The organism is Methyloversatilis universalis FAM5, from assembly GCF_000214035.2.
In the GTDB taxonomy this organism is placed as follows: Bacteria; Pseudomonadota; Gammaproteobacteria; order Burkholderiales; family Rhodocyclaceae; genus Methyloversatilis; species Methyloversatilis universalis.
Map to the genome: position 1 here is coordinate 281348 of NZ_AFHG01000030.1, position 54556 is coordinate 335903.

The 54556-nt window shown below is 68.1% G+C and carries 57 protein-coding genes (2 of these 57 cut by a window edge); 30 read left to right on the plus strand and 27 right to left on the minus strand.

Features of this window, described 5'->3' with window-relative positions; translation table 11 throughout:
- Positions 1-129, plus strand: partial view of a dienelactone hydrolase family protein gene (locus tag METUNV1_RS04230; RefSeq protein ID WP_242059650.1) — the end only. It extends 735 nt beyond the left edge of the window; the window shows 129 of its 864 coding nt (coding positions 736-864); the start codon falls outside the window, past its left edge; it ends in the stop codon at positions 127-129.
- 51 nt (positions 130-180) lie between these two features.
- Here the strand turns inward: METUNV1_RS04230 and ybiB (METUNV1_RS04235) are convergent, their stop codons facing one another.
- The 6 genes from ybiB (METUNV1_RS04235) to nirB all read right to left on the minus strand — a co-directional run bounded on the left by ybiB (METUNV1_RS04235) (position 181) and on the right by nirB (position 10083).
- On the minus strand, positions 181-1173 hold the full coding sequence (gene ybiB / locus METUNV1_RS04235) for a DNA-binding protein YbiB (RefSeq protein ID WP_008059184.1): 993 nt from the start codon (positions 1171-1173) through the stop codon (positions 181-183).
- Positions 1174-1207: 34 nt separating this feature from the next.
- Positions 1208-3937, minus strand: a complete 2730-nt coding sequence (locus METUNV1_RS04240) for a nitrate reductase (RefSeq protein WP_008059186.1) — start codon at positions 3935-3937, stop codon at positions 1208-1210.
- 174 nt (positions 3938-4111) lie between these two features.
- Positions 4112-5788 (minus strand): bifunctional protein-serine/threonine kinase/phosphatase, encoded by a 1677-nt coding sequence (locus tag METUNV1_RS04245; RefSeq protein ID WP_008059188.1) that lies wholly within the window; start codon positions 5786-5788, stop codon positions 4112-4114.
- A 13-nt stretch (positions 5789-5801) separates the two neighbouring features.
- Positions 5802-7016, minus strand: coding sequence for a nitrate/nitrite transporter (locus METUNV1_RS04250; RefSeq protein WP_008059189.1), 1215 nt, complete (start codon positions 7014-7016; stop codon positions 5802-5804).
- Positions 7017-7155: 139 nt separating this feature from the next.
- A complete protein-coding gene (gene nirD, locus METUNV1_RS04255; RefSeq protein ID WP_008059190.1) occupies positions 7156-7476 on the minus strand; it encodes a nitrite reductase small subunit NirD in 321 nt (106 codons plus the stop codon).
- Between the two features lie 138 nt (positions 7477-7614).
- Entirely contained in the window at positions 7615-10083 is a 2469-nt protein-coding gene (gene nirB / locus METUNV1_RS04260) for a nitrite reductase large subunit NirB (RefSeq protein ID WP_008059191.1), read from the minus strand.
- A gap of 289 nt (positions 10084-10372) precedes the next feature.
- On the opposite strand from nirB, the gene METUNV1_RS04265 reads away from it, so the two are divergent.
- From METUNV1_RS04265 to METUNV1_RS04275, 3 genes are all read left to right on the plus strand, one after another.
- On the plus strand, positions 10373-10744 hold the full coding sequence (locus tag METUNV1_RS04265; RefSeq protein WP_139026278.1) for a hypothetical protein: 372 nt from the start codon (positions 10373-10375) through the stop codon (positions 10742-10744).
- Positions 10745-10843: 99 nt separating this feature from the next.
- Positions 10844-11017, plus strand: coding sequence for a hypothetical protein (locus tag METUNV1_RS04270; RefSeq protein WP_157257861.1), 174 nt, complete (start codon positions 10844-10846; stop codon positions 11015-11017).
- A gap of 41 nt (positions 11018-11058) precedes the next feature.
- Positions 11059-12546 (plus strand): methyl-accepting chemotaxis protein, encoded by a 1488-nt coding sequence (locus METUNV1_RS04275; RefSeq protein ID WP_008059193.1) that lies wholly within the window; start codon positions 11059-11061, stop codon positions 12544-12546.
- A 19-nt stretch (positions 12547-12565) separates the two neighbouring features.
- Here METUNV1_RS04275 and ybiB (METUNV1_RS04280) read toward each other — a convergent pair whose 3' ends face one another.
- Positions 12566-13477: a DNA-binding protein YbiB gene (gene ybiB / locus METUNV1_RS04280; protein WP_008059194.1), complete on the minus strand. Its 912-nt coding sequence runs from the start codon at positions 13475-13477 to the stop codon at positions 12566-12568.
- 145 nt (positions 13478-13622) lie between these two features.
- On the opposite strand from ybiB (METUNV1_RS04280), the gene METUNV1_RS04285 reads away from it, so the two are divergent.
- Positions 13623-14507: an NAD(P)-dependent oxidoreductase gene (locus METUNV1_RS04285; RefSeq protein WP_008059195.1), complete on the plus strand. Its 885-nt coding sequence runs from the start codon at positions 13623-13625 to the stop codon at positions 14505-14507.
- 10 nt (positions 14508-14517) lie between these two features.
- Positions 14518-15393: an NAD(P)-dependent oxidoreductase gene (locus METUNV1_RS04290; RefSeq protein ID WP_008059196.1), complete on the plus strand. Its 876-nt coding sequence runs from the start codon at positions 14518-14520 to the stop codon at positions 15391-15393.
- Positions 15394-15420: 27 nt separating this feature from the next.
- On the opposite strand, the gene METUNV1_RS04295 is transcribed toward METUNV1_RS04290, so the two are convergent.
- A complete protein-coding gene (locus METUNV1_RS04295; protein ID WP_339327523.1) occupies positions 15421-16866 on the minus strand; it encodes a D-amino acid dehydrogenase in 1446 nt (481 codons plus the stop codon).
- Between METUNV1_RS04295 and METUNV1_RS04300 the strand changes: the two genes are divergently transcribed.
- Entirely contained in the window at positions 16843-17850 is a 1008-nt protein-coding gene (locus tag METUNV1_RS04300) for a class 1 fructose-bisphosphatase (protein WP_008059199.1), read from the plus strand. The two genes, METUNV1_RS04295 and METUNV1_RS04300, sit on opposite strands and share 24 nt — an antisense overlap.
- A 22-nt stretch (positions 17851-17872) precedes the next feature.
- Here the strand turns inward: METUNV1_RS04300 and METUNV1_RS04305 are convergent, their stop codons facing one another.
- The 5 genes from METUNV1_RS04305 to METUNV1_RS19875 are packed head-to-tail and all read right to left on the minus strand — an operon-like array spanning position 17873 to position 21673.
- The gene (locus METUNV1_RS04305; RefSeq protein WP_008059201.1) at positions 17873-19120 is read right to left on the minus strand and encodes a TIGR03862 family flavoprotein; all 1248 of its coding nucleotides are present in this window, start codon (positions 19118-19120) and stop codon (positions 17873-17875) included.
- Entirely contained in the window at positions 19120-19782 is a 663-nt protein-coding gene (locus METUNV1_RS04310; protein ID WP_008059208.1) for a lytic transglycosylase domain-containing protein, read from the minus strand. The genes METUNV1_RS04305 and METUNV1_RS04310 overlap by 1 nt, the downstream gene beginning before the upstream one ends.
- Positions 19782-20141 carry a VanZ family protein gene (locus tag METUNV1_RS04315; RefSeq protein WP_008059210.1) on the minus strand — a complete coding sequence of 120 codons (360 nt, stop codon included), beginning with the start codon at positions 20139-20141 and terminating at the stop codon, positions 19782-19784. The genes METUNV1_RS04310 and METUNV1_RS04315 overlap by 1 nt, the downstream gene beginning before the upstream one ends.
- A gap of 7 nt (positions 20142-20148) precedes the next feature.
- Entirely contained in the window at positions 20149-21483 is a 1335-nt protein-coding gene (locus METUNV1_RS04320) for an undecaprenyl-phosphate glucose phosphotransferase (protein WP_008059212.1), read from the minus strand.
- A gap of 43 nt (positions 21484-21526) precedes the next feature.
- Positions 21527-21673: a hypothetical protein gene (locus tag METUNV1_RS19875; RefSeq protein WP_206760078.1), complete on the minus strand. Its 147-nt coding sequence runs from the start codon at positions 21671-21673 to the stop codon at positions 21527-21529.
- 10 nt (positions 21674-21683) lie between these two features.
- On the opposite strand from METUNV1_RS19875, the gene epsL reads away from it, so the two are divergent.
- Entirely contained in the window at positions 21684-22934 is a 1251-nt protein-coding gene (gene epsL, locus METUNV1_RS04325) for an XrtB/PEP-CTERM-associated polysaccharide biosynthesis outer membrane protein EpsL (protein WP_162829699.1), read from the plus strand.
- A gap of 13 nt (positions 22935-22947) precedes the next feature.
- Here the strand turns inward: epsL and METUNV1_RS04330 are convergent, their stop codons facing one another.
- The 5 genes from METUNV1_RS04330 to METUNV1_RS04350 are packed head-to-tail and all read right to left on the minus strand — an operon-like array spanning position 22948 to position 27003.
- The gene (locus METUNV1_RS04330; protein WP_008059215.1) at positions 22948-23487 is read right to left on the minus strand and encodes an adenine phosphoribosyltransferase; all 540 of its coding nucleotides are present in this window, start codon (positions 23485-23487) and stop codon (positions 22948-22950) included.
- Positions 23484-24554, minus strand: coding sequence for an aminopeptidase (locus METUNV1_RS04335; RefSeq protein ID WP_008059216.1), 1071 nt, complete (start codon positions 24552-24554; stop codon positions 23484-23486). Before METUNV1_RS04335 ends, METUNV1_RS04330 begins: the two co-directional genes overlap by 4 nt.
- A 10-nt stretch (positions 24555-24564) precedes the next feature.
- Positions 24565-26367 carry an aminodeoxychorismate synthase component I gene (gene pabB, locus METUNV1_RS04340; RefSeq protein ID WP_008059217.1) on the minus strand — a complete coding sequence of 601 codons (1803 nt, stop codon included), beginning with the start codon at positions 26365-26367 and terminating at the stop codon, positions 24565-24567.
- 47 nt (positions 26368-26414) lie between these two features.
- A complete protein-coding gene (locus tag METUNV1_RS04345) occupies positions 26415-26726 on the minus strand; it encodes a DUF3301 domain-containing protein (RefSeq protein ID WP_008059218.1) in 312 nt (103 codons plus the stop codon).
- Position 26727: 1 nt separating this feature from the next.
- Positions 26728-27003: a nucleoside triphosphate pyrophosphohydrolase family protein gene (locus tag METUNV1_RS04350; RefSeq protein WP_008059221.1), complete on the minus strand. Its 276-nt coding sequence runs from the start codon at positions 27001-27003 to the stop codon at positions 26728-26730.
- A gap of 353 nt (positions 27004-27356) precedes the next feature.
- On the opposite strand from METUNV1_RS04350, the gene METUNV1_RS04355 reads away from it, so the two are divergent.
- The 8 genes from METUNV1_RS04355 to METUNV1_RS04390 all read left to right on the plus strand — a co-directional run bounded on the left by METUNV1_RS04355 (position 27357) and on the right by METUNV1_RS04390 (position 33809).
- The gene (locus tag METUNV1_RS04355) at positions 27357-28304 is read left to right on the plus strand and encodes an EpsD family peptidyl-prolyl cis-trans isomerase (RefSeq protein ID WP_043358986.1); all 948 of its coding nucleotides are present in this window, start codon (positions 27357-27359) and stop codon (positions 28302-28304) included.
- 82 nt (positions 28305-28386) lie between these two features.
- A complete protein-coding gene (gene epsE, locus METUNV1_RS04360; protein WP_008059229.1) occupies positions 28387-29190 on the plus strand; it encodes a polysaccharide export protein EpsE in 804 nt (267 codons plus the stop codon).
- Positions 29191-29205: 15 nt separating this feature from the next.
- On the plus strand, positions 29206-30594 hold the full coding sequence (gene epsF, locus METUNV1_RS04365) for a chain length determinant protein EpsF (protein ID WP_008059230.1): 1389 nt from the start codon (positions 29206-29208) through the stop codon (positions 30592-30594).
- Positions 30595-30605: 11 nt separating this feature from the next.
- Positions 30606-31469 carry a chain length determinant protein tyrosine kinase EpsG gene (gene epsG, locus METUNV1_RS04370; RefSeq protein ID WP_008059231.1) on the plus strand — a complete coding sequence of 288 codons (864 nt, stop codon included), beginning with the start codon at positions 30606-30608 and terminating at the stop codon, positions 31467-31469.
- Positions 31470-31516: 47 nt separating this feature from the next.
- Positions 31517-32401 carry an exosortase B gene (gene xrtB / locus METUNV1_RS04375; protein ID WP_008059236.1) on the plus strand — a complete coding sequence of 295 codons (885 nt, stop codon included), beginning with the start codon at positions 31517-31519 and terminating at the stop codon, positions 32399-32401.
- Positions 32402-32416: 15 nt separating this feature from the next.
- Positions 32417-32890, plus strand: a complete 474-nt coding sequence (tadA, locus tag METUNV1_RS04380; RefSeq protein ID WP_008059237.1) for a tRNA adenosine(34) deaminase TadA — start codon at positions 32417-32419, stop codon at positions 32888-32890.
- A complete protein-coding gene (locus METUNV1_RS04385; protein ID WP_008059238.1) occupies positions 32890-33390 on the plus strand; it encodes a L,D-transpeptidase in 501 nt (166 codons plus the stop codon). Before tadA ends, METUNV1_RS04385 begins: the two co-directional genes overlap by 1 nt.
- Positions 33387-33809 (plus strand): GNAT family N-acetyltransferase, encoded by a 423-nt coding sequence (locus METUNV1_RS04390; protein WP_043358990.1) that lies wholly within the window; start codon positions 33387-33389, stop codon positions 33807-33809. Before METUNV1_RS04385 ends, METUNV1_RS04390 begins: the two co-directional genes overlap by 4 nt.
- On the opposite strand, the gene METUNV1_RS04395 is transcribed toward METUNV1_RS04390, so the two are convergent.
- The 5 genes from METUNV1_RS04395 to ygfZ form a co-directional block, all read right to left on the minus strand.
- On the minus strand, positions 33776-34180 hold the full coding sequence (locus METUNV1_RS04395; protein WP_008059239.1) for a response regulator: 405 nt from the start codon (positions 34178-34180) through the stop codon (positions 33776-33778). The two genes, METUNV1_RS04390 and METUNV1_RS04395, sit on opposite strands and share 34 nt — an antisense overlap.
- Positions 34177-35931: a sensor histidine kinase gene (locus METUNV1_RS04400; protein ID WP_232416262.1), complete on the minus strand. Its 1755-nt coding sequence runs from the start codon at positions 35929-35931 to the stop codon at positions 34177-34179. Before METUNV1_RS04400 ends, METUNV1_RS04395 begins: the two co-directional genes overlap by 4 nt.
- 77 nt (positions 35932-36008) lie before the next feature.
- Positions 36009-36791, minus strand: a complete 783-nt coding sequence (locus METUNV1_RS04405; RefSeq protein ID WP_008059241.1) for an NRDE family protein — start codon at positions 36789-36791, stop codon at positions 36009-36011.
- An 11-nt stretch (positions 36792-36802) separates the two neighbouring features.
- The gene (locus METUNV1_RS04410) at positions 36803-37093 is read right to left on the minus strand and encodes a DUF4936 family protein (protein WP_008059242.1); all 291 of its coding nucleotides are present in this window, start codon (positions 37091-37093) and stop codon (positions 36803-36805) included.
- Positions 37094-37107: 14 nt separating this feature from the next.
- Positions 37108-38142: a CAF17-like 4Fe-4S cluster assembly/insertion protein YgfZ gene (ygfZ, locus tag METUNV1_RS04415; RefSeq protein WP_043358991.1), complete on the minus strand. Its 1035-nt coding sequence runs from the start codon at positions 38140-38142 to the stop codon at positions 37108-37110.
- Positions 38143-38232: 90 nt separating this feature from the next.
- Between ygfZ and mltG the strand changes: the two genes are divergently transcribed.
- Genes mltG through queF form a run of 7 tightly spaced genes read left to right on the plus strand, consistent with a single transcriptional unit; the run spans position 38233 to position 43609 of the window.
- Positions 38233-39243 (plus strand): endolytic transglycosylase MltG, encoded by a 1011-nt coding sequence (gene mltG, locus METUNV1_RS04420; RefSeq protein WP_008059245.1) that lies wholly within the window; start codon positions 38233-38235, stop codon positions 39241-39243.
- Positions 39244-39270: 27 nt separating this feature from the next.
- Positions 39271-39888 carry a dTMP kinase gene (gene tmk / locus METUNV1_RS04425; protein WP_008059247.1) on the plus strand — a complete coding sequence of 206 codons (618 nt, stop codon included), beginning with the start codon at positions 39271-39273 and terminating at the stop codon, positions 39886-39888.
- Positions 39889-40938: a DNA polymerase III subunit delta' gene (gene holB / locus METUNV1_RS04430; RefSeq protein WP_008059253.1), complete on the plus strand. Its 1050-nt coding sequence runs from the start codon at positions 39889-39891 to the stop codon at positions 40936-40938.
- A gap of 34 nt (positions 40939-40972) precedes the next feature.
- Positions 40973-41332: a PilZ domain-containing protein gene (locus METUNV1_RS04435; protein ID WP_008059254.1), complete on the plus strand. Its 360-nt coding sequence runs from the start codon at positions 40973-40975 to the stop codon at positions 41330-41332.
- A gap of 26 nt (positions 41333-41358) precedes the next feature.
- Positions 41359-42156 carry a TatD family hydrolase gene (locus tag METUNV1_RS04440; RefSeq protein WP_008059255.1) on the plus strand — a complete coding sequence of 266 codons (798 nt, stop codon included), beginning with the start codon at positions 41359-41361 and terminating at the stop codon, positions 42154-42156.
- Positions 42153-42785, plus strand: coding sequence for an ankyrin repeat domain-containing protein (locus tag METUNV1_RS04445; RefSeq protein ID WP_008059256.1), 633 nt, complete (start codon positions 42153-42155; stop codon positions 42783-42785). The genes METUNV1_RS04440 and METUNV1_RS04445 overlap by 4 nt, the downstream gene beginning before the upstream one ends.
- Positions 42785-43609, plus strand: coding sequence for an NADPH-dependent 7-cyano-7-deazaguanine reductase QueF (gene queF, locus METUNV1_RS04450; protein WP_008059257.1), 825 nt, complete (start codon positions 42785-42787; stop codon positions 43607-43609). Before METUNV1_RS04445 ends, queF begins: the two co-directional genes overlap by 1 nt.
- 6 nt (positions 43610-43615) lie before the next feature.
- Here queF and METUNV1_RS04455 read toward each other — a convergent pair whose 3' ends face one another.
- Positions 43616-44314 (minus strand): uracil-DNA glycosylase, encoded by a 699-nt coding sequence (locus METUNV1_RS04455; RefSeq protein WP_008059258.1) that lies wholly within the window; start codon positions 44312-44314, stop codon positions 43616-43618.
- A 117-nt stretch (positions 44315-44431) separates the two neighbouring features.
- Here METUNV1_RS04455 and METUNV1_RS04460 point away from each other — a divergent pair, with 117 nt between their 5' ends.
- The 7 genes from METUNV1_RS04460 to METUNV1_RS04490 all read left to right on the plus strand — a co-directional run bounded on the left by METUNV1_RS04460 (position 44432) and on the right by METUNV1_RS04490 (position 53151).
- Positions 44432-46912 (plus strand): ABC transporter permease, encoded by a 2481-nt coding sequence (locus METUNV1_RS04460; protein WP_008059259.1) that lies wholly within the window; start codon positions 44432-44434, stop codon positions 46910-46912.
- Positions 46913-47009: 97 nt separating this feature from the next.
- Complete coding sequence (locus METUNV1_RS04465) at positions 47010-49952, plus strand: monovalent cation/H+ antiporter subunit A (RefSeq protein WP_008059260.1); 2943 nt, start codon at positions 47010-47012, stop codon at positions 49950-49952.
- Positions 49952-50296: a Na+/H+ antiporter subunit C gene (locus tag METUNV1_RS04470; protein ID WP_008059261.1), complete on the plus strand. Its 345-nt coding sequence runs from the start codon at positions 49952-49954 to the stop codon at positions 50294-50296. The genes METUNV1_RS04465 and METUNV1_RS04470 overlap by 1 nt, the downstream gene beginning before the upstream one ends.
- 20 nt (positions 50297-50316) lie before the next feature.
- The gene (locus tag METUNV1_RS04475) at positions 50317-52005 is read left to right on the plus strand and encodes a monovalent cation/H+ antiporter subunit D (RefSeq protein WP_242059651.1); all 1689 of its coding nucleotides are present in this window, start codon (positions 50317-50319) and stop codon (positions 52003-52005) included.
- The gene (locus METUNV1_RS04480; protein ID WP_008059263.1) at positions 52002-52496 is read left to right on the plus strand and encodes a Na+/H+ antiporter subunit E; all 495 of its coding nucleotides are present in this window, start codon (positions 52002-52004) and stop codon (positions 52494-52496) included. The genes METUNV1_RS04475 and METUNV1_RS04480 overlap by 4 nt, the downstream gene beginning before the upstream one ends.
- Positions 52493-52771 carry a K+/H+ antiporter subunit F gene (locus METUNV1_RS04485; protein WP_008059264.1) on the plus strand — a complete coding sequence of 93 codons (279 nt, stop codon included), beginning with the start codon at positions 52493-52495 and terminating at the stop codon, positions 52769-52771. The genes METUNV1_RS04480 and METUNV1_RS04485 overlap by 4 nt, the downstream gene beginning before the upstream one ends.
- Complete coding sequence (locus tag METUNV1_RS04490) at positions 52768-53151, plus strand: Na+/H+ antiporter subunit G (RefSeq protein WP_008059265.1); 384 nt, start codon at positions 52768-52770, stop codon at positions 53149-53151. Before METUNV1_RS04485 ends, METUNV1_RS04490 begins: the two co-directional genes overlap by 4 nt.
- 17 nt (positions 53152-53168) lie before the next feature.
- On the opposite strand, the gene METUNV1_RS04495 is transcribed toward METUNV1_RS04490, so the two are convergent.
- The 3 genes in view from METUNV1_RS04495 to METUNV1_RS04505 are tightly spaced (at most 16 nt apart) and all read right to left on the minus strand, a layout consistent with a single transcriptional unit that may run on beyond the window.
- Complete coding sequence (locus METUNV1_RS04495) at positions 53169-53558, minus strand: hypothetical protein (protein WP_008059266.1); 390 nt, start codon at positions 53556-53558, stop codon at positions 53169-53171.
- Positions 53545-53898, minus strand: coding sequence for a heavy-metal-associated domain-containing protein (locus METUNV1_RS04500; protein WP_008059267.1), 354 nt, complete (start codon positions 53896-53898; stop codon positions 53545-53547). The genes METUNV1_RS04495 and METUNV1_RS04500 overlap by 14 nt, the downstream gene beginning before the upstream one ends.
- Positions 53899-53914: 16 nt before the next feature.
- On the minus strand, positions 53915-54556 hold the 3' portion of the coding sequence (locus METUNV1_RS04505) for a hypothetical protein (RefSeq protein WP_008059268.1). The gene runs 39 nt beyond the window's last position; 642 of the gene's 681 nt are visible here — the last part of the coding sequence; its start codon lies beyond the right edge, outside the window — the gene reads right to left on this strand; the stop codon is at positions 53915-53917.

A 54556-nucleotide genomic window follows, 5' to 3' on the forward strand; every position in this document is an offset into this window, starting at 1 on the left:
CACATCGTGCTCTACCCGGATGCGCAGCACGCTTTCCACGCCGACTACCGCCCGAGCTATCGCGCCGCCGATGCGGCCGATGCATGGCGACGCTGCCTCGAATGGATGAATAGCCGCGGCGGCGCCTGAGCGACGCACAGGGTCGGCCCTGTGCCGTCCCCGCTCGCGCGTGACCTGACTTCAGTGCGGGCCGTGCGCCAGGCCCAGCGACACCGTGGCCTTGGCGTGGGTGAGGTCGCGTGCCGCGCCACTGCCGTACAGGCACGCCGCCACCTGATTCAGCACCGGCTGTGGAATCGCCCGCTGACCGTCCAGCATTTCACGGATGCAGCGCGCGGTGGCGTCCACGTCGCTGGCTGGTGGCAGCGGGTTGGTCAGCGGCAGCGCGCCGTTTTCCGCCTCGAACAGCGTGCGCGAGGTCATGCGTTCGAACAGTTCGATGCGCGGCCGACGCAGCGGGTCGGCGAAGCCGTCGTCATCCGGTGCCCGCATCAGCAGCGCCTGCTCCGGCGAGCGGAGGAAGGTGTCCTGCAGACGCGACAGCAGCTGCGGATCGGCGACGCAGATGACCCGCAGGCTGTGCAGGGGTGCCGGATCGAGCAGCTTGGCCACCACGTGCGCGGTATTGCGGTGACCCATGCGGTCGCGCAGCCGGATCAGGCCGTCCAGTGCCGGATTCAGCACCTCGGTCGCCAGCACTGCGCAGCGGCCGGCGTGCAGCGTGTCCTGCGCTTCGTGCAGCGTGGCGCAGGGCAGGTGGCCCAGTCTTTCCAGCACGTCCAGACTGCCGGCGGGCGCGCCACGGCCGCTCAGGCCGTGGATCAGCACCGGCACGTCGAGCCGGGCCAGCATGATGGCCAGCAGCGGCATCAGATTCGGTGCCTGACCCGCCCGCGCGTAGCTCGGTATGACCACCATGCGCGGCAGGTGGGGCGGCAGTTCCAGCGTGGGTACCCGCTCGTTCAGCGCGCGCGCGAAGCCGCGCAGCTCGTCCGCGGTTTCGTGTTTCCAGCGCAGGCTGGTGAGCAGCGCACCCAGTTCCAGTGCCGGAATGCGTCCGTCCAGCATGTCGGCGAACAGGCCGTGCGCCTCGTGTTCGGCCAGGTCGCGTGCATCGTCCGCACCGCGCCCGAGTGCGGACAGCATTTCGGTCAGGCTCTGTGGGCTCAGCATCGGATCGGGTGCTCCATCCTTGTCATGTTCGGGGTTACGCCGCCTGTCGCCCGGCGTCCAGCATGCGCTTGAGTTCGGGCACGCAGGAGCCGCAGGAGGTGCCGCAGCGCAGCGTGGTCTGCAGCGCGTCGAGATCGGCGCCGCCGGCGATGGCATGCGCGATGTCCGGCTCGGCCACGTCAAGACAGTTGCATATGATGCGGCCGCGGCTTTTCGCGGCCACCGGCGGCGTGGCCAGCGGCGCGAACAGCCAGCGCCGCAGGTCGGCGGTGGGCTGACGGCCGACCATCACCTCGCGCAGCCAGGCCGCGGCCACGGTTTCGCCGGTCAGGCGCATGCCGGTGAGCAGGCCGTCCTCGATCAGCGCGCGCTTGGTGATGTCGCGCCGGGCGTCGCGATAGACCAGACAGGCCGGATCGTCGAGGCCGCACACGCGGTCCAGTTCGCCCAGCCATTCATCCGGCAGCGGCTGGTCGTGCGCGATGCGCAGCACCAGTGCCGGCCGCTCGCGACCGGCCATGGACAGCGATGCGTAGGCGAAGCGGCCGAGCAGCGGCGCCAGCGCTTCCATGCGCAGCAGGGTCTGGCGCTGTGCCGCCTCGTCGCTCGCTTCGGTACGCAGCAGCAGGGCCTGGTAGGGCAGGTCGGCGCGGCTCACCTGAATCGCCGCGTGTTTGAGTTCCGGCTGTTTCGAGTGCGGGTCCACACGGCCTGCGGTCAGCGCGTTGGCGCCGCTGCTGGACAGCATGTTGCGGCCCCAGTGCATGGCGACGAATGCGCTCCCTGGGCGTTGCGCCTCGCTCGCGTGGGCGCGCAGCACGATCTGTCCGCGCCGGCTCTTTACCCGCACCAGATCGCCGTCCGCCAGACCGCGTCGCGCGAGGTCGTCGGCATGCAGTTCGACCCGCGCTTCGTCGACATGGCTGTACAGCCGGGCGACCTGCCCGGTGCGGCTCATGCAGTGCCAGTGGTCGCGCAGGCGGCCGGTGTTCAGGTGCAGCGGATAGCGGGCGTCGATCTTTTCCGCGGTGGTGGCGGTGGTCGGCACCACGAAGCGCGCACGTCCATTGGGCGTGGCGAAGTGCCGCTCGGTGTAGAGGCGCGGCGTGCCGCTGCGCGCGCCGTCCGGGAAGGGCCACTGCTGCGGTCCGATGCGGTCGAGCAGGGCGTGTGACAGCCCGCTGATGTCGAGATCGCGGCCGCGCGTGCTTTCAGCGTGTTCGGCGAACACTTCGGCCGCGCTGGCGTACGGGAACAGCGTGGCGCTGTCCTTGCCCAGACGCGGGCCGAGCAGGTGCGCGAAGTCGCGGACGATGAGCCAGTCGGCGCGCGCCTCGCCCGGCGCCGGCAGCGCCGGCTGCACATGGGTGATGCGGCGTTCGGAATTGGTGACCGTGCCGTCCTTCTCGCCCCAGGTGGTGGCCGGCAGCAGCAGGTCGGCGAAGGCCGCGCTTTCGGTGCTGCGGCTGGCGTCCTGCACGACGACGAATTCGGCCGCCTGCAGCGCCTCGACGATGCGCGCCTGATCCGGCATCGAATGGGCGGGATTGGTGCAGGCGATCCAGACCGCCTTCACCCTGCCGTCGCGCACCGCGTCGAACAGTTCCACCGCTGTCAGTCCGGGTTTCGCCGGCACGTCGGGCACGCCCCAGAAGCGGGCCACCTCGTCGCGGTCGGCCGGGCTGGCGAGATCGCGGTGCGCCGACAGCAGCGTGGCCATGCCGCCGACCTCGCGGCCGCCCATCGCGTTCGGCTGGCCGGTCAGAGAGAAGGGGCCGGCACCCGGGCGGCCGATCTGACCGGTGGCCAGATGCAGCGCGATCAGCGCGGTGCCATTGTGGGTGCCGTGGTGAGACTGATTCAGCCCCTGGCACCACATCGACATCGCGGCCTTCGATTCGCCGAACCAGCGCGCGGCGGTCACGATGTCCTCGCTGCGCAGGCCGCATATTTCCGAGGCGATGGCCGGCGTGATGTCGCGCACGTGGCGCCGCAGTTCGGGAAAGCCTTCGGTGTGCGCGGAAATGAAGCGCTCGTCGGCAAGACCCTCCCACAGCAGCACGTGCAGCATGGCGCTGTACAGCCAGATGTCGGTACCTGGCAGCAGCGGCAGGTGCAGGTCGGCGTCGGCCGCGGTGTCGGTGCGGCGCGGGTCGACCACGATCATCTTCATCGCCGGATTCGCCTTGCGGGCATCCTCGATGCGGCGATACACGATGGGGTGGGCGTAGGCCGGATTGCCGCCGGCGATCAGCAGGCAGTCGGTGTGGTCGATGTCCTCGTAGGAACAGGGCGGCGCGTCGGCGCCCAGCGTCTGCTTGTAGGCGGTGACCGCCGAACTCATGCACAGCCGCGAATTGGTATCGACGTTATTGGTGCCGATCAGCCCCTTGGCCAGCTTGTTGAAGACGTAGTAGTCCTCGGTCAGCAGCTGGCCCGATATGTAGAAGGCGACCGCGTCCGGTCCGTGCTCGCGGATGATGGCGGCGAAGCGGTCGGCCGCGTGCTCGAGTGCCGTGTCCCAGCTGACCCGGGTACGCGGCAGTTCTCGCGTGGCGCGCAGTTCCGGGTGCAGCGCGCGCGTTTCCTGGCGCGCGCTCAGGTGCAGGGTCGAGCCCTTGGTGCACAGCCGCCCGAAGTTGGCCGGATGTTCCGGGTCGCCGCGCACGCCGGTGATCCGGTCGCGGTCGTGCTCGATGATGACGCCGCAGCCGACACCGCAGTAGCAGCAGGTCGAGCGGGTTTCGTGTGTATGCATGCTCATGTCTGTCTCCGGGAGACTTTTAGCAAGGGGTATGCCACGCTGATGACAGCAGGCCTGAAGGCGATTGCTGGCCGATTGGCGTTGTATTGACGTCCTGAAGGGGCGGTCGGCACCGCGGTGCGCTCCGCTGCGGGGCGCCGCACCGGCTGCGTGCATGGGACTGGTGCGCCCGGGTCAACGCAGCAGCAGGCACAGCAGCAGGATGTTGCCGATCAGCGACAGCGCCAGCAGCGCGCGCAGCAGGCGCAGCGGCATGCGCTCGACCAGCGGTGGCCGCCGCGGCAGCGCCAGTGGGCGGTGGGCGCCGCGCTCGAGCGCGAGCAGGCATTCTTCTGCGGTTTCGAAACGCGCCGACGGCTCACGCGCGATCGCCTTCAGCAGCACCGCTTCCAGCCATTCCGGAATGTCCGGCCGATAGCGCGTGGGCGGCACCGGTTCGCCGAAGCGCGGACGCTGGAAGGGTTCGATCTCGCCCCAGGGATAGTGCCGGGTGAGCAGCTGGTAGAGCGTGACGCCGAGCGCGAACAGATCGCTCGATTCGCTGGCGGGGCGGCCTTCGAACAATTCCGGAGCCATATAGCTGGGCGTGCCCGGATTGTTGATTTCCTTGAAGTCCTCGCCGTCCGACGCGGCGACGCCGAGGTCGAGCACGCGCAGCACGCCCTGGCTGTCGAGATGTAGGTTGTCCGGCTTGATGTCGCGATGGACGATGCCCAGCCGGTGCAGCGTACCGAGTGCGCGCAGCACGCTGCACCCCAGTTTCACCACCTGTTCGATGTCGAAGTGGTGACCTGCGTCGAGGCGGGCGCGCAGGCTGGCGCCCTCGTGCCAGGTCATCAGGTAGTACAGCCGGCTGCGCGCGCGGTGCGCGATCACCTGCGGAAACTGCGGCGATACCACTCGGCGCGCCAGCCATTCTTCATGCACCAGCGCGGCGATCGCGTCCGGGTCGGCGCCGTCGCGCAGCGTCTTCAGCACGCGTGCGTCGCCGCTTTCGAGTTCGGTCACGCGGTAGAGCAGGGTGAGGCGCGATTCATGCAGCACCGCGTCCACCCGCAGACCGTCCAGTTCGTCGCCGACATTGAGCCGCGGCGGTAGCGACAGCCTGACTGCTTCGGCCAGGCGGTCGCGCAGCGCGGCCTGCGGCAGGCTGTCCACCCGGGCGACCAGCGCGGTGCAGTTGTCGTGGGCGCCCTGCGCTTCCGCCTGCATGACCAGCGCTGCCGCCAGCGCATCCGGATCCCCGCCCTGCGCCAGCACGCCGGCGATGCCGCCATCGCCCAGCGTGTTCCAGACGCCGTCGCTCATCAGCACGAACAGGTCGCCGGCCTCGATTTCGCCATCGGCGTGATCCACGGCCAGGCGCGCGTCCAGGCCCACTGCCCGGTGCAGCACGTTGGACAGTTCCGGATGGGCCCAGGTGTGGTCTTCGGTCAGCCGGGTGAGGTCACGGTCGCGATACAGGTAGATGCGCGAATCGCCGACATGCGCCAGATGCCAGCGGGTGCCGCGCAGCACCAGCGCCGACAGCGTGGTGGCCATGCCGGCGGTTTCGCGGGTGCGGGCGGCGTGCGCCACCAGCCAGCGGTTGAGCGCGCCCAGCACCTGGTCGATCGCCTGCGCGATGCTCCAGGTGTCCGGCGTCGCGTAGTAGTCGTTCAGCAGGCCGCGCACCGTGAACTCCGCCGCCTCGCGCCCCTTGGCGTGGCCACCGACGCCGTCGGCGACCGCCAGCAGCATGCCCTTGGCGTCCAGCGTTTCACCGGTCGGCGTGACCGCGCCGGCGAAGTCCTCGTTGCGCGGCCGCGGCCCGGTGATCGAGCACTGGCCGATGGATATCGCGAGCGTCATCGCCCGGCCCCGGTCAGATCCGTGCCGATGTCAGGTGGGCCGCACCCCAGGTGGTGCGCCAGCGGTTTTTCACGCTGCTCAGGCCGATCAGGGCCGCGACCGCCAGCAGCGCGAACACCACGAAGCCGCCCTGATAGCTGCCGGTCACCTCGCGCGACCAGCCGAGCGAAGACGCCAGATAGAAGCCGCCCACGCCGCCGGCCATGCCGACCAGACCGGTCATGACGCCGATTTCGCGGCGGAAGCGCTGCGGCACCAGCTGGAACACCGCACCGTTGCCCATGCCCAGCGCCAGCATGGCGCCGACGAACACCATCACCGCCATCCACGCCTGCGGCAGGCCGAAGCTCACGCCGAACAGGAAGGCGGCCGCGATCACATACATCGCGCTCAGCGTGCGGATGCCGCCGATGCGGTCGGCGAGGTTGCCGCCTATCGGGCGCACCAGCGAGCCGGCGAACACGCAGGCGGCGGTGAAGTAGCCGGCGGTTTTCGGTTCCAGTCCGTACTGGGTGTTGAAGTAGATGGTGAGCGAGGACGCCAGACCGACGAAGCCGCCGAAGGTGACGCTGTAGAAGAACATGAACCACCAGGCGTCGCGGTCCTTCAGCACCTTGAGATATTCGGCGAAGGTCTTGGGCGGCGGGCATTCCGGCGCGTCTTTCGCGACCAGCAGATAGACGATGAACACCGCGACCAGCGGGATGAGCGCCAGGCCGAACACATTGGTCCAGCCGAACACCATGGCGAGGCCGGGCGCGAACAGCGCGGCGAGCGCGGTGCCGGAGTTGCCGGCGCCCGCGATGCCCAGTGCCGTGCCCTGGTGTTCCGGCGGGTACCAGCGCGAAGCCAGCGGCAGCGCCACCGCGAAGGCGGCACCGGCGAAGCCGAGGAAGCAGCCGAGCAGCAGCGCCTGTTCGTAGCTGTGGATGCCGAACTGCCAGGCGACGAACAGCGCGCCGATCACGATGATCTGACCGATGGCGCCGGCCTTCTTCGGCTGCAGGTGGTCGACCAGCACGCCCATCAGCATGCGCAGCAGCGCGCCGGCCAGTACCGGCACCGCCACCATGAAGCCCTTCTGCGCGTGGGTGAGATGGAGATCCTGGGCGATCTGCACGCCCAGCGGGCCGAGCAGCACCCACACCATGAAGGCGAGATCGAAGTAGAGAAAGGCGGCGAACAGCGTGGGCGTATGGCCGGCCTTGAGAAATGCTTTCCTGTCCATCGGTGGATGACCTCCCCGTCATCAATCCGGTCTGCGCGCATCCGTGCGGGCAGCCGTACTCGGGATAGTGGTGATTCGGATCGCTGCGACGGCGTTCGCCGTCACAGGTATTGCGCGCCTCAGCGGACCTCTGCGGACCTCAGGCCTTCAGCAGCACCTGGCCGTTCTCGACCTTCACGTCGAAGCCGCGCGTGCAGCCGACGTCGGGCGCAACCGCCTCGCCCGATTCCAGCCTGATCTTCCAGCTGTGCAGCGGACAGGTGACCGTGTCGCCATGCACGATGCCCTGCGACAGCGGGCCGCCCTTGTGCGGGCACTTGTCGTGCACGGCGAACACGCGGTCGCCGTCAGTGCGGAAGATCGCGATATCGCCGGAATCGGCCGTGACGACGCGCGAGCCCAGCAGCGGGATGTCTTCGAGCGCGCACACGTGCGCCCAGGTGGAGGTTTCGGTGCTCATGAGGGTTCCTGTATGGGTATCTGGGGGCTAGGGGCTAGGGGCTAGGGGCTAGGGGCTGGGGGCCAGGGAACAGGCGCGGCTTTGCCGCGCGAGATGGGCTTGTCGCTAGCTCCTGACCCCTAGCCCCTCATCCCTTGATCAAGCCTTCATCGCCTGCTTGATGGCGAGGGTGCGGAACTCGCGGCCCAGCTCGGATTTCGCGTCGGCTTCGGCGCGCTCCAGCCACGGGTCCTTGTAGTCCTGCAGCGCGAACAGCAGGCGTTCGTACAGCGCCTTGCGGTTCTCGGCGTCATCGACCACCTTGCCCTTCACGTAGTCGAGACCGACGCGCTCGATGTAATGCACGGTGCGTTCGAGGTACCAGCCCTCTTCGCGGTAGAGCTGCAGGAAGGCGCCTGAGTACTCCATCACCTCGTCGTCGCTGCCCACCTTGCAGAAGAACTGCGCGACCTCGGTCTTGATGCCGCCGTTGCCGGCGACATAGATTTCGTAGCCGGATTCGACGCCGATCACGCCCACGTCCTTGATGCCGGCTTCGGCGCAGTTGCGCGGGCAGCCGGACACCGCGAGCTTCACCTTGTGCGGGCTGTACATGCCGAACAGCATCTTTTCCAGCTTCACGCCCAGGCCCATGGACAGCTGGGTGCCGAAGCGGCAGTGTTCGGCGCCGACGCAGGTCTTCACCGTGCGCAGGCTCTTGCCGTAGGCGTGTCCGGACACCATGCCGGCCTTGGCGAAGTCAGCCCACATCGCCGGCAGGTCGTCCTTCTTCACCCCCAAGAGGTCGATGCGCTGGCCGCCGGTCACCTTCACCGTCGGCACCTTGTACTTCTCGGCCGCGTCGGCGATGGCGCGCAGTTCGTCCGGCGTGGTGAGGCCGCCCCACATGCGCGGCACCACCGAGTAGGTGCCGTCCTTCTGGATGTTGGCGTGCGCGCGCTCGTTGATGAAGCGGCTCTGCGCGTCGTCCTTCGCCTCGTGCGGCCAGGTCGAGATCAGGTAGTAGTTCAGCGCCGGGCGGCAGCTGGCGCAGCCATTGGGCGTCTTCCACTTCAGCTCGCGCTGCACGGTCGGGATGTCGATCAGGTGACGGTCGCGGATCGCCGCGCGCACGTCGCCGTGGTTCATGTCGGTGCAGCCGCACATCGGCTTCGAGCTGGAATCGGCCGGCGTGTAGGCGCCACCGACGCATGAGGCAAGGATCTGTTCGACCAGACCGGTGCAGGAGCCGCAGGAGCTGGACGCCTTGGTGTGCTTGCGCACGTCGTCCAGCGAGAACAGCCCCTTCTCCTTGATCGCCTTGACGATGGTGCCCTTGCACACGCCGTTGCAGCCGCAGACTTCGGCGGTATCGGGCATCGAGGCGGCCTGGGTCTGGCCCTTGTGGCCGACGTCGCCCAGGTGGTTCTGGCCGAACATCAGGTGATCGCGTACCGCATGGATGTCCTGACCGTCCTTGATCAGCTGGAAGTACCAGCTGCCGTCGGCGGTGTCGCCGTACAGACAGGCGCCGACCAGGCGCTCACCTTCGAGCACCAGGCGTTTGTACACGCCGCCCGCCGGGTCGTGCAGCACGATGTCGTCGCAGCCCGGTCCGCCCATGAAGTTGCCGGCCGAGAACACGTCGATGCCGGTCACCTTCAGCTTGGTCGAGGTGACGGAGCCTTTGTAGGTACCGATGCCGTACTGGGCGAGGTGGTTTGCGCACACCTTGGCCTGTTCGAACAGCGGTGCGACCAGGCCGTAGGCGATGCCGCGGTGGTTCACGCATTCGCCGACCGCGTAGATCTTCGGATCGTAGGTCTGCAGCGTGTCATTGACGACGATGCCGCGGTTGCAGTGGATGCCGGCCGATTCGGCAAGCGTGGTGTTCGGGCGGATGCCGGCGGCCATCACGACGAGGTCGGCCGGAATGGTTTCGCCGCTCTTGAAGCGCACCGCGGACACGCGGCCGTCGCTGCCTGCGATCAGCGATTCGGTCTGCTTCTCCAGCAGGAAGGCGAGGCCCTTCTTTTCCAGCGAGGCCTGCAGCATGTCGGCCGAGGGCTTGTCGAGCTGGCGTTCCATGATCCACGGCGCCAGATGCACCACGGTCACCTGCATGCCGCGCAGCGCCAGGCCGTTGGCCGCCTCCAGGCCGAGCAGGCCAGCGCCGATCACGACCGCGTGCTTGCGGGTGGCCGCCGCTTCGATCATGGCGTCGGTGTCGGCGATGTCGCGATAGGCGATCACGCCTGGCAGGTCCTTGCCCGGCACCGGCAGGATGAAGGGGTTGGAGCCGGTGGCCAGCAGCAGCCGGTCGTATTCCGCCTCGGTGCCGTCGTCGGCGATCACCTTGCGCGCGATGCGGTCGATCTTCACGATCTTCCGGCCGGTGTGCAGCGTGATGCCGTTGTCGCGGTACCAGTCCCAATCGTTCAGGATGATGTCCTGTATGGTCATTTCGCCGGCCAGCACCGGCGACAGCAGGATGCGGTTGTAGTTCGGATGCGGCTCGGCCCCGAACACCGTGATGTCATACATTTCCGGCGCGATCCTGAGCAGCTCTTCCAGCGTGCGGCAACCCGCCATCCCGTTGCCGACCATGACCAGACGCTTCTTTTCCATGTCCCCGTTCCTTCTTCTGCCGATTGCTGCAAAACCGGTCGCAGGCAGACCTGCGGCCGACGTAAGTCATCCGGACGCCACTCCGTGATCCGGGTCGTTCCGCAGCGGCCGGGGGCGCGATGCAGGGACGAGCGCGGTCCTGCGCCTGCAGCATCGCTGGCGCACTAGGTCAGAAACCCGGGCTAAACCTGTTCATGGCCGGATCGCGCCGGCCGCGGATTCAACGGGTCGGTCGGTGCCCGCCTTTGGGCATCGTTACCGATGACTGCTCGGCCGGAGCGCGCACTGCGTGTGCGCCACTCCGGATGTGAAGGCGGACCGGCCGGAGGACGATCGATCCGCTCTTTGTGCGGCGGGCGGCATGCCCGCACGGTTCTGTTTGATCTTCATCCACAACGTCGCCGCCACCTCGGCACGACGCGCCATTGCGTCGTATGTGCTTCGGCATTCGACTGCAGCGACGGACGTTGCCGTTGCGGTCGAGGGCTGCGGGTCTGACAAAGATCGCTGCGTGGCCGCCTGCCCTGGGGCACTGCGGTCAGCGATGGATATTCAGCAGAAATCGGGCCAGCCCGCGGTGTTCGGGTTTAATGATTGCAAGTCTATGATTTTTATTTGTTTTGTTTCTGGTGCCCACACCGTGAAGCAATCGCGGCTGTGATCCGGGCTGGTGCGTGCGGGCACGATGACGGTGCGTTTTTATGTGGGATTTATTAGCAGACACCTTCAGTCCGCAGGGTGCGCGGCCGATATCCGGACCATGGCGATGAAAGAAGAACCCAGTCTGTCCCCCCCGGCGGCGGTGCCGTCACGCGACCGCTTCGCGTGGTGTCTGCTGGCCGTCTGGATGCTCGCGAGCGCCGCAGTGCTCTATCAGCACATGGCCGACAACCCGCCCGGGCTGTGCCGGACGGGGGGCGCGGCCGTGCGCTGACCGCCCCGAACATCAGCACCTACCGTTACGGATTGCCCATCATGAATGACCATTCCCTTCACGCCGCGAATGTCCGCGCCGACGCGGTGATGCTTGCCAGCGGCGGCGCATTCGCGCTCATCTGCATCCTGTACGGCGTGTTCGCCGGCCAGGCCGCGACTGCCCTGCTGGTGGGCGTACCCGCGGTGGCCGTGCCGTTCGCGCTGTTCCGCCTGTCGCCCGGGTCGCTCGTGTCCCGGCTGGGCACCAGCGCCGCCCTCATGGTGCTGGCGGCGCTGCTCATACAGATCACCGGCGGCATGATCGAGGCGCATTTCGCCATCTTCGTCGCGCTCGCCTTCCTGCTGTACTACCGCGACTGGCGTCCCATCATCGGGGCGGCAGTACTGATCGCGGTGCATCACCTGGTGTTCAGTTACATGCAGTCCGCAGGGCTCGGCGTGACGGTGTTCGCCAATGGCGCCAGCGTGCTGCTGGTGGCGGTGCACGCGGCCTTCGTCGTGGCCGAGGCCGGACTGCTGTCCTACATGGCGGTCGGCCTGCGTCGCGAGGCGCTGCAGGCGGCGGGCGTGGCCGAAGCGGCCGAGCGCATCGGCGCCGGCGATCTGGCCACCGTCATCCGGCCGCAGACCGGCATGCCGCTGCTCGACACGATGGAATCGATGCGCGCACGTCTGGCGCGGACGCTGACGCTGCTGGTGACCGAATCGGCCAGCGCACAGCGTGTGGCCGACCAGCTGGTGGCCAATGCCGAACACGTGACCGAGTCCACCTCCCGCCAGAGCGAGGCGACCCAGCGCATGGCCGCCGCGGTGCAGGAACTGACCGCGTCCATCCAGCACATTGCCGACAACGCCGACGACGCCAGCGAGCGGGTGCGGCGCAGCGGGCAGTCCGCTGACCTCGGTGTGGCGGAAATGACCGATCTGGCCGACGAAATCCGCCGGACCGGCGCGGCCATCTATGAAGTCGAAGGCAGCGTGCAGCAGATCGGTGCGCAGTTCGAAAGCGTGAAATCCATCGTCGCGCTGATCAAGGACATCGCCGATCAGACCAATCTGCTGGCACTCAATGCCGCGATCGAGGCGGCGCGCGCCGGGGAGCAGGGCAGGGGCTTTGCGGTGGTGGCGGATGAGGTGCGCAAGCTCGCTGAGCGCACCCGTCTCGCGACCGAGGACATCGCGCGCACCGTGGAAAGCATGCAGAGCAGCAAGGATCACGCGCTGGGCAGCGTGGCCAATACGGTCAGCACCGCCCAGCGCGGCGTAGACCGCGTGGCGGCGGTCAGCAGCTCGATTGCCGGTGTATCGGCCGAGATCGGCGCGATGATGGCCATCATCGTCGGCATTTCGGAATCGATGAAGGAACAGACCCAGGCGGCGTCCGAAATCGCCGCCGGCGTCGAACAGGTGGCAGCGCTGGCCGATACCACGGCCGCGACCGCGGTCGAGGACAAGCGCACCGCGGCCGAACTGAATGCGATGGCGCAGTCGCTGGTCGAGGCCGGCAGCCAGTTCCGCGTGAGCTGAGGGCGCGGCCCGCTCGGCCTCAGCCGACGGCGAGGCGACGGCAGGCCGCCGCGTGGTCGAGCAGCGGCTGCGGCACCGTCAGGCGGCCGGCGAACATGTCCTGGATCAGGCGGGCATTGACCGACGCCTCGATGCCGTCTTCCGGCTGCGTCAGCGCGCTGCCTTCTTCCGCTTCGCACAGCACCTGGTCCTGGCCGTCGATGAAGCCGGTGATCAGCGGCCGGCGGGCCGGATTGGCGTAGGCCTCGCCCTCGGTGCCGCGCATGAGCATGGAGCGGCCCCCATCCAGACGCAGGAACTGCGTCATCTTCTCCATGTACTCCGGGTGCGTCACCGGTACCACCCGCACGCTGCGGCCGGGCATCGGATCGATCATCTTGGTCATCGAGTGGCCGGAGTTGCGCAGGCCCAGCTGCGGCCGCAGCGACAGCAGCGCGTCCAGCCCGGGCAGCAGGCGGTCCACGCCGATGAAGGCGATGCGATGCCGGGCCAGCAGCGTGGCCGCTTCCGCGGCGGTCTGCGCTTCCGGCAGGTCGAGCGCGCGCAGCAGCGCGAACGGGTCGGCCCGGGTGTCGAAATCGAAGCGGCCGTGGATGAGCACCGGCACGCCGTCACGCGCCAGCATCATGGCCAGCAGCGGCATCAGGTTGGGACGGCGGCGCGCACCGTTGTAGGTGGGCAGCACGACCGTGCGGGCGCCGGCCGGGGCGTCTATGCGGGCGAGCCGGGCGTCGAGGGCGGCCTTGAAGCCGAGCAGTTCGTCCAGCGACTCGCTCTTGATGCGCATCGCCAGCACGATGGCGCCGAGCTGCAGCGGTGGCACCTTGCCGTCGAGCATGTCGCCGAACAGCGCCTGCGCATCCTCGCGCGACAGCGAGCGCGAGCCCTTGGCACCGCGTCCGATTTCCTTGATCTGTTTCGTGTAGTCCATGGGTACAGGATTATGCCCCCGCCGGACCGGGCGTCCGGCTGCGTTATAGTCGGATTCGGCCGGATCGGCCGGACTGGAACCTTGCGCCTGTCGCGGGGTCCGGGCAGATCCGCGTCGTGCAACGCATACCTATAAGGAGATGGAGATGAAAGTCGGTTTCGTCGGACTGGGACTGATGGGACGCCCGATGGCAGGCCATGTGGCCAAGGGCGGCCACAGCCTGCACCTGTGGGCGCGCCGCCCGGAGTCGCTCGCACCGTTCGCCGACAGCGGCGCCACCGTGCATGCCAGCATCGCCAGCATGGCGCGCGAGGTCGATGTGCTGTTCTCGATGGTGGCCGATGCGCCGGACGTCGAACAGGTGGCGCTCGGCCCGCAGGGCGTGGCCGAAGGGGCCGCCGGTCGCACCGATCTCGTGTTCGTCGACATGAGCACGATCGCGCCGGATGCCGCCCGGAACATTGCCGGTCAGCTGGCGGCCAAGGGCGTATCGATGATCGACGCGCCGGTGTCCGGCGGCGAGGTCGGCGCCATCAATGCCACGCTCACCATCATGGCCGGCGGTACCCAGGACGCCTTCGACCGCGTGCTGCCGCTGTTCCAGCTGATGGGCAAGAACGTCACCCGGGTGGGCGACAGCGGCGCCGGCCAGGTGGCCAAGGCCTGCAACCAGATCCTGACCGGCGTGGGCGTGCTCGCGCTGGCCGAAGCGTTCGCCTTCGCCGAAAAGAGCGGTGTCGACGCCGCCCGCGTACGCGAGGCGCTGCTCGGCGGTTTCGCCTACAGCCGCATCCTGGAAAACCACGGCCAGCGCATGCTGGACCGCAACTTCAAGCCGGGCTTCAAGTCCTGGATGCACCAGAAGGATCTGCGCATCGTCATGAACGAGGCGCACCGCATGGGTCTGGCACTGCCATCGGCCGCCGCCGCCGCACAGATGCTGAACGCGATGGTGGGTCAGGGCCTGGGCGAGGAAGATTCGATCGCGGTGCTCAAGGTGCTGGAAGACCTCGGCGGCGTCGAGCGCTGAGGGGCGGGCGATGAAGATCGGCTTCATCGGTCTGGGCGTGATGGGACGCGCCATGGTGGCCAACCTGCTGCGCGCCGGTCACGAGGTGACGGTGTGGGCGCGCCGCGCCGAATCGATGCAGCCGCTGCAGGCCCTGGGCGCACGCACCGCCGCGAGCCCGGCCGACTGCGCGCGCGGCATGGAGGCGGTGTGCACCATCGTCACCACCGGCGACGACGTGCGCCAGGTGGTGCTGGGTCCGCAGGGCGTGATCGAGGGGGCGCAGCCGGGCTGCGTGCTGATTGACCACTCGACCATTCCGCCGTCGGTGGCGCGCGATATCGCGGCCGCGCTGGCGGCGCGCGACATCGACATGCTGGATGCGCCGGTGTCCGGCGGCGAGCGCGGCGCGATCGACGCCACGCTGTCCATCATGGCCGGCGGCGACGCGGCGGTATTCGAGCGCATGAAGCCGCTGCTGTCGGCAGTCGGCCGCACGCTGGTGCATGTCGGCCCGACCGGCGCCGGTCAGGTCACCAAGGCCTGCAACCAGCTCATCCTGTGCGCCTTCATCGAAGCGGCGGCCGAAGCGGCGCGTCTGGCCGCGGCCAGCGGCGTGGATTTCGGCAAGGTGCGTGAAGCCATGCTGCACGGTTCGGCCGGCTCGAAAGCGCTGGAGCTGTTCGGCGGCAAGATGGCCGGTCGCGATTTCAGTGCCGGCGTGCAGTCACGCCTGCATCACAAGGACATGGGCATCGTGCTGGGCGAGGCGGTGCAGCTCGGGCTGGCGATGCCGCTGTCGGCGTCGGTGTGGCAGCAGCTCAATGCGCTGATGGCGCACGGCGGCGGCACGCTGGATACCTCGGCGCTGCTGACCGTGCTGGAAAGGCAGAGCAGCCCCCGCTGAATCCGCGCGGCGGCGGCGCGCCGTGGCTCAGTGACGGCGGCCGGTCAGCACCGGGAAATCGAAAGCCGGTTCGCGGCCGGCCATCAGTTCCGCCAGCAGGCGGGCCGAGCCACAGGACAGGGTCCAGCCCAGCGAACCGTGGCCGGTGTTGTACCAGAGGCCGTTGATCCGGCTGCGGCCGATCAGCGGCACATTGCCCGGCGTGCAGGGGCGCAGCCCGGCCCAGGCCTCGGCGCCCTCGATGTCGCCGGCGTCCGGGCACAGCGCGCGGGTCAGTGTCTTCAGCAGTTCCACCCGTTCCGGCTCCACAGTCACCGTATGGCCGCCCAGTTCGGCCATGCCGGCCACCCGCACCCGGTCGCCCAGACGCGACAGCACGATGCGGTGCTCTTCGTCGGTCAGGCTCACGTGCGGCGCACCCGGTCCGGCAGCGAAGGTGAGCGAATAGCCCTTGATCGGGTACAGCGCAGGCCGCGGCCCGTGCTGTTCCACCAGCTGCCGGGTGTGGGTGCCCAGTGTGCACACCACCTGTTCGCCACGCAGCAGTCCGCGCACGCCACGGGCGTCGCGCACCGCGACGCCACGTACCGTGTTTTCGTGCACGTCCAGCGCTTCCACCGTGGTTTCGAAATGGAAGGTGACGCCGGCGTCCGCGCAGGCCCGCGCCAGCGCCTGCGTGAACAGGTGGGCGTCGCCGACCTCGTCGTTCGGCGCGTGCAGGCCGCCGGCCAGCGTGCGGCCACCCGCCAGTGCCGGTTCGATCTCAAGACAGCGCGCCGGGTCGCAGTATTCGAGCCGGATGCCGTGCGGCGCCAGCCATGCGGCCCGCGCGCGGGCGCGCTCAAGCTCACGGCGGTCGGAAAAAACGTGCAGGATGCCGCTGTCCGACTGGTCGTAGCTCAGCTGCAGCGTGCGCTGCAGCTGCCGCAGCTCGGCCTGGCTGCTGACCGCCAGTCGCGCCAGCGCATCGGTATTGCGGCGGACCCGGCCCGGCAGGCATTCGTACAGGAAGGCCGCCATCCAGCGCCATTGCCGGTGATTGGCCGTGGGCGAGAAGCGGACCGGAGCGCGGCTGTCCACCCATCCGCGCAGGCCGATCAGCGGTGCCTGCGGGGTGGCCCAGGGGCCGGCGTGACTGACCGAGATCTGGCCGCCATTGGCGAAGCTGGTTTCCAGTGCGGAGGCGGCCTGCCGGTCGATGACCGAAACGGTGTGACCGGCCTGGCGCAGATGCCAGGCGGTGGTGATGCCGACGACACCGGCACCGAGGACGAGGATGTGCATGCGGTTTTGCTGTTCTTCGACGCGGGAAGGGACTGTGCCAAGGCCCCGCGGGTTCCGTGTCGCCACGCTTGCGCCGCCGTAAACCTTTGCGGCGTGAAATCGTGTGACCCGAATGATGGTGCTGTGCACGATAATGCATTTCCCGTCACTTCGGAGTTGCATCACATGTCTCGCATCACCCTGAGCCATTACCTGATCCAGCAGCAGCGCGAGGATCGCATCTGCGCCGAGCTGCGCTTCCTGGTCGAGGTCGTGGCCCGCGCGGTCAAGGCCATCGGCAACGCGGTGGGCAAGGGCGGTCTGACCAACTCGCTGGGCGAGGCCGGTGGCGAGAATGTGCAGGGCGAAGTGCAGAAGAAGCTGGACGTGATCGCCAACGACATCCTGCTCGAAGCCAACGAATGGGGCGGCCATCTGGCCGCGATGGCGTCGGAAGAGATGGACCTGCCGCACCAGATCCCGAACCGCTATCCGAAGGGCGAATTCCTGCTGCTGTTCGATCCGCTCGACGGCTCGTCCAATATCGACGTGAACATTTCGGTCGGCACCATCTTTTCGGTGCTGCGCTGTCCGGAACAGGCCAGCGCCACGGCCGAGATCGGCGAAGAGGCTTTCCTGCAGGCCGGCAGCCAGCAGCTGGTGGCCGGTTACGCGGTGTATGGCGCAGCCACCCAGCTGGTGCTGACCGTGGGCAGTGGCGTACAGGCCTTCACGCTGGACCGCGAAACCGGCAGCTTCGTGCTCACCAGCGAAAGCATGCGGGTGCCGGAAGACACCAAGGAATACGCCATCAATGCGTCGAACGCCCGCTGGTGGGAAGCGCCGGTGCAGCGCTACATCGGCGAACTGGTGGCCGGCAAGAGCGGTGCGCGCGAGAAGGATTTCAACATGCGCTGGGTCGGTTCGATGGTGGCGGACGTGCATCGCATCCTGACCCGTGGCGGCATCTTCATGTACCCGAAGGACACCAAGGACCCGACCAAGCCGGGCAAGCTGCGCCTGATGTACGAAGCCAATCCGATGGCCATGATCATCGAGCAGGCGGGCGGCGCGGCCACCACCGGCTATCAGCGCATCCTCGATGTGCAGCCGGAAAAGCTGCACCAGCGCGTGCCGGTCATCCTGGGTTCGAAAAACGAAGTGGAGCGGGTCACCGCCTACCACCAGAGCTGAAACCGGTGACGGGCCGGCAGCGTCAGCCGCCGTGCCCAGCCAGCCAGATTGCGATGCCGTCGGCGGCTGCCCGGCCGCTCGCCATCGTGGCGGTCAGCAGATAGCCGCCGGTAGGCGCTTCCCAGTCCAGCATCTCTCCGGCGCAGAACACGCCGGGCAGTGCCTTCAGCATCAGGCCGGCGTCGAGGTCTTCCAGCCGCACGCCACCGGCGGTGCTGATCGCTTCATCCACCGGCCGGGTGCGCAGCAGGGTGAGCGGCAGCGCCTTCAGCGTGGCCGCCAGCGTGGCCGTGTCGTTCATCGCGGTGCGGTCCAGCACCTCGTGCAGCAGACCGGTCCGGACACCGCTGACGCCGAGCCGGCTGTTCAGATGCGAACTGAGCGAGCGGGCGCCGCGCGGCCGCGACACTTCGTCGAGCACTTTCTGCGCATCCAGTGCCGGCAGCAGGTCGATGTCGATCTTCACGCGGCCGTCGCGTTCCATGCATCCGCGCAGGTCGGCCGACAGCGCGTAGATCAGGCTGCCTTCCAGGCCGTGTGCGCTGACCAGACATTCCCCGCTGCGTTCGATGCGCCTGCCGTCGGCGCCGGTGAAGGCGATGCGCACGTTCTTCAGCGGCTGGCCGGCGTGGCGTTCGCTGAAATGCGGACTCCAGGCGACGTCGAAACCGCAGTTGGCGGCCCGCAGCGGCGCCGGCATCACGCCGCGCGCTGCCAGCGTGTCGACCCAGCGTCCGTCCGAACCGAGCTGCGGCCAGCTGGCGCCGCCCAGCGCGAGCAGGGTGGCGCTGGCGGCGACCGCGACCGGCCCGTCCGGCGTGTCGAAGCGCAGATGGCCCGACTCGTCCCAGCCGGTCCAGCGGTGGCGCATGTGGAAGCGGACGCCAGCGGCGCGCAGCCGCGCCAGCCACGCCCGCAGCAGCGGCGCCGCCTTCATGTCGGTCGGAAACACGCGCCCCGAACTGCCGATGAAGGTGCTCACACCCAGTCCTTCGCACCAGTTGCGCAGCGCTGTCGCGTCGAACTCGTCCAGCCAGCGGCCGACCTCCGCACTGCGTTCGCGGTAGCGGCCGACAAAGGCGTTGCGTGCCTCGCTGTGAGTCAGGTTGAGGCCACCCTTGCCGGCCAGCAGAAACTTGCGGCCGACCGACGCCTTGCCGTCGTACAGGTCCACGGCGATGCCCTGGCTGGACAGACGCTCAGCCGCCATCAGTCCGGCCGGGCCGCCACCGATGACGGCGACCCGCACGGTCGACGCGGGGGGCGGCATCAGTCCCGGGTCTGCACCAGCCGCAGCGCGGCGTCGTCGGCGCGCAGGCGGTAGGGGCTGGGGGGCGCGGGCGGTTCCGGCACTTCAGCGCTCTTTTTCAGCGCTTCGTAGCGGTGGGCGACCTTGGGTACATAGGCGCGGGTTTCGGCATAGGGCGGCACGCCGCCGTATTTCTTCACCGCGCCGGCGCCGGCATTGTAGGCAGACAGCACCAGCTGGATGTCGCCGAAATGATCCATCAGATCGCGCAGATGGCGGGCGCTTGCGCGCAGATTGTCCGCCGGCTTCAGCGCGTCATGCACGCCGTACTGGCGGGCGGTCGACGGCATGAGCTGGGCCAGGCCGAGGGCGCCCTTGGGCGACACCGCGTGCGGGTTGTAGGCGGATTCGGCATGCACGACCGCGTGCAGCAGTTCGGGTTCGATGCCGCCGGCTTCGGCCGCCGCCTCGATCTGGGCCGAAAACGGCAGTCCGGCCAGCGCTTCGCGCCGGGCCTGACGCCGCTCGCTGTCCGATATTTTCGGTGCTTCCGGCTGATAGAGCCGATAGCTGGCGTGATCGGACAGACGCAGACGGTAATCGGCGTCCTCTGCGCCCGCAGCAGTGCCGGCAGCGAGGAGCGACAGAAGCGGCAGTAAGGCGCGCAGCGCAAGCGTTTGCATCAGAGAAATTCCTTGGGCGTCAGCTGCCGCGCCACCCAGGCAGCGGCCAGAATGCCGATCGCGTTCGCGATCAGGTCCTGGATATCGGCTTCCCGCCCGGGCAACATGAGCTGACGCCACTCATCGTAACAAGCGAGCGCGAAGGCGGCTGTGGCGCAGGCCACGAGTGCGCGGCGTCCGCAGCCCAGCCATAGCAGGAAGGCGATGGCGCCGAAAGTGCCGGCGTGCGCCAGCTTGTCCCACGGCGACGGAATCAGCCCGACCGCCAGCGACGTTTCACCGAGCTTGAGCAGGCTGACTGTCATGACCAGTGCTGCGGCCGCCGCACTCCACTGCAGCAGCCGGGGTGCAATGCTCATGTCCGGGTCAGTAGGCATTGCGGTCGTTGAACACGACCGCCACCGTCTTCACGATGATCCACAGATCCAGGCCGAGCGACCATGTGCGCAGATACTCGAGGTCGTATTCGATGCGCTTCTGCATCTTCTCGACCGTTTCGGTTTCGCCGCGGTAGCCATTCACCTGGGCCCAGCCGGTGATGCCCGGCTTCACCTTGTGCCGCACCATGTAGCCCTTGATGAGCTTGCGGTAGGTTTCGTTGTGCGACACCGCATGCGGACGCGGCCCCACGATGCTCATCCGGCCTTGCAGCACGTTGATGAACTGCGGCAGTTCGTCCAGCGAGGTGCGGCGCAGGAAGCCGCCGAACGGGGTGATGCGCTGGTCGTTGCGGGTGGCCTGCTTCACCACGCCGCCATCTTCCTGCACGGTCATCGATCGGAACTTGTAGACCACGATTTCCTTGCCATCCAGACCGTAGCGGCGCTGGCGGAAAAGCGCCGGGCCGGGCGAACTCATCTTGACGCCGATGGCGATCGCCAGCAGCAGCGGCGAGATGAGCAGCAGGATGATGATGGACAGCACGATGTCGCTGAGGCGTTTCACCATGCCGTTGATGCCGGTGAAGGGGGTGTCGCAGACGGCGACCACCGGCACGCCGGCGACGTAGTCCATCCGGCCCTGGATGAGGTCGGTCAGGAAAATGTCCGGCGCGAAGAAAATGCTGACCGTAGTGTCCTTCAGGTCGTCCAGCAGCGAAAGAATGCGCGGCTGGCTGGCCATGGGCAGCGCGAGGTAGATCTGGTCGATGCCGTTCGCCTTCACGTAGCTGGCCAGATCGCGCAGGCGGCCGAGCAGCGGCAGACCGTTGAGCTGGGTGATGCGCTCCGGCGAACGGTCGTCGAAATAGCCGACGCAGCGCACACCCAGATACGGATGTCCGATGAACTGTTCGGCCAGCGACACGCCGATGTCGTTGCAGCCGACGATGATCACCTTGGTCTGGTTCTCTTCCTTGGCCGCCGCGCGCTGCAGATAGCTACGGGCCACGAAATGTGCGGTGAGCTGGGTGAGCGGTGCCGCCACCAGCCACGCCACCACGACTTCATAGGGGAAATTCTCGATGTACTGACTGGCGTAACCGAAGAACAGCAGGATGAAGGCGATCAGCATCCAGCCGATCACTGTCTGGCGGACCACCCGGCGCGGCCGCATGCTCAGCAGCGAGGAGCCGGGGAAGGACAGCGAGAACACCACCAGCGACAGCACGACGTAGCGCGCATCGACCGTGTCGCCGTAATACAGCGCACAGCCGATCAGGGACAGGATGAGCGACAGCGGGTCGAGGAACATCTCGACCATGCCGGAAAGACTCAACGGTGCCCGCAGTACGGAAGTGTTACGCTCAAACTTGGCGAGCATCGAAAAAGGGACCGGTGAATTCAACGGACTGAAAACCTGCAAACGACACGGCGGTTAGAATACCCCAGCGTTGTTTGCATATTTTTGCGAATTGCTCGCTGGAAAGAAAAGCGTCACGGCCTGCATTCATACTCTCCTAAATGAACAATAACATTTCAGTGCGGCTGACCCTGATGTGCGCAGCGGTGGCCGCAATGTTCGCGGGCGCAGCCCGGGCGGACGAAGACGATGCCTTCTCTCTGGTGACCGGGGCGTCCTGGCAGTATCAGGACAACGTGCTCTATCTGCCGGACGGGCAGAGGCCGAGCTTTTTCGGCCCCAGTGCGCCGCGCGCCGACAGCAGCTACACCGCCAGTCTGGGCCTGAATTTCGACAAGCGCATCGGCCGCCAGCAGCTGTCGGCCAACTACACCCATGTGATCGCCCGCTACGATTCGCTCAGCCTGCTCGACAACGACGGCCACAACGCCTTCGCGTCCTGGAAGTGGCAGCTGGGGAACGACCTGAGCGGCCAGCTGCGCTACACCAATCGGCGCTACATGCAGGGTTTCGGCGATTTCCGCACCATCACGCCGGCGAAGAACCTGGTGGACGTGGATACGCTGCGCCTCGATGCCGCCTATCTGCTGGATACCTACTGGACGCTGTTCGGCTCGGCTTCGCAGGACAGCTATCGCAACAATCTGCTGATCCGGCGCGGCAGCGATGTGGATGTCGAGCGCGCCGAGGCCGGTGTGCGCTACACCACGCGCGGAGGCACCGCGTTCGAGCTTCTCGGTCGCGCCAGCGAGGGTGACTATCCCAACCGTCTGCCGGGCCTGAACCAGACCAACTCTTATTCGCAGAAGGACATCGAGGCGCGTGTACGCTGGCAGCCGGTCGGCCATTCGCGTCTGTCGGCAGCGATCGGGCAGTCGGATCGCAAGCACGCCAACGTACCCGAGCGCGACTATCAGGACGTGTATGGCCGCCTCGGCTGGGAATGGCAGCCGACCGGCCAGCTGATGGTGAATTTCCAGGCGGAACGGCAGATCAGCTCACTGGATGACCTGGTGGCAAGCTATTTCCGCACCACCACCTATACGGTTGCGCCGACCTGGCAGCCGACCGGCAAGCTGCGGGTCGACGGGCGCATGCAATGGATTTCGCGCGACGCCACCGGCAATACCTTCTTCACCCAGCTGCCGCCGGCGCTGCAGGTGCTTCTGGGCATCAACAATGCGGTGGCGCGGCAGGAGGATCTGACCACCTACAGCCTGGGCGCGACCTGGTTCATCCAGCGCAATCTTTCGGCCAACGCCGAAGTCCGGCACGACGAACGCGAATCCAATGTGCAGTTCTATCAGTACAAGGTGCGCAGCGTGTCGATGTCGCTGCAGTACCTGTTCTGAGCAGTCTTCCGCCTCAGTAGCTGAGCAGCGCGCGCGGTGACCAGCCGCGCGCGGCCAGTTTTGCTGCGCCGCCCAGTTCAGGCAGATCGATCAGGAAGCGGAAACCGACGATGTGGCCGCCGGCCCGGGTGACCAGTTCTCCGGTCGCCAGTGCGGTACCGCCGGTGGCGATCAGATCGTCCACCACCAGGATGCGGGCGCCCGGCCGCAGCGCGCCCTGGTGCATTTCCAGCCTGTCCTCGCCGTATTCCAGCGCGTAAGAAACGCCTAGCGTCGGGCCCGGCAGCTTGCCCGGCTTGCGCACCGGCACCACGCCGCAGTGCAGCCGGTGGGCCAGTCCACCGGCCAGCAGGAAGCCGCGCGCCTCGACCGCCACCACCGCGTCGACGTCGCCCGGGGCCAGACCTTCCGCCATCGCGTCGAGCGCCAGTGTGAGCCCGTCGGCGTCGGCCAGCAGTGCCGTGATATCGCGGAACTGTATGCCCGGTTCCGGAAAGTCCGGAATGGTGCGGATCAGGGCCTGCAGGCGGGTGATGTCGGCGGATGAGGTCATGGCGTATCGGTGTGTGGGGGCAGATGGAGGCGGGCGCGCCGCTCGTTCCTGGGCAGTGCGGCCAGTTCGCGCAGGCTTGCCCACGCGGACGGCAGGTCCGGTGAACTGTCGATCAGGCGGGTGAACGCCGGCCGGGCTGCGGTATAGAGGCCAACCGACGCCAGCGTGGCATTGTTGATGTCCTGCGCGAACCAGCGGTCGTAGCCGCGGAAACCGTTCCACTGGCTGTCGCGGATCCGGATGTATTCGCGCCCGAGCGCCGCCAGCAGATCGGCCTTGCCCCGGCGCTTCGCTTCGTCGTCCTGATCGCCCGCGTAGAGGTCGTCCAGTGCCCCGCGATAGCGGGTGACCAGTTCCGCGAAATCCTGTCGCATCGCCTGCGCACGATCGAAGGCCGGGCGCAGTGCCGCCTTGCCCGGACGGTCCAGCCAGCGGCGCACGCCTTCCTCTTCTACCGCACTGGCGAAGGATTCGTTGAACTCGGTGTCGTCCCGAACATAAAGCAGCTGGTGCGCCAGTTCGTGCACGATGAGCCTGACCAGCTCGGTTTCGGGATAGTGGATGAAGGTGTTCAGCAGCGGGTCGTCGAACCAGCCCAGCGTGGAATAGGCGGGTACGCCGCTCACGTGCACATCCAGCCCCTCGCCAGCGAGTGCGTCCGCGTGCGCACGCGCGTCGGCTTCGGCGAAAAAGCCGCGGTAGCTCACACAGCCGGCGACCGGAAAGCAGGACTGACGCGGTCTGACCGACAGCGGCTCGGTGGCGAACACGTTCCACACCACGAAGCGGCGTTCCAGATCGGCGTAGCGGCGGTAGCTGCCGTTGTCCGGCAGGGCCAGTTCACGCGAAGCCCAGTCGCGGATTTCACGGGCCAGCGCAAGCCGCTCGCGCAGCAGCGCCTCGGTCTGCGGGTCGGCTACCACTTCGTCCAGCGGTCGGGCACGGTGCCACAGTTCGAACTGGCCGTTTGCAGCCTGCCAGTAGTAGCCGGGCGAAAAACTGCCGGTGCAGCCGGACAGCAGGCTGACCGCTGCACCGAACAGCAGCGCCGGCAGCCGTGTCCGCACCGTCCGGCGCTCAGCCCGGTGCGCGGTCGCCCGCGTACGGATCGGCATAGGCCGGGACCGGCGTCGGTTCCGCCTGCAGCGGCCGGGTGTCGAGCTGCACCGGAATCCAGCCGCGCACGCTGTTGATGAACCACAGTGCCTGCGCGCGCGCCAGATCGTCTCGGGTGAGCACCCGTTCGATCAGTTCGCCGCGCTCGACCAGTTCGCGGCGCAGCGTGCCGTCGAGCAGGCCGGACGACACCGGCGGCGTCAGCCGCTGGCCGTCGATGTCGAGCACCAGATTGCCGCGCGTGAATTCGGTCAGTTCGCCGGCGTCATTCCACAGCAGCACGTCGAAGGCGGAGCCCGATACGCGCGACAGATGGGCGTCGTACAGCGAGCGCCGGGTGGTCTTGTGATACAGGAAAGGTTCGGCGCGCGACACCGGCACTTCGGCCAGCCTCACCTTGCGCGGGCTGGCATCCGGTGCGTCGGCCGTGCTGGCGTCGATGCGCAGCCCGCCGTCGGGCGCGCACAGCAGGCGCACTCGCCAGCGGCCTTCCGGGTGTGCCTGCGCGTGTCGCGCGAGGGTGCCGGCGGCATCCTGCGGCGGCGTGAAGCCGAAGTGGGCGACCGACGACGCGAGGCGTGCCAGATGTCGCTCCAGCAGTTCGTACTGTCCATCGACCAGCAGCAGCGTTTCCAGCAGCTCGAAGCCGGCTGCGGCGCGGGCGAGGAAGCGGCTCTTGGTCTGCACTTCGGCGTATTCGTCGGCGGCCACCGAATCCCAGGTGATGCCGCCGCCCAGGCCGCACTCCATACGGCCGCGCGCGACGTCCAGCGTCACCGTGCGGATGGCCACGTTGAAGCGTGCGGCGCCGCCCGGCGACACATGGCCGATGGCACCGCAATAGACCGAACGTGCCGACTTCTCGAGATCGGCGATGATGTCCATGGACTTCAGCTTGGGTGCGCCGGTGATCGATCCGCAGGGGAAGAGGGCGGTGAACACGTCGTCCAGCGTCACCTCGGGCCGGGTGCGTGCGGTGATGGTGGACGTCATCTGCAGCACGGTCGGATAGTTCTCGATCGAGAACAGATGGGGTACCTGCACGCCACCGGGCATGGACAGGCGCGACAGATCGTTGCGCAGCAGGTCCACGATCATCAGGTTCTCGGCGCGGTTCTTTTCCGAATCGCGCAGCCAGCGCGCCAGCTCCGCATCCTCTTCCGGCAGCTGGCCACGGCGGGCAGTGCCCTTCATCGGCCGCGTCGTGAGCAGGCCGTTCTCCCACGAGAAGAACAGCTCGGGCGAGGCGGACAGGATGCGGTGGCTGCCGATGTCGGCATAGGCGCAGAAGTCCGCCTGCTGCGCCAGCCGCAGATTTTCATAGAAGGCCCGCGCGTCGCCGCTGAAATCGGCATGGGCGCGCACGGTGTAATTCATCTGGTAGGCGTCGCCGCGGCGTATCGCAGCGTGAATCGCATCGATCGCCTGTGCGTACTCGTCCGGGGAGGTATCGAGCGACCAGGGCGACAGCGCGTGAGGACCGGGCGCGGCCGGCGGCGTGTCGAGCGGTGCCTCGTACAGGCCGAACCACACCAGCGGCACGGTGCAGCCTTCCCGCACGCGCGCAGCGCGGTCGAAGGCCGGCGCCGCCTCATAGGCCACGAAACCGGCAGCGTGCAGGCCGCGGGCGGCGGCTTCGGACACCCGTTGCAGCGCCGGGCGCACCTTGTCCGGCCGGTCGGCGCGCACCACTTCAATCGGTTCGCCGAACACCAGGCGGCGGGGCAGGCGTTCAGGGGTGGAAAAATCCAGTATGAAGGTCATGTGTGTGTGCATCGACCGTCACCGGTCGTTCAGGCAGTCGGGCGTATTCAGACCACGTGCGGCGCGATGTAGAGCGCGATCACCCGCCGTCCGAGCAGCGTGACCGATCCGTTGCGCCGGTTGTTCCCGGTGTCGCTGTATTCGAAGCCATAGGTCCGCTTGATGCGGACCTGGCCGTCGTCGTCGCGCGCCAGCCAGGTCGAGCGTATGGCCACGGTGTCGTCCAGAAGTTGAGCGCCTTCGGCGTTGCAGGCGGCGCGGCTGGCTTCCATGCCGGCCTCCCGCGCGTTGAGGCTGTCGAGCCAGAACCACACCAGCGCCCCGATCAGCAGCAGCGACACAAGTTCGAACGTCGGCATATCAGCGCTCCGCCGGTGCTGCCGGTTGCCGGGCGATGTAACGGTCCACCTTGCGGTCGACGCTCTCCGCCAGCTGCGCCGCCAGCGTTTCCGGCGTGCGGTCCGGGTGCAGGCGGGTGAGCAGCAGCAGCAGGCACAGCAGCACGTCGGCCGCTTCGTCCAGCGTCGCGTTCTCCGGCAGGGTCTTGTGCGGCTTGTAGCCGCGCTCGACCAGCACCGCCTCGGCCAGCTCACCGGACTCTTCGGTGAGCTTGCACAGCAGCATCAGCGGGTCCATGCGCTCATGACGGGAAAAAATCCTGAGTGCTTCGGCAAAGGCTTCGGGCGGGCAGTGCATGGTGAATGGAGGGCGTGGGACGGTGCGCCGGAGGGCGTTACGCAAGGGACCGGGATCGAAAACGGATTCTAGCCTGCGGGGGCTTTCCGGGGCTGCTTCGTGCAATCCTTGCCAGTACGCTGCTTCATTGCCGTGGCACTCTTCGGCCGGTCCGCGTGCGGCTGCCGCGTTACGGAAACATTTCACGCCATCGCGCTGTAACACGGACCCTATACTGTTCAGGGCTCGCCTCTTGGGCTATCGTGCCCAGCTGCCCTTTCGTCACAAATCCGCAATATTCTTTCGGGGACAACATGCCACAACTTGCAGGCCGCTCCATCGCTCTTACTGTCATTGCCGCTGCCATCCTGACCGCATGCGGTGGAGAGGGCGGCGACAAGAAGACGGCGACCCAGGTCGCTGCCAAGGTGAATAGCGGCGAAGTGTCGGTGCATCAGATCAATCAGGTCATGCAGCGCACCAATGTGGCCGACCCCGAGCAGGCCAAGGCAGCGTCCCGCCAGGTGCTGGAGCGCCTGATCGACCAGGAACTGCTGGTGCAGCAGGCGGTGGACAAGAAGCTGGACCGCGATCCGAAGACCCTGCAGGCGATCGAAGCCGCACGCCGCGAAATCCTCGCGCGCGCCTACCTGGAACAGGTGTCCGGCGCGGCCATCAAGCCGACCGACGCGGAAATCAAGGATTACTACGGCAAGCACCCGGAGCTGTTCTCCGAACGTCGCATCTTCAATCTGCGCGAGCTGGCCATTGCGGCGGGCCCGGAATTCCTGCCCAAGCTCGAACAGTTCATGGCGCAGCCGCGCAACCTGCAGCAGATCGCCGAGTGGCTGCGCAGCGAGAACGTGCGCTTCACCGCCAACGCGGTGACCAAACCGGCCGAACAGCTGCCGCTCGAACTGGTGAAGAACGTGCACCAGATCAAGGACGGCCAGATCGGCGTCCTGCGCACCAACGGCGGCATCCTGGTGCTCGAGGTGGCCGCCTCGCGCAGCATGCCGGTCGATGAGAATGCGGCCCGGCCGGTGATCGAGCAGTTCCTGCTGAACCAGCGCAAGGGCGAACTGGCCCAGGGCGAGGTGAAGAAGCTGCGCGAAACCGCCAAGGTCGAATACATGGGCGAATTCAGCGCGCCGGCAGCGACTGCCACCGCTGCGCCGGCTGCCGCCACGGCCGCCCCGGCAGCCGCGCCCGCAGATGCGTCGGGCAGCGCGGTGGACAAGGGCCTGTCCGGCCTCAAGTGAGCGTATCCGGGCGCCGGCGCCCGGACCGAATCGCCGCCCGCGCGCGGCGCGAACAGACTGACCAACGGGAAATCTTCACGACATGACGAAGTTCATACGCCAGCTTGTCGCCCTCTGCTTCGGACTGATGATGCTTGTCGGTGCCCAGGCGGCCGATACGCGTGAATACGTGCTGGGCGCCGGCGACATCGTGCGCGTCACGGTGTTCCAGAATCCGGACCTCACCGTGGAAACCCGGGTGACCGAAACCGGTGCCATCACCTACCCGCTGATCGGCAGTGTGGCGGTGGGCGGGCTGACGCTGCCGGCCGCCGAAAAGCTGATCGCCGACCGGTTGCGTGACGGCGGTTTCGTGCTCAAGCCGCAGGTGAATGTGCTGCTGCTGCAGATCCGCGGCAACCAGGTTTCGGTGCTGGGCCAGGTGAACCGTCCGGGCCGGTATCCGATCGAGATCGCCAACACCCGGGTCAGCGACATGCTCGCGACCGCGGGCGGCGCAACGATCAACGGTGCCGACATGGTGACCCTAGTGGGCACCCGCAACGGCCAGCCCTTCCGCACCGAAATCGACATCCCCTCGCTGTTCCAGCCGGATGGCATCGCGGCGGACATTCCGGTGCAGGGCGGTGACGTACTCTACATTCATCGCGCACCCGTGTTCTACATCTACGGAGAGGTCAACCGTCCGGGTTCCTACCGGCTCGAGCGCGGCATGACCGTCATGCAGGCTCTGGCGCAGGGCGGCGGCATCACGCTGCGCGGCACCGAAAAGCGCATCCGCCTGCATCGCCGCAACGCCGCCGGTACCGTGGAGGCGATCGAGCCGGACATGGCACAGCCGCTGCAGACCGAAGATGTGGTGTACGTGCGCGAAAGCCTTTTCTGATCGGATGACGAATTCATGACGTTCCAGCAATTCCTGCTCATTCTTCGCGCACGCTGGCTGGTCGGCCTTGCGGTGCTCCTCGTGGTGGTGGCCACCACTGTCGCTGTCAGCCTGGTGCTGCCCAAGCAGTATTCCTCGGCCACCTCGGTGCTGATCGACGTGAAGTCGCCGGACCCCATTCTCGGCGTGACGCTGCCGGCGCTGGTGACCCCGGGCTATATGGCGACCCAGGTCGATATCGTGACCTCGGACCGCGTGGCCCAGCGCGTCGTGCGCATGCTCGGTTTCGACAAGAGTGCGGCGGCGGTCGAACAGTGGCGCGAGGCGACCGAAGGCAAGGGCTCGATGGACGCCTACTTCGCTGATCTGCTGAAGAAGAAGCTGGACGTGAAGCCGTCGCGCGAATCGAACGTGCTGTCGATCCAGTTCAGCGGACAGGATCCGGCCTTTTCGGCGGCGGTGGCGAATGCCTTCGCCCAGGCCTACATCGACACCAACCTCGAACTGAAGATCGAACCGGCCAAGCAGTACGCCAGCTGGTTTGCCGGCCAGTCCAAGGCCCTTCGTGAAGGCCTGGAGAAGGCGCAGAGCAAGCTGTCCGCCTTCCAGCAGGAAAGCGGCATCGTCGCCACCGACGAACGTCTCGACATCGAGAACGCCCGCCTGGCCGAACTGTCCAGCCAGTACACCGCGATCCAGGCGCAGCGCAGCGACAGTTCCTCGCGTCAGGCCCAGGTCGGACAGGCGCAGATCGAAACCCTGCCCGAAGTGCAGCAGAACTCGCTCATCATCGGCCTGAAGGCTGATCTTGCACGCGGCGAGGCAAGGCTGAACGAAATGAGCCAGCGCTACGGCCGCAACCATCCGGAGTACCAGCGCGCCCAGGGCGAGGTCGATACGCAGCGCGCCAAGCTGGATGCGGAAATGAAGAAGGTGGCCAGCACCATCGGCACCAGCAACCGCGTAAACGTGCAGCGCGAGGCCGAAGTGCGCGCCGCGCTGAACGCGCAGAAGAACCGGGTGCTGGAACTGAAGAAGCAGCGCGACGATCTCGCGGTGCTGCAGCGTGAAGTGGAAAGCGCGCAGCGCGCCTATGACGCGGTGGCTCAGCGCTTCACCCAGACCAGCCTCGAAAGCCAGACCACGCAGACCAATATCGTGGTGCTCACACCGGCGATCGCGCCGGTCGAGCATTCGAGCCCGAATCTGCTGCTGAACACGCTGGTCGCGATTTTCCTGGGCACCCTGCTGGCAGTCGGTACCGTGCTGCTGCTCGAGCTGCTGGATCAGCGCGTGCGGGGTGACGACGACCTGCAACAGCTGCTCGGTGTGCCGGTGCTCGGCCTGATTTCGTCGGTCAAGTTCAACAAGGGCGCCAAGCGTGCCCGTGCGGCCACCGCCTGAGGACATTACAGATGAACGCCCCCACTTCCATAGATTCCGGATCCGGTCGCGCCATCGGTGCCATCCTCATCGACGCCGGCCGGCTGACGCCGGATGGCGCGGAGCGCATCCTGCGCGCGCAGCGTGATGGCGGCCTGCGCTTCGGCGATGCCGCGATCTCGCTCGGACTGCTGAAAGAATCGGACATCCAGTTCGCGCTGTCGCGTCAGTTCGACTATCCCTTCCTGCAGCCGGGCGAGAGCACGGTCAGTGATGAGGTGATCGCGGCCTACCGTCCCTTTACCCGCCAGGTCGAGGAACTGCGTGCGCTGCGCAGCCAGCTCATGCTGCGCTGGTTCGATGCCGAAGCCGAACGCAAGACGCTGTCCATCGTCAGTCCGGAGCGCGGCGAAGGTCGCAGCTTCATCGCCGCCAATCTGGCGGTGGTGTTTTCCCAGCTCGGCGAGCGCACGCTGCTGATCGATGCCGACATGCGCAATCCGCGGCAGCATGCGCTGTTCTCGGTCAGCAACCGGGTCGGCCTGTCGGAAACGCTGGCCGGTCGTGGTGGCCCTGAAGCCGTTCAACGGGTGCCTGCGCTGCTCGATCTGTGTGTGCTGCCGGCCGGCGCGGTGCCGCCGAATCCGCAGGAGCTGCTGTCGCGTCCGGTGTTCAGCCAGCTGCTCGCCCAGCTGTCCAAGGATTTCGATGTCATCCTGATCGACACGCCTGCCGGGGCGGAATATGCCGATGCGCAGACCATTGCGGTGCGTGCCAGCGGCGCGCTGATGGTGGCGCGCAAGAACGTGAGCCGCGCCTCGCGTCTGCGCCGTCTGGCCGACGAACTGGTGACCGCCAGCGCCACCCTCGTCGGCTCGGTGATGAACGAGCCGTGATACGGATGGTCTGAACGGTGTCTTCGATCTCTCCCGGCGCATCCGGCATGTCCGCTTCTCCCTCTCTGCGTCTGGGCGCCGGCAGCCTGTCTCCGCTGTGGGCACCGTTCTGGGTCGTGGTGGCCGGTCTGGCCGCCATGTACGGCCCCAGTTTCCATGATCTGTTTACCGGCATCTGGAGCACCGACGAGAACGCGCACGGCCCCATCGTGCTGTCGGTGTCGCTGTGGCTGCTCTACACCAAGTGGAACTCGATTGCCGACGACGTGAAGCCGGCGCCGGCCCCGGCGCTCGGCTGGCCGCTGGTCGTGCTGGCGCTGCTGCTGTACGTCGTCGGCCGGTCGCAGGACATCCTGATTTTCGAGATCGGTTCGCTGATCCCGATGCTGGCCGGTCTGATGCTGGTGTTCTTCGGCCGGGCCACGCTGCTCGGCCTGTGGTTTCCGCTGTTCTTCATGCTGTTTATGATTCCGCTGCCCGGCGTGCTGGTCGATGCGGTGACCCAGCCGATGAAGATGGCGGTGTCGTGGGCGGCGGAACACCTGCTGTATGCGCTGGGTTATCCGATCGCACGCACCGGCGTGATCCTGGTGATCGGCCAGTACCAGCTGCTGGTCGCCGACGCCTGCGCCGGCCTGCACTCGCTCTTTACGCTCGAGGCGCTGGGTCTGCTCTACCTGAATCTGGTGCGTCACGACTCCTTTGCCCGCAACCTGACGCTGGCCATCCTGATCGTGCCGATCTCCTTCACCGCCAACGTGATCCGGGTGATCGTGCTCACGCTGATCACCTACCATTTCGGTGACGAGGCGGGGCAGGGCTTCCTGCATGGCTTTGCTGGCATGGTGCTGTTCATCAGCGCACTCATCCTCATCATCGGCGTCGATTCGATGCTGCGTTTCGGCGTCCGCCAGACCGACGCGCCGGCCTGAGCGGCCCGGTCTGAAATGAGTTCGGACACCGATCTGCTGTTCATGCAGGAAGCGCTCGCGCTGGCACGCGAAGCCGGTTCGCTCGGCGAGGTGCCGGTCGGCGCCGTGGTGGTGAAGGACGGCGAAATCGTCGGCCGCGGCTACAACCGTCCCATCATGGCCAGCGATCCGACCGCCCACGCGGAAGTGATGGCGCTGCGCGCCGCCGGCCAGGCGCTGGCGAATTACCGCATGCCGGGCTGTACGCTGTACGTGACGCTGGAGCCCTGCGCCATGTGCAGCGGTGCCATCCAGCACGCGCGCATCGCCCGCGTGGTGTTCGGTGCGCGTGACCCCAAGACCGGCTGCTGCGGCAGCGTGACCGACCTGTTCGCGGAGCCGCGGCTCAACCACCACGCCGACGTCGAATCCGGCGTGCTGGCGGACGAGTGCGGCCGCCTGCTGAGCGACTTCTTTGCCGCGCGCCGGCGGCGTACCGAGAACGCCTGATGCGCATCGACATCGACATTCCGACGCAGTGGATGCGCCTGTACGACGATGCGGGCGTGCTGATCCGCCGCTACCGTGTATCCACCGCGAAGAACGGTGCCGGCGAGCAACGCGGCAGCTACCGCACGCCGCGCGGCCGTCACGTCATTCGCGCACGCATCGGTGCCGGCGCACCGGCCAATACCGTGTTCGTCCGGCGGCGTCCGACCGGCGAGCTGTGGTCGCCCGAGCTGGCGGCCGCTCATCCGGGACGGGACTGGATACTGACCCGCATCCTGTGGCTGTCCGGCTGCGAGCCCGGTTTCAACCGGCTGGGCGAGGTCGACACCATGCGCCGCTACGTCTATCTGCACGGCAGCCCCGACACCGCGGAAATGGGCGTGCCCGGCTCGATCGGCTGTGTGCGCATGCGCAACCGCGACATCATCGAACTGTTCGATCTGGTGCCCGCGGGCACGCCGGTGAATATCCTCGATGGTGTCCGGGGGGGCGCGTCGTGACCGAACTCGTGCTCGGCACCTGGGCCGAGCTGGCGCCGATGCTGGTGCCTCTGCGGCGCGAGGTGTTCATCGTGGAGCAGTGCGTTCCGGAAGAACTGGAGTGGGACGCATACGACGCGGTCAGCGTGCACGCGCTGGCGCTGATCGACGGCGAGGCGGTCGGCTGCGGCCGTCTGCTGCCGGACGGTCACATCGGGCGGATGGCGGTGCGTCGTGCCTTCCGCGGTCGCGGCATCGGCCGCGCAGTGCTGGATGCACTGCTGGCCGCCGCGGCCGGGCGCGGCCTGGGTCTGCTGCAGCTGCATGCGCAGACTCACGCCCAGGGGTTCTACGCGCAGGCGGGTTTCGTCGCGGAAGGCGCGGAATTCGACGAGGCCGGCATCCCTCACCGGCGGATGGTGCGCAGGCTCCCGAGCTGACCGACAGCCGCGTCGTCCAGCGGCTTGGTCAGGAAGCCGCTCACCCGCGGAAAGCCGAGCGCGCGTTCCCGTTCGCTGTCCAGCGCGGATGAACTGAGCATGCAGATGCGGGTGTCCCCCTGATGCCGGTCCGGCAGCGCGTGGAAGGCTTCCAGGAACTCGAAACCGTTCATGCGTGGCATGTTGATGTCGAGCAGGATGAGGTCGACCGGATGCCCGGCGTTCTCGCTCAGCCAGGCGAGCGCCTTTTCCGCCCATTCGAACACCATCACGTCGGCGGCCACGCCGGACTGTTCGATCAGCAGCCCGTGAAAGAAATTGTCCGCATCGCTGTCGTCGATCAGCATTACGGTGCGCAGCGCGGCGCTCATGCCGTGGTTGTCCTCGCAGAGGGTTCGGGGGCCTGGCCTATCATCCGGCTGATCGGCAGCGCGAGCACGAAGCGGGCGCCGCAGCCGGCGGCCGATTCGACGAACATGTGGCCGCCGTGCATGTCGGCGATGCGACGGCACAGCGCCAGCCCCAGTCCGGTCCCTTCATACTCGCTGCGCGCATGCAGGCGCTCGAAGGCGGCAAAGATGCGTTCGTGGAAGGACGGTTCGATGCCGATGCCGTTGTCGCTGACCGCCACATGCAGTTCGTCCTTCACCCGCTGTGCGGTGACCGTCACTTCCGGTGCCACGTCCGGTGCGTGGAACTTGATCGCATTGCCGATCAGGTTCTGCATCAGCAGGCCGAGCAGGCTGCGGTCACCGCGTATGACCGGCAGCGGCGCCACCTGCAGCGTGGCGCCGCTGCGCCCGATGGCATCGGCCAGGGCCTGACGGGTGTCTTCCAGCAGCTCGCTCAGGCTCACCGCGTCGGTCCGCGCTTCGGCGCCGTCCAGCCTGACGTAGGCCAGCAGATCGTCGACCAGCTGGCGCAGCCGTTCCCCACCCCGCACGACGAAATCGATGTAGCGCCGGCTGCGGCTGTCCGGCGCGTCCGGACTTTCACGGGCGAGCAGGCGGGCAAAGTTCAGGATGGAATTGATCGGCTCGCGCAGGTCGTGCGAGGCGACATGCACGAACTGCTGCAGCGCGATATTGCTGCGCTCCAGCTCGGCCAGCGTATGGCGGAGGTGTTCCTCCGCCCGCAGCCGGGCGGTGATGTCTTCGCCCACGCCCAGCAGGCCGGTCGCCACGCCGCCTTCGTCTTCCAGCCGGCTGGTGTGCCAGGCGATCACCCGCAGTTCGCCGGACGCATTCAGCGCATGCCCGCGGAAGCGCCGTTCGCTCTGCTGGGTGCCGTCGACCAGCCCACCGAAATAGCTGCGGGCCTCGCTGCGCTCGGCGGCCGGCAGGCACAGTTCGAACCAGTCACGCCCGATCAGGCTGTCCACCGGACGTCCGAGCACTTCAGCGCTTTTGCGATTGGCCTGTATCACGCGCCCGGCGGTGTCGGTCACCACCATCATGCTGCCGGCGGTGTCGAAGTAGAGCCGGGCCCGGTCGCGCTCCGCCTCGACTTCCCGGGTGCGCAGCGCGACCAGGGCGGACAGTTCGTCATTGAAGCGCTGCAGCTGGCGCTCGAACATGTTTTGCCGTTCGCGCGCCTCGCGCATGGCGTCCACCCGGTCGCGCAGTTCGATCTGCGCCACCACCTGACGGGCGAGGGCGGACAGGGCCTCGCGCTGCGCGTCGTCGAGCGTGCGGGCCACGGTGTCGATCACGCACAGCGTGCCGATGCGCTGACCGCCGGCCACTTCCAGCGGCGCACCGGCGTAGAAGCGGATGCCGGGCGCTCCGGTGACCAGCGGGTTGTCTCTGAAGCGGCTGTCTTCGCAGGCATCCGGCACCTCCAGCACTTCGGGCTTCAGGATGGCGTGCGCGCAGAACGCCTGTTCGCGCGGCGTTTCGCTGGCGTCCAGCCCGATCCGTGACTTGAACCACTGGCGTTCGCGATCGACCAGACTGATCAGCGCGATCGGCGTGCCGCAGATGAGGGACGCGATCCGGGTCAGGTCGTCAAAGGCCGGCTCCGGCAGCGTATCGAGCAGATGTGTCGCGTCCAGCGCCGCGAGGCGTGCGGATTCGTCGGCAGGGTGTGGCGCGTTCGGCAAGTTGGGCGTCGCTTTGCTCAATGGGCTGTCGGGAATGACGGCACGGGTGCCATGAACTTTATTGTGCACCCGATGGCGGGTGCCCGGGCAGCGGGGTTTCAGCGTACCGCGGTCAGCACCGTCCGTCCGGTCTCGCCGCCGCCCGGGCCGTGGCGTCTTTCCTCGATCCGGATCGCCGCCGGGTCGATCACCAGCACGGTGCGTGAGCGGGTGCCGTAGTCGTCGCCGGCGATGAAGACCGGTGACAGCCTGCGCTCCCACTCCAGACTGACGCCGGTGTCCGGCAGATCGGCGTCGGCGGCCGGCGTGGGGTCGAGCAGCAGTTCGAACAGCGCATCCACTCGCGCCTCCGTCGCGGCCCTGGACCCCTGACCGGTCACCCGCGCGAACGCCTCGCGCGCCCGGACCAGCTTGGGCCAGGGCGTGCCGGGAAGGTGATTGGACAGCGCATGCAGGCCGGGCGGCAGCGGCGAGCTGCGTGGCGGATGGCCGCCGCCGTGCCCGACCCAGATCAGATCGCGGCCGTCGCACAGCAGCAGGTTGAAACCGTTGTACTGCGCCGCCTCGCGCATGCAGGCCGCGGCGTGCTCGGCCGCCGGCATCCGCCCGGTCAGGAAATCCGCCACCAGCGCGCCACGCGAGCGCGCGTCCGGGCGCTGGCGGGCCGGGTCACGGTAATTGGTCAGTGCCGCGAAGCGCCCGTCGGTGCTCACGCCCAGCCAGGTGCCGCCGGATACCTGATCGCGCCCGGCCATCACCTGTGGCGCGTCCGGCCACACCTGAAGCGGCGCGCTCGGCCGCCGGTGGAATTCGTCGCGATTGGCAGCGACCTGCAGCGACGGGTGTCCGTACGGCTGCCAGTCCAGCACGATGAGGCACATGAGCCGGCGGCCTAGGCAGCGCGGAAGCGCTCCAGATGACGACCGGTGTCCGCGGCCAGGAAACCGTGCAGGCCGTGGCGCTGCACGTGGCTGCCCAGTTCCAGTTCGAACAGCCGCTGGTTGTTCACGCCTTCGTAGATTTCCATCCAGGTCAGCGGATCGTCCAGCCGCCGGCGCACCCGGCCGGGCACGCCGGTGGCCGCCTGCAGAGACGCCTGCATGGTGGCCAGCGCGGCGCGCAGCGCGGTTTCCTGCGCCGGGTCGATGCGGTAGTAGATGTAGTAGTCGATACGCGTGCTCATGCCGATGCGCGCGCTTACTCGCCGAGCGCGTAGGGCAGGGCGGTGAAGCTGAGCGCGTCGCCGTCGGGCGCGCCCAGACGCACCGGACCGGCTTCGGTGCTGGACATCTGCACCACCGCCAGCAGCGCGCAGCCGCCCTCCGGCAGCGCCACCGCATCGACCACCGCACCGCAGGCCTGATCACCTGTGTCGCTGCCATAGACCGGCGTACCGGCCGCCGGCGGGGCGCACTCCGCGCTGGCGCGGTACATGCGCCGCTTCAGCTTGCCCAGGTACTGGGTGCGGGCGACGATTTCCTGGCCCGGATAGCAGCCCTTCTTGAAGCTCACGCCGCCGGTCAGTTCGAAATTGACCATCTGCGGCACGAAGGCTTCCTGCGTGGCCGGCCAGATGCTGACCAGGCCGTCGCGGATGTCGAACCAGCGCCATGCGGGGGTGCCCGCCGGCGTGGCGTGGGCGGACAGCGCCTGCCACACGGTCTGCAGCCGCTCGGGCGGGGTGACGATCTGGAAGCGGTCGGCGGCCAGGCGCAGCACGCGCACGCCCTCCGCCTCGGCCTGCTTCATCGCGGCCGGCGGCAGCGGCAGGCCGGCGGCGGCCAGTGCCGCTTCGGCGCCGCTGCCGGCCAGGCCGAGCGCGGGCAGATCGGTGCTCGCATCGCCCAGCTTCGCCTTGGCGCGCAGGATGTACATCGACAGCTTGCGTCGCATCGGCTCGGCCAGCGCGCGCGGCAGCTGCAGCACGACCGCATCGCCGTCCTTCCACAGCGTGAAGGCGGCCAGCAGCCGACCCTTGGGCGTACAGAAACCGGCGGTGCGCACGCCGTCGGCCGGAATGCCCTGCACGTCATTGGTCATCAGGTTGTGCAGGAAGCTGGCGGCGTCCTCGCCCTCCGCACGCAGGCGGGACAGGTGGGTGAGCGGCACCAGCACGGTGCCGGTCTGCGCCGCGTGCATTTCGGCGGCGGCGTCGGTCATTGCAGGAAACTGGCCGTCATCGGCGGCAGTCGAGGCGGCATCAGAGGCGGGAATGAGGTCTGTGAGCAGCATGGTGTTGCGAATTCCGTGGTCGGGGAAAGTACGGGAAGAGGTTAACATACGGGGCCGCGCACGCCTGCCGCGCGTTCCTCTCCCGGTTGCATGACCCGTCTGCTGTCCCGTCTGTTCCTCATCGTTCTCGTGCTCGCGCTCGTCTGCGCCGGCGGCCTGTTCTGGTACGCGCGTCAGCCGCTGCAGTGGGCCGGTGGCGCCATCGAATACACGCTGAAGCCGGGCACCGCGCTGCGCCAAGCCGCACGCCAGATCGAAACGGCGGGTGTGCCGGTCGATGGCGCGCTGCTTGGCCTGATCGGCCGCTTCGCGGTCGATGGCACCCGGCTGCAGGCGGGCAGCTATGCCTTTTCCAGCGGACTTACGCCGATCCAGCTGCTGGAAAAGATGACCCGCGGCGACGTGAGCATGCGCGAGGTGCGCTTCATCGAAGGCTGGACCTGGCGGCAGATGCGTGCCGCGCTGGCCGCCCAGCCGGACCTGAAGCAGGACGCCGCCGCGCTGAGCGATGCGGAGGTGATGGCGCGCATCGGCGCCGAGAGCACGCAGCCGGAAGGCTGGTTCTTCCCGGACACCTATCTGTTCGCGGTCGGCGACAGTGACCTGTCGGTGCTGGCGCGCGCGCATCACGCCATGCGCCGCCAGCTCGACCAGGCCTGGGCGGCACGCCAGCAGGGCCTGCCCTATGCCACGCCGCGCGACGCGCTCATCATGGCGTCCATCGTCGAGAAGGAAACCGGTGCCGCGGCCGACCGCGACAAGGTCGCGTCGGTGTTCGTGAACCGTCTGCGCGCCGACATGCCGCTGCAGACCGACCCCACGGTCATCTACGGTCTGGGCGAGCGCTTCGACGGCAATCTGACCCGCGCCCACCTGCAGGCGGACAACCCGTACAACACCTATCTGCGCCGCGGCCTGCCGCCCACGCCGATTGCCGCGCCCGGACGCGCCTCGCTGGACGCGGCGCTGAATCCGGCGCCGACCCAGTACTATTACTTCGTGGCGCGCGGCGACGGCAGCAGCGTGTTCTCGAAAACCCTGGCCGAGCACAACAGCGCGGTCGACCGCTACCAGCGCCGCCCTGCGCGCGCGCAGCGCTGAGCGGCGCAACCGACTTTCACGATTCCGATGCACAACACCCGCTTCATCACCTTCGAAGGCATGGACGGTGCCGGCAAGAGCACCCAGATCGCGCGCACCGCCGACTGGCTGCGGGCGCGCGGCCACGCCGTGCTGCTCACCCGCGAACCCGGCGGCACGCCGCTCGGCGAGTCGCTGCGCGGCCTGCTGCTGCACGAAGCCATGCATCCGGATACCGAGGCGCTGCTCATGTTCGCCGCCCGGCGGGAGCATCTCGCGCAGGTGATCGAACCGGCGCTGGGGCGCGGCGACTGGGTGCTGTGCGACCGCTTCACCGACGCCAGCTTCGCCTATCAGGGCGGCGGCCGCGGCCTCGACATCGCGCGGCTGCAGGCGCTCGAAGCCTGGGTGCAGCGCGGGCTGCAGCCCGGCCTGACGCTGCTGTTCGACCTGCCCTGCGAAGTGGCGGCGCAGCGGCTGGCCGCCAGCGGCGGTGACCCGGACCGCTTCGAGCGCGAACAGTCTGATTTCTTCAACCGGGTGCGCGCCGCCTACCTGGCGCGGGCGCAGGCCGACCCGGGCCGCATGCAGGTGCTGAATGCCGCCCGCAGTCCGGAAGAAGTGTCTGCTCAACTTGAAGAAATTCTTTCAAGGTACTGTTCCTGAATGATTTACGACTGGTGCAAGCCGCAGTGGTCTCAGCTGATGGCGCTCGGCAGCCGGCTGCCGCACGCACTGCTGCTGGCCGGTCCGTCCGGGCTGGGCAAGCGTGAATTCGCCGAGGCGCTGGCCGCACGCATGCTGTGCGAACGCGCCCGCGGCGAAGAGCAGGCCTGCGGCGAATGCGCGTCCTGCCGGCTGATTGCCGGCGACAACCACCCGGACTGGATCACCGTGCGGCCGGAGGCCCTCGAAGAGTCGCCGGACGACGAATCCGCGGACGACGAGGGCGACGGCAAGGCGAAATCCACCCAGATCCGCATCGCCCAGGTCCGCGCGGTGGTCGAACGGCTGGGCGTCGGTTCGCATCAGGGCGGTTACCGGGTGGTGCTGCTGTATCCGGCCGAGGCGATGAATGTCGACTCCGCCAATGCACTTCTCAAATCACTTGAAGAACCGCCGCCCAATACCTTGTTTCTGCTGATTTCAGATCAGCCGAGAAAGCTGCTGCCCACGATACGCAGCCGCACCCGTGTGCTGTCTTTCCAGCAGCCGCCGGCCGACGAGGCGCTGGCCTGGCTGGCGCAGCAGGGCGTGCGCAATGCGGCCGACGCGCTGGCGCTGTGCGCCGGTTCCCCGCTGCACGCGCGTGACCTGGCCGGCTCGCGCGACGCTCAGATTCAGGGCCAGTTTGTCGATGATGTAGCCAGACAGGCGCTGAGTTCGCCGCTGGAGGTGGCCGCCCGCTGGGACGGCTGGCTGAAGGGGAAGAAGAAGGGCGAGCCGGGCCTGACCGATCTGCCCACGCTGGTCACCTGGCTGCAGCGCTGGCTGGCCGATGTGGTGCTGCTGGCGCAGGACTGCGAGCCGCGGGTATTCGTCGGTCGCCGCGCCCAGCTCGCGCAGCTGGCGGAACGCAGCGACGTGGCCACTGTCCTGCGTGGGTACAATGAATTGCTGAAGGTGCGGGCGCTGGCGCATCACCCGCTGAATGCGCGCCTGTTCCTGGAAGACCTGCTGATGCGCTATGCCCGGCTGTTCCGGGCCGCGCGCTGATCGCCGATCGAGCAGGACTGCAAAGGAGACTGTCATGTCGGATGCGCAGATGCAGAATCGCCGCAGCGTGCTGTCGCTGGCGGTCAATTCCAAGTCGGTGCTGTACGCGGCCTTCATGCCCTTCCTGAAGGGCGGCGGCATTTTCCTGCCGACCAACCGCAGCTACCGCCTCGGCGACGAGGTGTTCCTGCTGCTGCAGCTGATGGACGATCCGGCCAAGCTGCCCATCCAGGGCACGGTGGCCTGGGTGACGCCGGCCGACGCGCAGGGCGGCAAGCAGCAGGGCATCGGCCTGCGTTTCGGCGACGACGAAAGCAGCAAATCGGCGCGCGCCAAGATAGAACAGGTGATCGGCAGCTATCTCGGTTCGTCGCGCCAGACCCACACGCTCTAGATTTCCCGCATTGCAACGGTTCCTGAATGTTCATCGATTCACACTGCCACATCGATTTCCCTGACCTCGCAGAGCGCGAGGATGAAGTGATCGCCAACATGGCGGCCCAGCAGGTCAGTCACGCGCTGTGCGTGTCGGTCAATATCGAACAGTGGCCGCGGGTGACCGGCATGGCCGAGCGTCACGACAACGTGTTCGCGTCGCTGGGCGTGCATCCGGACTACGAGGACGTGACCGAGCCTGACGTGGCGCAGCTGGCCGACATGGCCCGCCATCCGCGCGTGGTGGCGATCGGCGAAACCGGGCTGGACTACTTCCGCCTGACCGGTGACCTCGAGTGGCAGCGCAAGCGCTTCCGCACCCATATCCGCGCCGCGCGCGAGTGCGGCAAGCCGCTCATCATCCACACCCGGTCGTCGGCCGAGGACACGCTGGCCATCATGCGCGAAGAGCGTGCGCATGAAGCCGGCGGCGTCATGCACTGCTTCACCGAAACGCTGGACGTGGCGAAAGCCGCCATCGACATGGGCTTCATGATTTCCTTTTCCGGCATCGTAACCTTCAAGAACGCGCAGCAACTGCGCGACGTGGCGCAGGCCATCCCGCTCGACGCGATGCTGATCGAGACCGACTCACCCTATCTGGCGCCGGTGCCCTACCGCGGCAAGATGAACGAGCCGTCCTACGTACCACATGTCGCTGCCGAACTGGCCCGGGTGCGCGGACTGAGCGCGGACGAGATCGGGCGGGCCACCAGCGACAACTTCTTCCGCCTGTTCCGCGACGCCGCCCGTCTGGCCGGCCGCGAGGAGTGCCCCGCATGAAATCCCTGCGCATCGCGCTGCTCAGCGTCTGTCTGGCCGCTGCCAGCGGCGCTTCGGCCGCCGCCTACGATGACCTGATCAACGCCGCCAACATGGGCGACGCCGCCAAGGTGGCGAGCTTCATCGACCGCGGACTGGACGTGAATTCGGTCGATCCCCGCGGCGAAACCCTGCTCATCATCGCTGCCCGCAACGGCTACGGCGACCTGGTCAAGGCGCTGATCGCCCGCCGCGCCAGGCTGGAGGCAGTCAATGCGGTCGGTGAAACCGCGCTGGCGGTGGCGGCCTTCAACGGTCATGTGGCGGTGGTCGAACAGCTGCTTGCAGCCGGCGCCAACCCGGTGAATACCCAGGGCTGGTCGGCGCTGCACTACGCCGCCATGCAGGGGCATGCGGCCGTACTTCGTGCCTTGATCGAGCGCGGCGCGCCGGTCGATGCACCGGCGCCCAATGGCGCCACTGCGCTGATGCTGGCTGCCCGTGCCAACGTCGAATCGGTCAAGGTGCTGCTGGCGGCGCGCGCCGACGCCCGCATCCGCGGTCGCGACAACGAAAGCGCGCTCGACTGGGCGGTCAAGGCCGGCAACACGGATGCCGCGGCGATGATCCGCGCGGCGATGGGGCAGTGATGGAGCATCCTGCCACCGGTTCCGGCCTCGGCCACAGCACCGATTACCCGGACAGCTACGACGCCGGCCTGCTGTTTCCGATGCCGCGCGAGGCCTCGCGTTTGCCGCTCGGGCTGGCGGCGGATGCGCTGCCCTTCGCCGGCATCGACCGCTGGCATGCCTGGGAAGTGTCCTGGCTCAATCCGCAGGGCAAGCCTGAGGTGGCGATCGGCCGCATCGACATTCCGGCCAGCAGTCCTTTCATGGTCGAATCGAAGTCGCTCAAGCTCTATCTGAATGGCTACAACAGCGAACGCATGGTGTCGCTGGAGGCGGTGCGCGCGCTGATCGAAACCGATCTGTCGGCGGCCTGCCAGGCCGGCGTGACGGTCGAGCTGTACAGCCCGGACACGCTGCCCGGCCTTGCCGTGCAGTCGCCGGGCGAATCGATCGACGCGCTGGACATCGCCTGCGAGCGCTACCACCCGGACCCGGCGCTGCTGTCCGCCGCTGGCGACACGGTCGAGGAAACGCTGCGCTCCGACCTGCTGAAATCCAACTGCCCGGTCACGCTGCAGCCGGACTGGGCTTCGGTCATCGTGCATTACGTCGGCCCGCGCATCGACCGCGCCGGCCTGCTGCGCTACATCGTGTCCTTCCGCAACCATGCGGATTTCCACGAGCATTGCGTCGAGCGCATCTGGGTGGACCTGATGGAGCGCTGCCGGCCGGAAAAGCTGACGGTGTTCGCCTGCTATACCCGGCGGGGCGGGCTGGACATCAATCCGTGGCGCAGCAATTTCGAAACGCTGCCCGACACCTTCGTCAAGCTGGCCCGGCAGTAGATCCGGTCAGAGCCGCGCGCGCAGATCGGCCACCGCGGCGCGGAACTCGGGCGCACCGCCGTAACTCGGGTGCCGCGCGGGCAGGGCGTCTATGCCCATGTCGGCCAGGCTCTGCTGGCATACCCGGCCGATGGCCAGGCGCGGCACACCCGGGAAGAGGGCGAGGAACTGTTCGAGCAGCGGCCGCAGCGCACGGCGTTCGGCAGTGTTCGGTGCGCGGTTGCTGAGCGGATTGCCCGCTTCGTGCGGGTGGTAGGCCACCGCGTTCCACAGCACGAATTCGTGCGGCGCCCAGCCGTTGCCGTCCATCGCCGACCAGACGATGCTGGCGGTGCGCTCCAGCATGCCTTCGGTGTTCTTGAGCTGCGGCAGCGGCCGGCTGGTGCGGACGAAGGCGCCTTCGAAGTAGTCGGCGCCGCGGCCGGCAGCGTGCGCGGCCAGCACGTCACGTTCGCTGGTCATCGCCATGCCGGAGAACTTGGCGCCGCTGTAACTGGGCGCCTCGGCGATCAGCAGCACCCGGGCGCGGCCCAGCCGCGCGGCGAGGTAGCGATGCAGGTGGTCGGCGCGGATGCGCGGTGCGTCAGGCACGAGGTCATGCACCGGGTCATGATCGCCCCAGGGGTTGAACATGATGGCCGGATCGGGGATGCGGTCGCCGGCGGATATCGCGGACACGAAGCGGTCGAGATCGTTTGCGGACATCGGCTGTCAATGGAAGCTGAAAAGTCTGGGAACGCGGGCTGGAGAACGCCGGCTGAACGTGCGGGCCGAACGCGAGGCGCGCATTGTGCATTGTCTGAAAGAAAGAACACCACAAAGATGAAATCCGACCTCCTGCTGGCCGCCCGCATGGCGCTGCGCGATTTCCGGGCCGGCGAGCTGCGGGTGCTGGGACTGGCGCTGGTGCTGGCCGTGGCCGCGCTCACTTCGGTTTCCTTCTTTACCGACCGGGTCGCGCGCTCGGTCACCAAGGAAGCGAACCAGCTGCTCGGCGGCGACCTGCTGGTGGCCGGCGACCGTCCGCTGCCTGCCGCACTGAGCGCCGAAGCGCAGACGCGCGGGCTGCGCAGCGTGAACACCTGGACCTTCACCAGCATGGCGTCGACCGCCGACGGCGCCCAGCTCGTAGGCGTGAAGGCGGTGTCCGAAGGCTATCCGCTGCGCGGCAGGGTGCGCACCGCGCCGGCGCTGAATGCGCCGGATGCCGACATACGCGCCATTCCGGCGCCCGGCACCGTGTGGCTGGACGAGCGGGCCACCGCCGCGCTGGGCGTGCGCAGCGGCGACACCGTCAATCTGGGCGCGCTGCGGCTCACCGTGGCGGCGGTGCTCACCTTCGAATCGGACCGCGGCGCCAACTTCTTCGCCATCGTGCCGCGGCTCATGATGAATGCGGCCGACCTGCCGGCCAGCGGGCTGATGCAGGAAGGCAGCCGCATCATGTACCGGTTGCATCTGGCGGGTGACGACGCCGCGGTGCGCAGTTACGCCGCCTGGGTGAAGCCGCAGCTGGCGCGCGGCCAGAAGGTGGAAAGCGTGGAGGAGGCGCAGCCCGAGGTGCGCGGCGCGCTCGACCGGGCACAGAAATTCCTGCGGCTGGCCGCCATGCTGGCCGTGGTGTTCGCCGCGGTCGCGGTCGGACTGGCGGCGCGCCGCTACATGCAGCGCCACCTTGATGGCTGCGCGGTCATGCGCTGTCTGGGCGCGACCCAGGCGCGGCTCACACGGCTGTTCCTGATCGAATTCCTGCTGCTCGGGCTGCTGGCCTGCGGCATCGGCTGCCTCGCCGGCTATCTGACCCAGTTCGGCGTCGAGGCGCTGCTGGCCGGCCTGTGGGCGGCACCGCTGCCGCCGCCCGGCCCGCTGCCGCTGGTGTATGGCTACGCGGTCGGCATGGTGCTCATCCTCGGTTTCGTATGGCCGCAGCTGCTGAAACTGCGCCGGGTGTCCACGCTGCGGGTGCTGCGCCGCGACTGGGACGATGCCGACGTCGTGTCCTGGGGCGCCTATGCCTTCGGTCTGGCCTGCCTGTCGGCGCTCATCGTGCTGATGGCCGGGGATCTGGTGCTGGGCGCGGTGGTGGTCGGCGGCTTCGTCGCCGCCTGCGCGCTGTATGCCGCAGCCGCCTGGGGTGCGCTCGCGCTGGTGGCCCGTCTGCGCGGCGGTACCGCCGGCGGCTGGCGCTACGGCATGGCCTGTCTGACCCGCCGGCGCGTGGCCTCGACCGTGCAGATCGCCGCCCTCGGCCTCGGGCTGACCGCGGTGCTGCTGCTGGTGATCGCGCGCGGCGACCTGCTGGACGCCTGGCGCGGCCGGCTGCCGGCGGATGCCCCGAACCGCTTCATCCTGAACATACAGCCGGACCAGCGCGACGCGGTGCGCGCGCTGTTCGCCGAAGCCGGACTGCCGGCGCCCGAGCTGCTGCCGATGTCGCGCGCGCGGCTGACCGCCATCAACGGGCGGGCGGTGTCGCCGGACGACTATCCGGAAGCGCGCGCCCGACGCCTGGTCGAGCGCGAGTTCAATCTGTCCTGGTCCGACCATCTGCAGGTGGGCAACCGGCTGAGCGGCGGACAGTGGAATGCCTCGGTGCCGTCGTTTTCGGTCGAGGCCGGGCTGGCGAAGACGCTGGGCATACGTCCGGGCGACCGGCTGCGTTTCGAGATCGCCGGCCAGCAGGTCGAATCGGCGGTGGGCAGCCTGCGCGAGCTGGAATGGGATTCGATGAACGTGAACTTCTTCGTGGTCGCCACGCCCGGCGTGCTCGAAGACTTCCCCGCCAGCTACATCACGTCCTTCCATCTGCCGGCGGACAGGGCCGGCTTCACCAACACGCTGGTAGCGCGCTTCCCCAACCTGACCGCGGTCGATGTCGATGCCATGGTGCGCCAGTTCCGCGCGCTGATGGACCAGCTCGCCGCGGCGGTCAGCGTGGTGTTCGGCTTCGCGCTGCTGGCCGGCGTCATCGTGCTGTTCGCGGCCATCGAATCCACACATGACGAGCGGCGCTTCGAACTGGCGGTGCTGCGCACCCTGGGGGCACGCGACCGGCAATTGCGTGCGTCGCTGGCCGCAGAATTTGCGATACTCGGGGCTCTGGCTGGCGGGCTTGCAGCGATCGGTGCGCTCGTACTGACCGTGCTGCTGGCGCGCCAGGTCTTCCAGCTGCCCTACGTGCCTGCTGCAGGTCTGCCGCTGGCGGCGCTTGCATTCAGCATTCTGGCGGTGCTTGCCGCCGGCATGACCGGCCTTCGCGGCACGCTGAAAGCGCCCGCGCTGGCCAGTCTGCGCGCACTCTGATTTTCCGCATGGCCGACCCGATGCCGCGCTGTTGCAGCGCCGCATCGGGTCTGTCTGTCCGTCGCTCACAAGAAAAGAACATCCGGATGGTCAACCGATGCACCTGCCGCTGATCACTCTCGTCGCCCTGCCATTCGCCGGCAGCCTGATTGCCGCGCTGCTGCCGACCAATGCGCGCAACGCCGAATCGACGCTGGCCGGTGTCATCGCGCTGCTCTGCGCGGTGCAGGTCGCGCTGCTGTTTCCGGACATCGCGGCCGGGCAGGTGATCCGTCAGGACATTCCTTGGCTGCCGTCGCTCGGCCTGAACTTCGTGCTGCGCATGGACGGCTTCGCCTGGATGTTCTCGATGCTGGTGCTGGGCATCGGCGCGCTGGTGGTGCTGTACGCGCGCTACTACATGTCACCGGCCGATCCGGTGCCGCGCTTCTTCGCCTTCCTGCTCGCCTTCATGGGTGCGATGAGCGGCGTCGTGCTGTCCGGCAACCTGTTCCAGATGGTGCTGTTCTGGGAGCTGACCAGCCTGTTCTCCTTCCTGCTGATCGGCTACTGGCATCACCGCAAGGACGCGCGTCGCGGCGCGCGCATGGCGCTGACCGTGACCGGTGCCGGCGGCCTCTGTCTGGTGGCCGGCGTGGTGCTGCTCGGCCACATCGCCGGCAGCTATGACCTCGACGTGGTGCTGGCCGCCGGCGATGCGGTGCGCGCGCATCCGCTGTACCGGCCGATGCTGGTGCTGGTGCTGCTCGGCGCCTTCACCAAGAGCGCGCAGTTCCCGTTCCAGTTCTGGCTGCCGAACGCGATGGCGGCGCCGACGCCGGTGTCGGCCTACCTGCACTCGGCCACCATGGTGAAGGCCGGCGTGTTCCTGCTGGCGCGGCTGTGGCCGGTGCTGGCCGGCACCGACGAGTGGTTCTGGCTGGTCACCGGCGCCGGTCTGGCGACGCTGCTGGTCGGCGGTTTCGCCGCCATCTTCCAGAACGACCTGAAAGGCCTGCTCGCCTATTCGACCATTTCGCATCTCGGCCTGATCACCACGCTGCTTGGCCTGAACAGCCCGCTGGCCGCGGTGGCGGCGGTGTTCCACATCCTCAACCACGCCACCTTCAAGGCTTCGCTGTTCATGGCGGTGGGCGTGATCGACCACGAAACCGGCACGCGCGACATCCGCCGGCTCAGCGGTCTCGCGCGCTACATGCCGGTCACCGCCACGCTGGCGACGGTAGCCGCCGCCGCGATGGCCGGCGTGCCGCTGCTGAACGGCTTCATCTCGAAGGAAATGTTCTTCAGCGAAGCGGTGTTCCTGGCCGCCTCGCCCGGCATTGACCGCGCGCTGCCGGTGGTGGCGGTGGTCGCCGGCATGTTCAGCGTCGCCTATTCGCTGCGCTTCACGGTCGAGGTGTTCCTCGGCCGCGACAAGTGCGGCGCGCTGCCGCGTCAGCCGCACGAGCCGCCGCGCTGGATGCGGGCGCCGATCTCGGTGCTGGTGCTCGCCTGCCTGGTAGTGGGCACGCTGCCGCAGTGGTCCATACAGCGCATCCTGGAGACCGCGGCGCGGCCGGTGGTCGGCGTGCTGCCGGACTTCGACCTCGCGGTGTGGCACGGCTTCAATCTGCCGCTGTGGATGAGCCTGCTGTCGCTGGTCGGCGGCATCGCGCTGTTCTTCGCGCTGCGCAGCCCGATGCGCCGTGGTCATCTCGCGAAGGCGCCGCTGATCGGCCGCATCAATGGCAAGCGCGTGTTCCGCTCGCTGCTGGCCCGGCTCACGCTGGCCGGCCGGCATACCCGGCGCCTGTTCGGTACGCGCCGCCTGCAGATGCAGCTGATGCTGCTGGTGCTGGTGACGCTGGTGGCGGCTGCCGTGCCGCTGCGCAGGCTCGGCAGCGAGGCGCTGCTGGCCGGTGGTGACCGCGCCATGCTGGAGTTCTCGCCGATGTTCGCCCTGATGTGGCTGGTCGGTGCCGGCGCGGCGATCGGCGCCGTGTGGCAGGCGAAGTACCACCGACTGACCGCGCTGGCATTGATGAGCGTGGCCGGGCTGGTCACCGTCATCACCTTCGCCTGGTTCTCGGCGCCCGATCTCGCGCTGACCCAGCTGTCGGTGGAGGCGGTCACCACCGTGCTCATCATGCTGGGCCTGCGCTGGCTGCCGAAGCGGCTGGAGGACGTCGGTCGCAGCCAGCCGCTGCGGGTGCGGGCCAGGGCACGCGTCCGCCGCGGGCGTGATCTGAGCATCGCGCTGTGCGCCGGCGCCGGGCTTGCACTGCTGTCCTGGGCCATGATGACGCGCAGCTTTCCGCAGAGCATTTCGCCCTTCTTCCTGGAGCGGGCGCTGCCGGAAGGCGGCGGCCGCAACGTGGTGAACGTGATGCTGGTCGACTTCCGCGGCTTCGATACGCTGGGCGAAATCACGGTTCTCGGCGTGGTCGCGCTCACCGTGTATGCGCTGCTGCGCCGCTTCCGCCCGGCACCCGAAAGCGCCGGACTGCCGCCGCAGCAGCAGGCGCTGCCGGCCGACCTGGTGACCGATCTGGTCGATCCGTACTCCGACGAGGATCCGGCGCGCGGCTACCTCATGGTGCCGGCGGTGCTCATCCGTCTGGTGCTGCCGCTGGCGGCCATGATCGCGGTCTACCTGTTCATGCGCGGCCACAACGAGCCGGGCGGCGGCTTCGTCGCCGGGCTGGTGCTGTCGACCGCCTTCATCGTGCAGTACGTGGTGTCCGGCACGCAGTGGGTCGAGGCGCACATGGACCTGCGACCGCAGCGCTGGATCGCCTTCGGCCTGCTGACCGCGACCGCCACCGGCCTGGGCTCGTTCGCGCTGGGCTACCCCTTCCTGACCACCCATACCGCCCACGTCAGCCTGCCGCTGATCGGCGACCTCCACGTCGCCAGCGCGCTGTTCTACGACATCGGCGTGTTCCTGCTGGTGGTCGGGGCGACGCTGCTGATACTGACCGCGCTCGGCCACCAGTCGGTGCGCGGGCGCCGCGTCCGCGACAACGAAGAAGACGAACGGAAGGAAGGAGCGCACTGATGGAAATCGTCCTCGCATGCGCCATCGGCGTACTGACCGCCTGCGGCGTGTGGCTGCTGCTGCGGCCGCGTACCTATCAGGTCATCATGGGACTGTCGCTGCTCGGCTACGGCGTGAACCTGTTCATCTTCAGCATGGGCCGGCTGGCGCTGGACAGCGAACCGGTGCTGGCGCCCGGCGTGCCCACCGATCTGGCGCACTACACCGACCCGATGCCGCAGGCGCTGGTGCTTACCGCCATCGTGATCGGCTTCGCGATGACCGCGCTCTTCCTGGTCGTGCTGTTGGCGCAGCGGGGCTTCTTCGGCAATGACCATGTCGATGGCCGGGAGGACGCCGAATGAGGGCACTCGCGCAGGCACTGATGCCGCATCTGATCATCGCGCCCATCCTGCTGCCGCTGCTGACCGCCTGCCTGCTGCTGTTGCTGGACGGACGGCGGCACCGCATCCGCGGCATGATCGGTCTGGCGGCCGCGCTGGCCAATCTGGTGATCGCGGCGCTGCTGCTGTCCTGGGCCGGCAGCGGTCATCCGACGGCCTACGGCGTCTATCTGCCGTCGAACTGGGACATGCCCTTCGGCATCGTGCTGGTGGCCGACCGCCTGTCGGCGCTGCTGCTGCTGACCGCCGCCATCGTCGCGCTGATGGCGCTGCTGTTCGCGGTGGCGCGCTGGCACAAGGCCGGCGCGCATTTCCACCCGCTGTTCCAGATCCAGATCATGGGCCTGAACGGCGCCTTCCTGACTGGCGACCTGTTCAACCTGTTCGTGTTCTTCGAGGTGATGCTGGCGGCGTCCTACGGCCTGCTGCTGCACGGCTCCGGCCCGTCGCGGGTGCGCACCGGCCTGCATTACCTGGCGATCAATCTGGTGGCGTCCTCGCTGTTCCTGATCGGCGCCGCGCTGATTTATGGCGTGACCGGCACGCTGAACATGGCCGACATCGCCGCGCGCATCCCGCAGGTCGCCACCAGCGACCGCGCGCTGCTGCATGCCGGCTTCGCGGTGCTCGGCGTGGCCTTCCTGGCCAAGGCGGCGATGTGGCCGCTCAATTTCTGGCTGGTGCCGGCCTACGCCGCCGCCAGTGCACCGGCGGCCGCCATCTTCGCCTTGCTCACCAAGGTGGGCGTCTATGTGCTGCTGCGTTTCAGCACGCTCATGTTCTCGGAGCAGGCCGGCGCCTCGGCCGGCTTCGGCAGCGACTGGCTGCTGTGGGGCGGCACCGCGACGCTGGCGGCAGGCGCCTTCGGCATGTTCTCGACCCAGCGCCCGGGACGGCTGGCCGGCTTCGCGGTCATCGTGTCGTCCGGCACGCTGCTGGCGGTGCTCGGACTGGCCCGGCCGGAACTGACCGCCGGCGCGCTCTACTACCTGCCCAGCTCGACGCTCGGCGTGGCCGCCTTCTTCCTGCTGGCGGAGCTGATGGAGCGCTCGCGCAGCGCGGACGTCGCCGGCGCGCGCGCGCCGGAGGACGAGGAGGACCACCTGCCGTTCCCGCTGGCCGAACTGGAACTGGACAAGGACGTCAATCTCGACGAGGACGAGGAAATGCTGATCGGCCACGCCATTCCGGCCGCCACTGCGCTGCTCGGCCTGGCCTTCATCTGCTGCACCCTGCTGGTGGCCGGCCTGCCGCCGCTGTCCAGCTTCATCGGCAAGTTCGTGCTGCTGACGGCGCTGGTGCCCGGGCTGAGCGCGGACACGCTGCACGTCGAGTCGCTGCTGACCTGGGTGCTGCCGGTGCTCATCGTGGTGTCCGGCCTGTGCGCGCTGGTGGCGCTGTCGCGCGTGGGCATCCGCTTCTTCTGGACGCCGGTCGATCGCGAGGCACCGCTGCTGCGGGTGGTCGAATTCGTGCCGATCGCGCTGCTGGTGACCGTGTGCATCGTCATGTCGGTGCGCGCCGAACCGGTCATGCGCTACGCCACGGCGACCGCCGAAGCCCTGTACCACCCGGCTGGCTACATCGACGCAGTGCTGTCGGCGCGGCCACGTCCGACGCCGACCAATGCCGAACGTCTTGGCCTGCAAGGGCCGGAGGCCACGCCATGATGCGCCGGCTGTTTCCCGCTCCGCTGCTGTCGCTGGCGCTGCTCGCGCTGTGGCTGCTGCTCAACAACACGGCACTGGGGCCCGGCCAGTGGCTGCTCGGTGCCTTCCTTGGCGTGCTGGTGCCGCTGCTGACGCACCGGCTGCGACCGACGCCGGTGCGCTTCCGCCGGCCCGGCGTAGCGCTGCGGCTGTTCCTGCAGGTCGGCTACGACGTGATCGTGTGGAACTGGCGGGTGCTGCGCGGCACGCTGGCGGCCGGCGAGCGCATGCCGCGCGGCGGCTTCGTCGTCGTGCCGCTGGACATGCGCGACCCGAACGGGCTGGCGGTGCTCGCCGCCATCATGTGCGTCATCCCCGGCACCATCTGGTCGGAACTGGCGATGGACCGCAGCGCGCTGCTGGTGCACATGTTCGACCTCGACAACGCCGAGGCCGAGATCGCGCTGATCAAGGGCCGCTACGAGCGCCCGCTGATGGAGATCTTCGAATGAGTCCGCTGCTGTTTTCCGCCATCGTGTTCGCGATCGGCTGCTACATCACGGCGATGGCCCTTGCGCTGCTGCGCCTGGTCCGCGGCCCGTCCGCCCAGGACCGCGTGCTGGCGATGGACCTCATCTGCACCATCGCCATGCTGATCCTGATGGTGCTGGCGATACGCTATCGCAGCGCGATGTATTTCGAGGCGGCGCTGCTGATTTCCATCTTCGGCTTCGTCAGTTCCGCCGCGATGGCGAAATTCCTGCTTCGGGGCGAGGTGATCGAATGATTCCGCCGCTGCCGCTGTGGATCGAGATTCCGGTGGCGCTGCTGCTGGCGCTGAGCGGGCTGTTCACGCTGGGCGCGGCGATCGGCGTCGTGCGCTTCCGCGCCTTCTTCCAGCGCATGCATCCGCCGGCGCTGGCGTTCAGCTTTTCCGCCTGGTGCGTGACGCTGGCCAGCATCCTCTACTTCTCTGCGCAGGACGGCGTGCTGTCGCTGCATGCCTGGCTCATCATCATCTTCCTGTCGCTGACGGTGCCGGTGACCACCCTCCTGCTGTCGCGCACCGAGCTGTTCCGCCGCCGCAACGCGGGTGACCCGGACATGCCGCCGCCGCTCAGCGCCTGCGTGCAGCCACCGGACAACGGCGGGCCGCCGCAGCACTGAGCCCGCCGGCCTGACCCTCAGAACAGCAGCGGCGCGACGAAGGCGAAGAAGCCTCCGGTCAGGAAAAGCAGCACCGACAGCGCATACACCGCGACGGACAGGCGCCGCGCGCGCATGCAGGCACGCGCGGCGGCCGGATCGGCCGGGCAGGGCAGGCGGCGCGCCCGCCACTGCGCCGCACCGGCGGCCGACAGCATGAGCGCGGCACCGCCGAACACGCCGGCCTTGTGCTCAGACAGCCAGATCAGCTGAGGGAAGCGCACGGTCAGCGCGACCAGCGTGGCGCCGGCGCCGAGCGCCACCAGCAGCGCCGGCAGCGCGCAGCACACCAGGGTCGAACTGCTGGCCAGCAGCGACAGCCCGCTTGCCCCCAGCGTGGCCCGCAGTCCGCGTTCAGCGCCCGCCATGGGCCTTGCCCTTCAGTTCGGCACGCAGGCTGTCCAGCGACTGCGACACCCGCTCGATCTTCTTCACCTGATAGCCGGCGTCGGTGATCTGGCTGCGCAGCGTGTCGTCGGCGATGTCCTGGCCGTCCTTCAGGCTGAGCGCGACCACCTTGTGTTCCAGACTGACCAGCACGTCGTCGGTGGCGGCGTGGCTGCGCAGCTTCTTCTCGATGGCCGAGCCGCAGAATGCGCATACCAGGCCGTCCACCTGCATCCGTATCGTGGTGGCGGCCTGTGCCAGGCTGGTGGACAGCACCAGCAGCAGCGCGCTGGCGATGGACAGGCAAGTCGTTCTTTTCATTTCGATTCCTTTCGTTTCAGAACAGCAGCATGAGGTTTACGAAGGCGTCGCCGCGGTGTTCGCGATTGACGCTGACCCCCACATCCACCCACCAGCGGCGCTGGAACAGGCGCAGCAGCGGCGTGACCTGGGTGGCCTCGGTCAGGCCGCTGCGGCGTTCGAGCTGCAGGCCCAGCCAGGTGGCGATGTCTTCGTAGTCGGCGGCATAGGGCGCCCACAGACCCTGTGCGGTGGTGACCGTCTGGCTGCGCCCGCCGGCGAGGTAGGAGTGGGTGGACAGCCGGCCGTAGATGCGCCGGGTTTCGTGGTCGGCCCAGAATCCGCCGTGCAGGCCGGCGCGGGTGTCGTCGCCGGAGCCGGCAAACTCGCTGCTGCGCGCCAGCAGCGGCCCGCCGAACAGGTACAGATTGGTAATGCCGTCTGAGCCGTAGTCGCGGTGGATGAGCCAGTTGGCCTGCAGCGTGCTGTAGCGGCGGTCCAGGCGACCGTCGTCGGATCGGTAGCGCGACTGGCCGACGGACAGCGCAAGGTCGGCCCGCACGCCGTAGGCGATATCCGCCATCTGGCTGTCCGGCGACGCGCTGAACATGAACATGGTCACGTCGCGCGGTATGAAGAAGCCGGCCGACGCCGGCAGCGGCAGCGCGGCCGCGATCGC

Bases quoted from the DNA above. Each gene is read 5' to 3' on its own strand.
- nirB (WP_008059191.1), bottom strand. From the start codon at position 10,083: ATGGAAAAGAAGCGTCTGGTCATGGTCGGCAACGGGATGGCGGGTTGC.
- METUNV1_RS04270 (WP_157257861.1), top strand. From the start codon at position 10,844: ATGGCGATGAAAGAAGAACCCAGTCTGTCCCCCCCGGCGGCGGTGCCG.
- METUNV1_RS04315 (WP_008059210.1), bottom strand. From the start codon at position 20,141: ATGAGCATTGCACCCCGGCTGCTGCAGTGGAGTGCGGCGGCCGCAGCA.
- METUNV1_RS04500 (WP_008059267.1), bottom strand. From the start codon at position 53,898: ATGAAAAGAACGACTTGCCTGTCCATCGCCAGCGCGCTGCTGCTGGTG.
- tmk (WP_008059247.1), top strand. From the start codon at position 39,271: ATGCACAACACCCGCTTCATCACCTTCGAAGGCATGGACGGTGCCGGC.
- METUNV1_RS04455 (WP_008059258.1), bottom strand. From the start codon at position 44,314: ATGTCCGCAAACGATCTCGACCGCTTCGTGTCCGCGATATCCGCCGGC.
- METUNV1_RS04440 (WP_008059255.1), top strand. From the start codon at position 41,359: ATGTTCATCGATTCACACTGCCACATCGATTTCCCTGACCTCGCAGAG.
- mltG (WP_008059245.1), top strand. From the start codon at position 38,233: ATGACCCGTCTGCTGTCCCGTCTGTTCCTCATCGTTCTCGTGCTCGCG.
- METUNV1_RS04445 (WP_008059256.1), top strand. From the start codon at position 42,153: ATGAAATCCCTGCGCATCGCGCTGCTCAGCGTCTGTCTGGCCGCTGCC.
- METUNV1_RS04320 (WP_008059212.1), bottom strand. From the start codon at position 21,483: ATGGTCGAGATGTTCCTCGACCCGCTGTCGCTCATCCTGTCCCTGATC.
- METUNV1_RS04275 (WP_008059193.1), top strand. From the start codon at position 11,059: ATGAATGACCATTCCCTTCACGCCGCGAATGTCCGCGCCGACGCGGTG.
- METUNV1_RS04435 (WP_008059254.1), top strand. From the start codon at position 40,973: ATGTCGGATGCGCAGATGCAGAATCGCCGCAGCGTGCTGTCGCTGGCG.
- METUNV1_RS04330 (WP_008059215.1), bottom strand. From the start codon at position 23,487: ATGACCTCATCCGCCGACATCACCCGCCTGCAGGCCCTGATCCGCACC.
- epsE (WP_008059229.1), top strand. From the start codon at position 28,387: ATGACGAAGTTCATACGCCAGCTTGTCGCCCTCTGCTTCGGACTGATG.
- METUNV1_RS04410 (WP_008059242.1), bottom strand. From the start codon at position 37,093: ATGAGCACGCGTATCGACTACTACATCTACTACCGCATCGACCCGGCG.
- METUNV1_RS04385 (WP_008059238.1), top strand. From the start codon at position 32,890: ATGCGCATCGACATCGACATTCCGACGCAGTGGATGCGCCTGTACGAC.
- METUNV1_RS04495 (WP_008059266.1), bottom strand. From the start codon at position 53,558: ATGGCGGGCGCTGAACGCGGACTGCGGGCCACGCTGGGGGCAAGCGGG.
- holB (WP_008059253.1), top strand. From the start codon at position 39,889: ATGATTTACGACTGGTGCAAGCCGCAGTGGTCTCAGCTGATGGCGCTC.
- METUNV1_RS04470 (WP_008059261.1), top strand. From the start codon at position 49,952: ATGGAAATCGTCCTCGCATGCGCCATCGGCGTACTGACCGCCTGCGGC.
- METUNV1_RS04480 (WP_008059263.1), top strand. From the start codon at position 52,002: ATGATGCGCCGGCTGTTTCCCGCTCCGCTGCTGTCGCTGGCGCTGCTC.
- epsF (WP_008059230.1), top strand. From the start codon at position 29,206: ATGACGTTCCAGCAATTCCTGCTCATTCTTCGCGCACGCTGGCTGGTC.
- METUNV1_RS04490 (WP_008059265.1), top strand. From the start codon at position 52,768: ATGATTCCGCCGCTGCCGCTGTGGATCGAGATTCCGGTGGCGCTGCTG.
- ygfZ (WP_043358991.1), bottom strand. From the start codon at position 38,142: ATGCTGCTCACAGACCTCATTCCCGCCTCTGATGCCGCCTCGACTGCC.
- METUNV1_RS04475 (WP_242059651.1), top strand. From the start codon at position 50,317: ATGCCGCATCTGATCATCGCGCCCATCCTGCTGCCGCTGCTGACCGCC.
- ybiB (WP_008059194.1), bottom strand. From the start codon at position 13,477: ATGGACTACACGAAACAGATCAAGGAAATCGGACGCGGTGCCAAGGGC.
- pabB (WP_008059217.1), bottom strand. From the start codon at position 26,367: ATGACCTTCATACTGGATTTTTCCACCCCTGAACGCCTGCCCCGCCGC.
- METUNV1_RS04300 (WP_008059199.1), top strand. From the start codon at position 16,843: ATGTCTCGCATCACCCTGAGCCATTACCTGATCCAGCAGCAGCGCGAG.
- METUNV1_RS04305 (WP_008059201.1), bottom strand. From the start codon at position 19,120: ATGCCGCCCCCCGCGTCGACCGTGCGGGTCGCCGTCATCGGTGGCGGC.
- METUNV1_RS04310 (WP_008059208.1), bottom strand. From the start codon at position 19,782: ATGCAAACGCTTGCGCTGCGCGCCTTACTGCCGCTTCTGTCGCTCCTC.
- METUNV1_RS04355 (WP_043358986.1), top strand. From the start codon at position 27,357: ATGCCACAACTTGCAGGCCGCTCCATCGCTCTTACTGTCATTGCCGCT.
- METUNV1_RS04345 (WP_008059218.1), bottom strand. From the start codon at position 26,726: ATGCCGACGTTCGAACTTGTGTCGCTGCTGCTGATCGGGGCGCTGGTG.
- METUNV1_RS04285 (WP_008059195.1), top strand. From the start codon at position 13,623: ATGAAAGTCGGTTTCGTCGGACTGGGACTGATGGGACGCCCGATGGCA.
- METUNV1_RS04350 (WP_008059221.1), bottom strand. From the start codon at position 27,003: ATGGACCCGCTGATGCTGCTGTGCAAGCTCACCGAAGAGTCCGGTGAG.
- METUNV1_RS04465 (WP_008059260.1), top strand. From the start codon at position 47,010: ATGCACCTGCCGCTGATCACTCTCGTCGCCCTGCCATTCGCCGGCAGC.
- tadA (WP_008059237.1), top strand. From the start codon at position 32,417: ATGAGTTCGGACACCGATCTGCTGTTCATGCAGGAAGCGCTCGCGCTG.
- nirD (WP_008059190.1), bottom strand. From the start codon at position 7,476: ATGAGCACCGAAACCTCCACCTGGGCGCACGTGTGCGCGCTCGAAGAC.
- METUNV1_RS04250 (WP_008059189.1), bottom strand. From the start codon at position 7,016: ATGGACAGGAAAGCATTTCTCAAGGCCGGCCATACGCCCACGCTGTTC.
- xrtB (WP_008059236.1), top strand. From the start codon at position 31,517: ATGTCCGCTTCTCCCTCTCTGCGTCTGGGCGCCGGCAGCCTGTCTCCG.
- METUNV1_RS04295 (WP_339327523.1), bottom strand. From the start codon at position 16,866: ATGGCTCAGGGTGATGCGAGACATGTGATGCAACTCCGAAGTGACGGG.
- METUNV1_RS04460 (WP_008059259.1), top strand. From the start codon at position 44,432: ATGAAATCCGACCTCCTGCTGGCCGCCCGCATGGCGCTGCGCGATTTC.
- METUNV1_RS04290 (WP_008059196.1), top strand. From the start codon at position 14,518: ATGAAGATCGGCTTCATCGGTCTGGGCGTGATGGGACGCGCCATGGTG.
- METUNV1_RS04395 (WP_008059239.1), bottom strand. From the start codon at position 34,180: ATGAGCGCCGCGCTGCGCACCGTAATGCTGATCGACGACAGCGATGCG.
- METUNV1_RS04485 (WP_008059264.1), top strand. From the start codon at position 52,493: ATGAGTCCGCTGCTGTTTTCCGCCATCGTGTTCGCGATCGGCTGCTAC.
- epsL (WP_162829699.1), top strand. From the start codon at position 21,684: ATGAACAATAACATTTCAGTGCGGCTGACCCTGATGTGCGCAGCGGTG.
- epsG (WP_008059231.1), top strand. From the start codon at position 30,606: ATGAACGCCCCCACTTCCATAGATTCCGGATCCGGTCGCGCCATCGGT.
- ybiB (WP_008059184.1), bottom strand. From the start codon at position 1,173: ATGCTGAGCCCACAGAGCCTGACCGAAATGCTGTCCGCACTCGGGCGC.
- METUNV1_RS04240 (WP_008059186.1), bottom strand. From the start codon at position 3,937: ATGAGCATGCATACACACGAAACCCGCTCGACCTGCTGCTACTGCGGT.
- queF (WP_008059257.1), top strand. From the start codon at position 42,785: ATGGAGCATCCTGCCACCGGTTCCGGCCTCGGCCACAGCACCGATTAC.
- METUNV1_RS19875 (WP_206760078.1), bottom strand. From the start codon at position 21,673: ATGAATGCAGGCCGTGACGCTTTTCTTTCCAGCGAGCAATTCGCAAAA.
- METUNV1_RS04405 (WP_008059241.1), bottom strand. From the start codon at position 36,791: ATGTGCCTCATCGTGCTGGACTGGCAGCCGTACGGACACCCGTCGCTG.
- METUNV1_RS04245 (WP_008059188.1), bottom strand. From the start codon at position 5,788: ATGACGCTCGCGATATCCATCGGCCAGTGCTCGATCACCGGGCCGCGG.